This is a genomic window from Bacillus sp. AP8 (assembly GCF_000321185.1).
In the GTDB taxonomy this organism is placed as follows: domain Bacteria; phylum Bacillota; class Bacilli; order Bacillales; family DSM-1321; genus Bacillus_AD; species Bacillus_AD massilioanorexius.
The window spans coordinates 1-57,671 of the sequence record NZ_CAPG01000019.1 but is presented as its reverse complement, the minus strand read 5'-3'; the positions used below and the strand labels follow the sequence as shown (position 1 = coordinate 57,671).

The following is a 57,671-nucleotide window of genomic DNA, read 5'->3' as shown; positions in this document are numbered from 1 at the left end:
TCCTCTCCTTTTGTAGGAAGCTCGCCTGTATATTCTTTAATTTTTTCTAAAAATTTCTCAGGTCCCCAATCAGCCAATAAGAATTTCAGTCTTGCTAAATGACGTTTTTCTCGATATCCAAAATCTCTAAAAATCGTCGTAACGGCAACGGCAACCTCCAATGTTCGTTCAGGCTCAACAAAAACATCTAATGTTTGAGCCAAAAATGGTCGAGATGACAAGCCACCTCCCACTTTCAAATGAAAGCCTTTCTTTATTTCCCCATCAATTTCTTTCGTTGCAGGTGTAAAAGAAATGCAGTTTATCTCTGCATTTGAGGCATTTCGAAGATTAGCGCTAATTGACATTTTATACTTCCGAGGTAAATTAGAAAAATCCTCATTTCGTTGGAAAAAGTTATACACTTCTTTAACAATTTCTCTCGTATCAAATAGCTCGTCTGGATCAATTCCGGCAATTGGATTACCAACTATAGTACGAGTAATATCTCCACAAGCCCCAGCACTTGAAAGTCCAGCTGCTTCAAGTCTTCTAAAAATATCTGGTATTTGTTCAATTTCAAGCCAGTGAAATTGAACAGCCTGCCTAGTCGTAATATCAAATACACCTCTACCGTAATCTCGTGCAATACCAGCTAATGTTTCAACTTGAGATTTATTCAGTATTCCTGAAGGAACATTAACGCGCATCATAAAATATCCATCTTCCTTAGGTCGCTGTAAATAAAGACCTGCCCATTTAAATAAATCCCATTGTTCTTGTGGAATCGAAGAAAATCCATTTGCCGCATAATACGGTATATCATCTAATATTTTCAGCCCATCCTTCTCTAGCTTGGCTATTTCCGTTTTATTCAGTTTTTCATTGTTTGCCCAATTCTTGACATATGCCATTTCTGTTCCCTCCTTACATCACTTTATTTTCAATTAAATAGTCTTTTATTTTAAACACCGCTTCTTCAACTGTTAATTTATCTGTCGGAATAATGATTTCCGGTGAGGCTGGTTCTTCATAGGGTGAATCAATTCCTGTAAAATCTTTAATTTCACCTTTTCTAGCTTTCTGATAAAGTTTTTTAGGATCACGTCCCTCACATACTTCAAGTGGACATTGAACATATACTTCAATAAATTCGCCGTCTTCAAATAATTTCCGAACAGTCTCTCGGTCATCACGAAACGGGGAGATAAATGCTGTAATGACAATCGTTCCACTATCTACAAATAATTTTGCAACCTCTCCTATACGACGGATATTTTCAGAACGATCTTCTTCTGAAAAATCTAAATCACGATTTAATCCATGACGAATATTGTCACCATCTAACACATACTCGCTAATTCCTTCCTTATATAAATAGCTAGAAAAAGCATTAGCTATCGTAGATTTCCCTGAACCGGATAAACCAGTAAACCATAGTACACAGCTTCCATGTCCATTTTGATTTTTTCGATCATCCTTCGTTATAGATGTTTCATGCCATGTAAGATTGCTAGATTGAGTCATGATTTTCCTCCTACAATACTTTCTTTCTCTTTCAATCCATCAATTAATACTTCAATTACTTCTCTACGACTAAAAGTGGAAGGTGGTAGTTCGCCTTTACGTAGCAATTCACGGACCTTCGTCCCTGACAAAATAACTCGGCTCTCTGTACCATGTGGGCATGTTTTATCCGATGCCATACCTTCACATACTTGGCAATAAAAGCTATGCTCAAAAAATAAAGGAGTTATCCCTAGTTCCTCTTCTGTGAATTCACTAAAAATAAATTGAGCATCATACGTTCCATAATAATTACCAACACCAGCATGATCGCGCCCTATGATGAAATGTGTGCACCCAAAATTTTTACGAACAATTGCATGAAAAATCGCTTCACGAGGACCTGCATATCTCATAGCAGCCGGATAGACCCCTAATAAAACTCTCTCCTCTGGATAATAGTTTTCCAGCAATACTCGATAACTTTTTAAACGGACATCTGCTGGAATATCATCTGACTTTGTTTCTCCTACTAACGGATTTAAAAATAAACCATCTACTGTTTCCAATGCTGCTTTTTGAATATATTCGTGCGCACGATGGACAGGATTTCTCGTTTGAAACCCAACCACCGTTTTCCATCCCTTTTCAGTGAATAAAGCTCGAGACTTTTCTGGCTCAAACCAAACATCATTTGCAGTTCCGTGACTCGGTTTTCTAACTAAAACAATTTCTCCTGCTACATAAACCGAACCTCGTTGAAATAATCGCTTCACTCCTGGATGTGCTAAATCCTCTGTTCTATATACTTCGCGTGCTTCCTTTGCTAAATCTGGTTCATAAAGTTCCGAAATAGTCATAACCCCATATACTTCCGTTTCATGAACAAGCTTGATCGTCTCACCAATATTGAATGTTTCTGCTAACTGCTCACTCACTGGTAAGGTGATAGGAATCGCCCATACTGTTCCATCCTTTAGTCGCATGTTATCTACTACCGATTCATAATCTTCTTTTCCCAGAAATCCTGTTAGCGGACTAAATAAGCCAACTCCAATTAGTTCTAAATCACTTAATGCAACGGCATCTATGTGTATTTCCTTTTCTATCCCTGTAAAATCAAAAGTTGGATTATAAGCTGATATAAGCTCGCCACCATGTGGCTTTGGAATTGTCATCAAAATCAACCTACCTTTATCTATTATGTTTTTTGCGTCTAACTAAAGTGTTTGTGCGTCTATTTGCGTTATTTCTGCGTCTAACCCTGATGTTATGGCGGCTAAATGAACAATATACGTCTACGACCTCCATTAATCCGTATGCAATCCACATTCTGTTTTACTAGTTCCTTGCCAACGACCGGCTCGTTGATCTCCATCCTTTTCAACTGGTTGTGTACAAGGAAAACAGCCGATACTCGGATAACCTTTCTCATGCAAAGAATTATAGGGTAAATCCTTTTCACGGATATAAGTCCATACATCATCCCAAGACCAATGAATAAGAGGACATATTTTAATATTCCGAAATTTATCATCATAATTTAGAAAAGCTGTTTGAGCTCGTGAAATCGATTGATCTCTTCGCAATCCTGAAATCCAAGCAGCTTTATTAGTTAATGCTTCTTTTAAAGGTAGTACCTTCCGGATATGACAACAATTATTTGGTTCTCGTTTCCATAACGCCGAACCATATTGTTCGCGTTGTTCATCTAATGTAAGTGCGGGAAGTTTTCGTTCGATTATTAAGTTTGGAAAACGAGCTTCAATTGCATCAATCACATCATATGTTTCTGGAAAATGAAGACCTGTATCAAGAAAAATAATATGTGCATCCTGTTTAATTGCACTAATTAAATCAATTAATACCATTGCCTCAGCTCCAAAGCTCGATGCATAGACGATGGAGTCTTCTTCAAAAAATTGATAAGACCACTTTAGAACATCTATTGCCCCCTTTGTCTCATTCGTTGTTAGAAATGTTTCTGCAAGCTTAAGCAAGTGGTCTTCTGAATCACGTATTTCCATCTGTTTCAAACTCCTCTCTGCTCTTCCATCTATGGGCTAAAGACAATAGAAAAAGGCAGTCTTTTATACCAATAAAGTACAAAAGACCGCCTCTAGTTTGTCTAGTCAGCGTGTTTTATTAGATGGAAGACGAACCTTTTCATTTTTCTCAATTTGTATTACTTTACCATCTTGAACAACTAAAGTAATAGAACCAAATTGCACTGAAGCTAGCATTCGTTCGATGTGAGAAACCACATCTTCCCATTCAGATGATTTCAGAAGTATTCGCCTCCTTTTAACGATAAAAAATTTCTGTAACATTCATTCTAGCTAGATTTGTCTAGAAACTCATTCACCATTAATCCATTCATGTTACTCAAATTGAGTCAAATAAGTCTCTAATTGTTAAAAGTATCCATCGATTTAAAATTAATCCTACCATACAAATAAGATTTGTCAATATTAAAAAGTTTAAATTTTCATAAAAAACAAAATAATATATATCCCCTTATAAAAATCATGATATGATGATGTAAATTTTATTATTCTAAAGATATAAAGCTCCTCTACTCTGATTAGAAGTTATCAAGGACTAAGAGTTAGACTTAGAAAACAAAATATGGAGGTTTCATATGACAAAACACCATTTTCTTCTGAAAGCGCATTGGCCAGGTGGTCGAAATGATGTAGGAGATCTTTCATGTGGAAACTTAAAGACGAGCATTTCTGTTCCTCCAGAAATGGACGGACCTGGTATTGGTACAAATCCAGATGAAATGCTCCTTGGTGCCGCAGCTACTTGCTATATCATTACGCTCGCTGCTATACTCGACAATAGTCGTGTCGAAAAGGAAGACTTATCCATCATATCTGAAGGAATTGTCCTGGTAGACAAAGGAGTACCTACCTATCAAAAAATCATCCATCGTCCCACGATTCTTTTGAAATCAAATGCAAGTGAACGTGATGTAAAAATGACTCATAAACTGGCTCATAAAGCTGAAACATCTTGTATGATTAGCCGAGCTATACGAGAAAATGTAGAAATGGAATTAGAAGTTACCATAAAAATAGCTACGACATAGAAAAAGCATCTACTGGACGACCTATTATAAAAATAGAAGCTCTACTCTATTCTGAGGTAGGGCTTTCGTACTTTTACCTATATTGCAAATAATGGTATATTAATTCCAAAGGAAAGGCCAAGGGATTATTTTACTTGTTAGGGGGTAGCATATGCGCTTTTTGAAAAAGTATTGGTTTGCAGGAACTATGATGATTATCTTCATTAGTTGGATTTCAAATTCTGTTTATTTTGAATCGAAGCAATTAAAAGAGCCAATTATTTTACCATCTTATATTGTGCAATCTCCGGATTCTTTAAGCTATATGACACTTTACTATTTGGATAACAAGAATGAACAAGAAAAAAATAATACCTTACAAATAGTAACCAAGTATGCTGAAAATCAAGAGCCCGCAATCTCTTGGAACAGTCAACTCGGATACATAACAATCGTAAAAGAATATAGACATCACTATTTAAAGAAAGTCCTTTTTGAATTGAGGGCAAGTGACATAGAACAACTTCATGAGCAAAAGAACACCCTTCAAAATGTTGCGATTTCCTTCCCCAATGGAAAGTCGTTTCCTGCTAATATTCGGCAGTTCCATTTATTAAGATCAACCGAAGGAACACAATATTTAGATTTCATTCAGACATCTAACTCTACTCAAGGTATAACAGAACATACTTTTGCGGTTAAAGAAGATGTTACAATGAATGAAATAAAGTTACCTAAACCATTAGCAAACGGAATCGAAGTATCAATCCTAACCAAAACCAGTCAGAACGCACTTTTATCTTCAGAGATTAATTGGCCACTTTCATTTCAGAAAAAAGATATTGTAAAAATCATACTTAAAAAGACAAACTCTAAACAACAAGCAAGTTCTGCTAATATACATGTCATATGGTCTGGAACTTCTAACAAGGGTAATAACGTACAACAGCTTATCTTACTAAATGCAGAACCCAGCCTTTCTCAAAATCAAGTCAATGAACTGGTAAAAAGAGAAAGAGGTGCACAAGAATGAAAGAGATATTTAAATATTTTATTATCGGATTTCTATTAATAATGATTGATCTTCAAATTCCTATTGATCTTCTTCCTGACTTCATTGGCTACCTTTATATCTATTTTGGCATAAAGAAACTTAGTTCTTTCTTATCATCATCCCAAAATACCCGGACTGCGAAAATACTAAGCTTATCATTAATGATTATCTCTATCCCTACATTTGTTATAGATAATACTATTCAACAATCCATTAATGGTTACAACTATTATTTATACGTTTTGGCCTATATTCAAATTTTATTAATCTATTATCTGTTTGTATTGATTATAGAATTTGCTCAAAGAATATCCCATCAATCCATGCTGCAAACAACAAAATTACTATTTAAATGGTATATAAGTATTATGCTTATCTCCTTACTACTGCAATCTTTTGTAATCAATCTCCCATCTGGATGGCAAATAATTGTATCATTCATCAGTGTAATATCCGCTTTCATCATGCAGATTGTCCTAATCATTTACTTGGCAAAAATGATTAGCCGATGTCCTGATAAAGTCAATAATTGTACATTTAATGCGTAAGTACACTAACTAAATGATAAGTAGTTATTTATAATAAGAATAGCTAAGGTATATGTTTTCAAAAATTAAATTTTGATCTAGGATGTTCGCTTTCCGAGATGTGGACCGGTGAGCCCCACAGAGAGTCTCGCACCTTACTCTCCAACCAACTTCAATAAAAGTAAGAAAAGGTAGGAAGCTCTTAATCTGGCTACCTACCTTTAACATTAAATCACAAAATCTAAAAACACCTTTAGCTCCTTCGGCTTAGCAAATACAGAATCTCCCTCTTGTAGCTGAAGTTCTTCCCGGTTTTCCTTCGATATTTCAAGTTCAATTGTCTCCTTATTATCTTTCCTTTGTAGTTCCACTCGTACAATTGGCCCGACTGCATGGATATGCTCTACTATAGATGCTATTGATGTTTCATCAGAGGCTACTTTTTCCAGAATGAAGTCATGTGGTCTAGTATAACCAATTCCATTTCCGTCTTGATTTTTTTCAATTCCCGATGCTTCAAACGTATAATCTCCCGTTTGAAGCTTACCATTTCTTACTCTACCTGAAAAAGTATTAACACTTCCTAAAAAGTCATATACAAATGGATTTGCAGGATTTTCATAAACCTCTATCGGGCTTCCAACCTGTTCGACTTTTCCATCATTCATAATCACAATTCGATCTGCTACATCTAAAGCCTCCTCCTGATCATGTGTCACAAACACACTCGTAATTGGAAAGTCATTATGAAGCTTACGTAGCCAACGTCGAAGATCTTTTCTAACCTTTGCATCAAGAGCACCAAATGGTTCGTCAAGAAGTAGCACTTTGGGTTCTACAGCTAATGACCTTGCTAAAGCTACACGTTGACGTTGACCTCCTGACAGCTCATTAGGATAACGATCACCAAATTGCTCCAGCTTAATTAGCTGTAATAGTTCAGTTACCTTGTTCTTTATTTCTTCCTTACTAGGTCGGAACTTCCTTGGTCGAACCCTTAAACCATAGGCAATATTCTCAAAAATGGTCATATTCCGAAACAATGCATAATGCTGAAAAACAAAACCAACCTGCCTTTGACCAATACTTACATTTGACAAGTCCTCTGAATCAAACAATACGAATCCTTCATCAGGCTGCTCAAGCCCCGAAATAATGCGTAATAACGAAGTTTTCCCTGATCCTGAAGGACCTAGTAACGCTACTAGCTCTCCGCTTTTAATATCTAAATTAATATCTTTTAAAATGGATGTTTTTCCAAATGACTTAGATATATTTTGTATTGAAATAGACATACGTGTTCTCCCTTCCTATCCAACCTTCCTTGATCGATAATTTCCTTTTCTCTCGACGATATTTTTCACTATTAACGTGATAATGGCCAAAATGGACATTAATGATGCTACTGCAAAGGCCGCTGAAAATTGATATTCGTTATATAATATTTCAATATGAAGAGGCATTGTATTTGTTAAACCACGAATATGACCAGAAACTACTGAAACAGCTCCGAATTCACCAATAGCTCGTGCATTGCACAAAATGATTCCATAAAATAATCCCCATTTAATATTAGGCAATGTTACTTTCACAAATGTCTTAAATCCTCCAGCTCCTAATACCAAAGAGGCTTCTTCCTCAGAGGAACCTTGGCTTTGCATAAGTGGAATAAGCTCTCGTGCTACAAACGGTAATGTCACAAATGATGTGGCTAATACAATACCAGGTAAAGCAAACAATATTTTAATGTCATGGCTTTGAAGCCATGGACCAATCCAGCTATTAGGTCCGTACAATAAAATAAAAATCAACCCAGCTATGACTGGTGAGACAGCGAATGGTAAATCAATAATTGTTATTAAAATACTCTTGCCTTTAAATTGATATTTTGAAATCGCCCAAGCTGCCGCCACTCCAAAAATGGCATTAATAGGGACGACAATAACCGTAACAAGTAAAGTTAATTGAATGGCTGCTAACGCATCAGGTTGTGTTATAGCAGCTATATAAACATTTATCCCTTTTTCAAATGCTTTTACGAATATAGCAGTTAACGGTAATACTAAAAAAAATGCTAAAAATAAAAGCGCAAGTGAGATTAGAATTATACGTACAATAAACGGTTCTGTTGTTCGATGAACAGTGCCCTTTCTTGAAACAATCTTTTTATTTATTTCTGTACCCGATTGCATACTCTCTCTCCTTACCCATTTTGAAATCTTCTACTAGAGAACCATTGTAAGAGATTGATACATAATAAAAGAATAAACGTTGTCACTAACATAATTGAAGCGATTGCAGTAGCTCCCACATAATCGTATTGTTCTAGCTTAGTCATAATAATAAGGGGAGTTATTTCGGTTTGATATGGCATATTTCCAGAAATGAAAACAACAGAACCATATTCACCAAGTGATCGTGCAAATGATAAAGCAAAGCCTGTTAAAATAGCAGGTACTAACTCTGGCAAAATGACCTTACGAAAGGTTTGAAGACGTGTTGCTCCCAAAAGAGAAGATACTTCCTCGACTTCTTTCTGCATATTTTCAAGAACTGGCTGAACTGTTCGAACAACAAATGGTAAACCTATAAAAATAAGAGCTATCATGATGCCAATTGGCGTATAAGCAATTCGAAAAGAAAAAAATTGACCAATCCATCCATTCGTTGAATACAAAGTAGCAAGTACTATACCCGCTACAGCTGTAGGTAATGCAAATGGTAAATCAACTAATGAATCCATCAATTTTTTCCCTGGAAATTCATATCTAGTTAATACCCAAGCAATTAATACCCCAAATACGCCATTTATACATGCAGCTACAAAAGCTGTTCCAAAGCTTAATTTATACGAGGCTACTGCACGACTATCCGTGACAGTTTCCCAAAAACCACTCCAACCTAGTGAAGAGGAATTAAGAAATAACATGGATAGCGGAATCAATACAAGTACGCCTAAATATAAAATCGTAAAACCGAGCGTTAAACCAAAGCCCGGTAATACTGATTTCTTTTTCCTATTTATTCTCTGATTGTTATTGCTGATAAATTTCATCAAAAGTCCCACCATCTTTGAAGTGTTTTTCTTGAGCTTTCTTCCAACCACCAAACTGTTCGTCAATAGTGATTAGTTCAATTTTAGGAAACTGTTTATTATATTTTTGTAATACCTCTTCATTACGTGGTCGATAATAATTTTTTGCTGCAATTTCTTGCCCTTCCTTACTATACAAATAGTTTAAATAACCTTCAGCCACTTCTCTTGTTCCTTTTCGATCTACTACTTTATCCACTACAGCAACAGGAGGTTCAGCTAGAATGCTAATTGACGGTGCTACAATTTCAAATTGATCTTCTCCTAATTCATTAATGGAAAGAAAGGCTTCATTCTCCCAAGCTATTAATACATCACCGATACCACGTTCTACAAAAGTAGTTGTTGCCCCTCTTGCCCCTGAATCAAGAACTTCTACATTTTTATAAAGTTTTTTTACAAAATTCTTCACTTGCTTCTCATCATTGTTAAATTTCTTCTCCGCAAATCCCCACGCGGCTAAATAATTCCACCGAGCTCCACCAGATGTTTTGGGATTTGGTGTAATGACAGACACATCTTTTCGAATTAAATCATCCCAATCCTTAATATTTTTCGGATTGCCTTTTTTCACTAAAAATACAATAGTCGATGTATAAGGCGTGGAATTATTCGGCAGCTTAGATTGCCAATCTTCTGATAATAACCCATTTGCTTCTGCAATAGCATCAATATCATACGCCAAGGCTAGAGTGACTACATCCGCCTCAAGGCCTTCCATCACTGCTCTTCCTTGTTTCCCTGAACCTCCATGAGATTGTTGAATCGTAACGTTTTGGCCCTTTTCTTTTTGCCAATATTTCACAAAGGCTGTATTAAATTCTTGGTATAGCTCACGAGTTGGATCATATGAAACATTTAATAACTCAACTGATTCTTTCTTTGACCCATTTTTCTGAGATTTTTTCTGTTCACCTGATGTTTGATTGCTTTTCGAACCGCAAGCAGTTAATAGCCCTATCAATAAGAATAGTGACAACAGGCCTACTAATTTTTTCATTTCCATTCCTCCGTTACATAATATTTTTGCTATAGAAAATATAAAAGGCTCTTAATCTAAAAAGTGGTATGTCACTCAATAGATTAAGAGCCTTCGGTTTTCCGATCAGCAATCAGCTTATTTTCTTATAACACACTATAATACTTACTATTCCTAGTTGTCAACTGTGTTTATAAAAATATTTCATTTTTCTGAATCTATATCACACTGAAGCCAACATTGGATTGGTCTTTTAGACAATAATAAAGGATATAGAAAAACGAATAAACTTCCGGCTTTATTTGTATACTTTGTTATCTATAAACGAGTACGAGTTATTGAATATAGACTGAGATAAGTTCCGCTCCAGTATGCTCCTTTACGATGGGTAGTTGAGCCTCCTCCGTACAAAGTGCCTGTGAGGCTAAACTATATCGCAACTCCCGCAAGAATTTCGCATCCACTTTACAATCCAATCGATCTTTTTATGCTCCTTTTATACACTGACTGAATTAAAACAACAATCTTCTAGAAAACATCCAAAAAGAAAAAAAGAACCACACTGGTCCTTATTATGGTTTATACTATTTTGTTAGCAATTTAGTCATGACTATCTAGTAAACTTAGCTTTGTAAACTTCCTTTCAACCATGGTCGGTGTCGATAGAAACCTATTGGAACTTGAATTAAGCTCGTTTTTCTATCCATTTTTATTTTATAGATTACATCACATTGATTCACATCATAACCAAGTAGTGGATGCCCTCCCATTCCAAGAGCCGTAGCTGCCAACAATAAACGTTGTACAAGCATGCCTGCTTCCATTTGTTGAATTCGATATCCTCTATAACCTAATTCTGTTTTCCAAGAATTCTTATTTCCCACAATATGAAAACATAAAGGTACTTGTTGTAAATTAACATTATCAAGACTCATAGCATATTGCAATTTAAGTCTATGATCACCAGGATTGATTTGGTATAACGAATGACTTTTACTATCGTAAGAATATGCTCCAGGAGCTATACCTTCAACATTATAAAAACAACCATAGATTGAGATACGTGACTCCTCTATACACTCTCCTCTATCCAAATCATTCCGATATGGGAACGAGACAGTAGCCTCTTGAAGTAACGTTGCTAGCTGCAGAAGAGTTACCTTTCCCAAAATAAAATCCATCTCTGGTGAAAACCGATTCTTACAAATCGTTGACAAATCATACGACAAATTCTCAATAAAAGGTAAATCTATTTTTTGCAGTTCCTCACCTTTACTCTTATTACTATTGTCCCATCGAAACATTTCCGTCGATTCCATCATGGAGGTTTCATTCATTTTACGTAACATAGGAAACTCTTTGACATACAATGATCGCACATAGTGATTACACTGAATTTTTTCTAATTCTCTACATAAATCAACATCACAAACAACACCATCTTTGTCACTTACATTAGTAAACCAGCTAGTAGGCTCTACCGAAAGTGGTACAATGGCATAAATACTCTCCTCCCGTTCAGATAAACCAAACAGATGGTTGACAGCCCGATCAAGAAACTGATAATACACACTTGACGCGAAACCGAAGCGTTTGGCTATTTCTAAAAGCTGCCCAAGCAATACACCGGTATCTAACCCCTGTAAACGATAGGAAAAATTATGATATTTAAAAAAGTTTTTCCAAAACATTGACGATATAAACACAACACCAAAACAAGTAGATATTTCGCAGCGGTTTCCAAGAGACTGTGCAATATAAGAGTCAAAATTTCCTTCTCGTAGTAACACTAAGCGGTGGTGGGCTACATCATAATGATACACACCATCAGGCAGATGTTCTAACTTCAAATATATATATAACTCGTTTGGATACAAAGCCCCACCAGAAGGAACAAATCGCCGAAATGTTTGCATAGTGTACACTGTTTGTTCTGAAGAATCCGATGGATAAACGATTTGACTAAATTGTGTCAGACCAAATACATACCAGAGAAAATGGCCCATTCTTTCAAAATCAGGCTTTGAGGGTAATTGCCATTCAAGAGTCAGCGGTGTTTCTAGAGAAAATGAAAACACAGGCAAATCACGGTAGAGCTTATAGGATAACGGAGCATCTTCCCAGTCTACTGTCCAATCTGGCGGACTTGCCTTTTCAATATCAAAATGTAAATTGTACAAAAATGTGTCTAGATTCATTATCCTACCTCCTAATCACCTCTTATGGAAAAGGATGCGGAAGTTGATTAAGCTGTTCTGGCTTCAGCTTTTGCTTTGTATACCCTAGTTCCATCGGTACCCTCAATACCCTTTCTAACCCTGTTAAGCGAGTAAGATGATGACCAAATGTCATCGGTAGCATTCCTGGAATTAAGACTTTTACACAATGTAATCCGTTCCGTTTAACATCTGATGTAGTCTGATCCACAACAATTACATCAAGCTTTAAACGCTCAAACACTTGAAGTATGTCTTTTAGATCATCCGTTAAATCCGAATGGTTTGACTTCCATTGAAACGCTTCTTCAAATGTTTGCATTGGACGATGATCATGTAGTAAAAAATGCAGTCGTTCCTCAGCTTGTGGCAAACCATACAGCATTCCATGATCATCCATCTTTTTTACTAACGAAGAATCATGTAGCATCCGAATATGTTCGTCGATATTCTCATCTAATTTATCATCAAGAGTTAGCATCATTCCAGCTAACTCATAAATCGCACTTTTCGCCGCTCTTATTGGATCTAAATGAGCACCAGCAGCACAAATGATATTTAATCCATTCTCTTTCCTATTATGGGCCAATGCCCATATACATGGAATACCATGCTCCATTGTTGAGTTATACAAATGGATATCATATCCGGCAACAGCTCTCGCACGTTCAATCATTAACAACAATTCTTGATCATTTGCTGAAGCAGGATCAAGACGAGGAAGGTTCAACTTAGCATACCAAGTTAGCAGAAACGAATCACGCTCTAATACTTCCATAATACCGTAGAATATAGCCTCTTCTAGACTTCCACCTACAGCACAACCATTAGAAGTTTCATAGACAAATCCCTCACCACATCCTAGGCTGTAGTATGCCAGTTGTTCAGGAACTAATATTGATTTATCTTGTATCAATGAATAAGCCCAAACCCAATGAATCGGCTGATCAGGACTAAATGGCAGATATGGAAAATCAGCTTGTTCATAATATTCCTTTGAATGTAAGCCTATCTCACTAGGGTTGAGTGCATGTACTTTTAGATTACGATAACTGTCAAAGATTACTGTTCGTTTGCCTCGAGCCATAATGCCACAATATCGCTCTATTCCCTCCATAATAGCCGTCAACTCACTTAACGCATACGAGTGAGTTCGACCTGCTGTTCCTTCATCCCCTATTAACAAAGGTAGAATAACACTTACATCAGCAAATGGAGGTACTAAGTCTATCATTTTATTATTTAAAAAACCTGTTTTGTAATCTAAATAGTCTTTCACTAGAACTTTACTTAAATCATCTATGGATCGACAACGATAACTATCGAGGCTTATTTTTGGACTTGCTTGTAGCGAAATTTTTGCTAAAGCAGGTGAATCGTCAGGTAAATTTCCACATACCATACATAACGGATTTGGTAAAAAAATATGCCATGAGTTACTTAAAGTTTTTAAGTTTGTTAGAGATAGACGCCCTTCTGTGTATAGTTTTTTACCTTCGAATAACCTATTCACTTCATTTTTTATGAGATGAGCCATCTGTAAAAGTCCTATCCGTGATGCTCCCACATCATTTTTTCTTCCTTCATGTACTAATTGCTGAGATATTTGCCACATTTCTTTTCTGTCGTGGCCAGCCATTAGCCGTCTGTAATCTGAACATTGTGAACACCCTGGAATACCAGGTTGCACAAATGGTCCGACTACTCCCATTCCAAATGAAACGAAACCACGCAACCAAGGTATACCTGCTGATTGGAACATTTCTTCTGATTTTTGATGTGTGGATGGATTCCAACCATCATCTAACACTATAGCTATATCAGTAGATTCTGGTATTCCTTTATCGAAATCAGCTTGGTGAATGACCTGATATTGATCGTTCAATTCTCTATAAACATAGTTTGCTAACTCACCCTCACCAATTATCAACACATCTCCATTCACCTTGATTCCTCCTCTCTCACCAAAACTCCAAATACCCCTGCTAGTTCTTCCTTGAAGGAAGGCTCTAATTCCATTTCAAAGACTTGAAGTTGTTTACGGTTCCTTGCTAATACAGTCATGGCAGACCTCAAAATTTCTAATTGTGTCATGGTTTCATGCAATGGAATGTTAAAGACTTCCTCTTGTAACATAGATATAGTCTTCATTCCCTGTCCTTTATCGTCCGCTAGTTGATCTTGAACTCCCTTAATTGCCTGTTGAAGTGCATTCCGTAACGCCATTGTTTTGTTTAATCCAATAGAGCCATACCAGTTATCTCTCGTAACAATCCATACTACTGGGAAGCCATATATTTCACTACCTAATCCTACCTTCGGAGCACCTTGCATAACATGTAATGCCTGTAAATAAAATAAACAACGTCCGTCTTTTATCGATTCTATATTCATTTGAACAACTCGATACTCTTGATTAAAATCTTGTTTCTCAAATTCATTTTCTAAACATTTTTGTAAGCCACGACAAATACTTTCTGCAAATGTTTCCCCCGTTCCAACACCGACAAATTCCACTAAATTCTCTTGAATATCTGGCAAAGTCTTAACAAGTTGGCTGACTGTACGTGAAGCGTAGGCTTCAATCCCAGCTAGCCCAGCTTCCCTCCGCACTTCTTCATGTGTTAATCCTGTACAAATCATCTCAGGTAACAGCTTTGCCGGTCCGATTGACATCGGATCAACTACTTGAACACGGCATTGAGCTAGCGGAATCTGATTTAAATCTCCTTCATCCCAAGTATGAAAAATTCCCACTTGCATCGATGTTATTTCATTAAAAAACATAAACAACTTGCCTGACTCATGTTTACTAGATTTCTGTAATAATCGTTGATTGAAGTCCTGCACCCAATTAGCAGATATTTCTCCACTAACGAGTGGATGTGTCAAATAAGGATGCCAACTTCCTTCTAGCGTTTCCAAATCAAGCAAAAATAACTGATTACTTTGTTCTGACCCAGATACTTTTGTCGTTTCTTTAAATAATTCAAAAACCAATACATTTGATAACATTGCTCCTGATGTTGAAGAAAAACTTACGAACTGCTGGTCATCCCCAATGACAGATTGATGAACCCGATGCCATGCAGATTCCCACTCCACATCAGAATTTGGAAATACCACTGGTCCTGCAAGACCTACATTCTGAAGACATATAGCAGGTATAAACATCTTATTCTCTTGTTTACAAAGCGAATGCAAATCTCTTAGCTTTTCTATATTACCCTCTTGTGAAACAAATAGTATACATTCAAATGGTTGGATTATTTCTCTCCAGGAACTGTGTGAGTTCTTCTGAAAAACCAATTCTTCCACTTCTACTTCAGAATCAGTTTTACGAGCATGTTCTACAATTTCTTTAATTCGTTTTCTATCAGTCTGTATAGAATCTGTAATGAAAAGTTGAAATTTAGGTAATCCAGATTCAAGTAATGCAGAAATCAATGAAGTCAAAAATGGCCCAGAACCGATAGCTAATACTTTTATCTGACGATATGATTGAAAACGGTATGCACCTGAATCGCCGAATTGATCTATAAATTCAATTTGTGAACCATATTTTCTAAGAAGATGCTCAGTTAATTGATGAGGACGATCTTGACTGACATCTCTAACGAAACCATTTCGATACAGTACTTCTGCAATTTCAAATAATCGATTTTTGTGTGGACCTGGCAATCCATCTGTTAAATCTCTTAGCGAATGCTCCCCGTTAAACATTGGTAAAAGCTTTTCGATCCACTGAATAATCGTACTTCCTTCCATACGAAATGAACTTTCATTGTTTCGAAAATATACACCTCCGTTTGAATCTGGGAGATAAAACGTATCCCTTTTTACTTTCAGACGCATAGTAGGGGTGATATTGGCCATTCCGATCCTCCTTACTGATTGCTAATGTTGTCTGCAGATTGACTTCCATTATCATCCTATGTATGACAATTTGTCTTTTATGTCTATTCATATTGAGAAGATTCCCTGCAATAGCTATTACAGGGAATCTTCTCTTCGGGAATTGAATTTTATATAAAAAATCCACCACACGGGCCAAAGAAACCAAAGCAACCAAAACAGCCAAAGCAACCAAAACCACCGCAACGACCGAAACCACCGCAACGACCACCACAGCGACCACAGCCACCACAACGACCACAGCCACCACAACGACGCGAAGCATCCATTACATATGGGTTTTGATTATAGTAGATAGCATCCGTTGTTTGGAAATCCCCTACATTCATCATTTGAAGCTCGTTTTGAAAATCATACATTTTGACATCCTCCGTTTCTCAATAATAAGAATGGACAAGCAAAATAATAGGGGTTGATTAACATAAGATAGGTACAACCCCAATATTTTACGTGCTCTCCTCATCAAAATATGTCCGCAATATAGGTATTGCTACTGCATGAAAAGCCTATTTATGAGAAAAGCGAAAGTGCCTTGATCGAATCTGACCAGCATAAGACAAACCGGTCAGAAGGTTACCCATTACCTTCTAGCCGGCTTGTCTTATGCTCACGAGGAACTAGCTGGAGACACTATACTTAATCCAAATTTAACTTTATCCCTCTTTCATTCAACTTTATCTTTAGCTGATTCAACTTTTCTCATTATTGATTCAACTTCCTATCGTAGAGCCTATTCAATTGATGTGCCATTATGCTCGTTGCTTCTTTACCAAATAATCGATTAAATTTATCTCCATATAACGTTGATTTCAAATGATTTTGCTATACAAAAAGAGAGTACACAAACTCTATCATTCCAATCCTTGATTTTTCAAGTAAAAGGAATGTATAAAGAAGTGCATTCTCATACATTAATCCTTATTATAAAACCTTTAAGACTGTTAATCTACCAGATATCTCCGGTCAACTTCTCATAGAAAATAAACTATTTTTGGGTAAATGTCTTTGGCATACAAACAGCTACGACCTCACCTTTTACACAAAGTGTATCATTTGCATATACCTCTGCATTTACTTTCCATTTCTTTGGATGAATTTCTTCTACTGTTCCAATTGCCTTTAGCACACAATTATCTGCGGTGGGTTTCATGAAGTCAACGTGCAATGATGCTGTCACAAAACGAGGTGGTTCCATTCCATCACCTGGCTCATGACCATTTTTTCTATGTAGGGCTAATGCTGCAGATCCTGTACCATGACAATCAATTAAAGAAGCAATCACTCCTCCGTATACAAAGCCAGGGATAGCCTTATGTTCAGGTAACGGCTTATACAATGTAACCGTTTTCTCACCATCCTCTAGCCAAGTTGTTCTAAAATGATGTCCTTCCTCATTTAAACGACCACAACCATAACACCAAGAGTAATCATCTGCATATTCATCTTGAACCGCTTTCACAACTATTTCTTCCATTTTATTCCCTCCTTTACTTTTTACTATAACATACCACTAGTAAGATTTTCGAATAGTAAAAAAATTAAAAACAACTAATCACAGATTGGTATCCGCTCAGGAAAGTAAACTGAAAGAAACCATTTTCAACATTGTAAAACAAAGATTCTATAAAACATGTGAAATTCTTGTTATAATACGAATCGAGAATACTTTCTCAGGAAGCTTACATGATTTTTTACGCAGTACATACAAAACGATGCGCAAGCAAGGTTATTTAGAAGGTTTACCTGAATATGCAATGTTTCCTGAACAATATATTTGGATGATGAAACAAATGAAGAAGCGTCGTCCTAATCGTAATGAAAGCCAGCTTCTTGCTAAAGGTACACCTGGCGTTATTTTAAAACTAGACATCCCAGAAGAAAATGTTCTTCTTTCCTGTTTTTCAACATGGCATGCGATACTTAATAATTCCCCTATCACCGATAGTTTAAAAGAATGGAAGGAATTTAAAGAAGCTGGTTTTCCAGAAGATAAGGTTCGTAAAACATGGGAAAGAGTATTTGATTTTGATTGGATAAATAGCTGTAATGAAGATAATTGGCTACGAAAAGTGGATTGGATACAAGGCGTTGTTCCGAGAATTTCTATGGATCAAGTTGTTAAAGTCGAACGCTTTATCGCAAAAGAACGTGGCATATAAACTCACCGAAACATCCTAAACTTATTTTGACAATTATACATATATACTAAATAAAGCTAGCTAAAAAATCTTTCCATAACAGATTTTTTAGCTAGCTTTTTTGAGTGATGTTTTACTTTTATCGATTTGTTTATTTATCCATATCTCAATGCTTCAATCGGGTCAAGCTTCGATGCTTTAATGGCTGGAAAAACTCCGAAGATGGCACCAACCAATAGTGAAAATGTGAATGATAATCCAATAACTGAAAGGCTATAAGCGACAGCCGTTCCCGTTATACTGGTGAAAATCTGTTCACCTATCAAACCCATTCCAATTCCAACAAGTCCACCTAATGAACTTAATACAACAGACTCTATCAAAAATTGAAATAAAATATTTCCTCTTTTAGCTCCAATAGCCTTACGAATACCAATTTCTCTTGTTCGTTCAGAAACAGAAACAAGCATAATATTCATAATACCAATACCACCAACAATTAACGATATAGCGGCACTTCCTCCGAGCATTAAGGTCATCGTTTGATTAACAGATGACGCGGTTTCCATTAAATCTTCTTGACTTGATACACTATAGCTGTCCTCATCATGAATGATTTGATATAGTGTTTGTTCTAGTCTAGATTCTGTAAAAGCAATCATATTTTCATTTTCTACTGTTACATAAACCGTTCCAATATCCGTTGTCGATGCTAATCTTTGTGCTGTGCTAAGTGGTAAGATAATCGTATTATCACCACTTGTTCCTAAGGAGCTTCCTATAGATTGTAAAACACCTATTACTTTATAGGATGTCCCATTGATTTTTACTGTTTCTCCAACAGGATCTCCTAGTCCAAATAATGTTTCAGCTGTATCAGATCCTAGTACAGCTACCTTAGAGCGATTACTATTATCTAAATCTGCTAAAAAACGACCGGATTGGAGCTGTAGATCACGTACATCCAAATAGGAAGACGTCGTACCAATCATTGATACTTGAGCGTTTGTTTGCTCTTTTTTCACCGTAACTCTACTAGAAACGGTAGGTGCGATATTTTTAACTCCTCTCACTTCTTCAAGCTGTTTCACATCATCTTCTTTAAAGCTAACATCTGAGCCAGTCACATTTACCGTTAATAAATTGGTTCCTAAGCTACCAATTTGATTTTGCACCTCTTTTGTAGAACCTTGCCCAATGGCAACCATGACAATTACGGAAGCGACGCCAATGATTATTCCAAGCATGGTTAAGAACGCTCGGGCCTTATTCCCTCTAATGCTCTTCAGTGCCATCTTGAATGTTTGCAAACCACTCACCTCCGTTTTCAAAAAGCTTACCATCATGAATTCGAACAATTCGGTTAGCTTGTTTTGCTACATTTAAATCATGTGTAATCAAAATAATTGTATGACCTTGCTTATTGAGCATTTTGATAATCTCTAGAATTTCTTTACTCGTTTTGCTATCTAATGCTCCCGTAGGTTCATCCGCCAACAGAATAGGTGGATGCCCAGCAAGTGCTCGAGCAATGGCCACTCTTTGTTGCTGACCACCAGATAATTGACTTGGCAGATGATTTGCTCTTTCAACTAACCCAACTTGATTTAAAGCCTCTAAAGCCAAATTTCTTCTTTCACTAGCCTTCTTGTTACTATATATAAGCGGAAGTTCGACATTTTCTATTGCTGTCAATTTAGATAACAGATTGAAGTTTTGAAAAATGAAACCAATCTTTTTGTTACGTATGCTAGCCAACTGGGAATCTTTCATTCTTCCTACGTTTTCACCATCTAATAAATACTCCCCAGAATCAGGGGTATCTAGACAGCCAATCATGTTCATAAATGTAGATTTTCCTGAGCCTGAAGGTCCAATTATGGAGATAAAATCTCCTTTTTCGATTTCTAAGGAAATATGATCTAATGCTACGACATCCTCATTACCAAGCATATAGGTCTTTGCCATATTTTTAATAGAAATGATAGGCTCCCCTACTTTATTTACCACCTTGACCACCACCTGTTGGAGGATTACCAGATGGACGATCGCCACTACCACCGCCTGACGTGAATCCTCCTGATGGACCACCACCTGAAGGCATATCTCCTCCTTGCATCATTCCTCCACCTTTTGATGAACTTCCACTGGATTGAATTTTTGGAATTTGTACTTGATCTCCCTCAGCTAATCCTTTCGTTATTTCTACATACGTATCATTCGTAATACCAGTTTCTACCGTAACCTGCTTCGTTGAATTCCCATCATCAGAAGGAACAATAACGTATTTTTCGTTACCTTTTGTATAGACTGCTTCAACCGGTACGTATAAAGCGTCATCTTTACTTTCTATTAAAATACTCGCTTCTGTACTCATACCAATTTTTAAATTTTTTGGATCTGTTATTTTTACCGTAACATCAAATGTAGATACTCCATTTGATGCCGTTCCTTCAGTTGCTACGGAAGAAACAATACCTTCAAACTTCTCTTCTTCAAATGCACTTGCTGTAATGTCCACTTTTTGATTGGCTTTAATTTTTGAAATATCTAACTCATCTACACTTATGGTCGTTAATAAATTCGTATAGTCTGTAATATGAGCTACGACTGTTGAACTATCAATTGATTCTCCACTTGAAATAGAAAGACTTGTGATAGTTCCCGTAACAGGTGCTTGTAAAAGGCTACCATCAGTAAAAGTAGCAATGGTCGCACCTTTTTTTACGACGTTACCTTTTGTTACTTTTACAGTATCTACCACCAAGCTACTACCACCGCCAGTAGAATTCATTTCACCGTCACTACTACTGCTAGTTTCTCTAGTTATAGGAGCTGTTATATCGTCACTATTTGTCATTCTTAATAAAACAGTTCCTTTCGAAGCAACACTACCACTTTTTACAGAAACAGAAGCAATCTCTCCATAATAAGGTGCAGTTACTACATCTCCATTTTCAAAAGTTACTAGTGGATCTCCTTTGCTTACAGTATCTCCAGACGAAATACTTACACTTTCAACAACTAAGACAGTATTAGAAGCTGTAACATCTTGATCTGTTCCCGTAGTAATGGAGCCTGATCCTGTTATAGCAACTTCTAAATTCCCTTTTTTTACCGTTGCAGTCTGTGTAGTTAATTCAGTGGTATTTGTATCCTCCTTATTCGATAAGAAATACCATGTTGCCCCACCTCCACCTACTAGGAGAATGACAACAATCAAAATAATCCATTTTTTCATTAGTTATCCCTTCTTTCTCTTAAACCGTTCTAACAAACCATCAGAGGCGGATTAACAAATTTCTCGCTGATGGAAGTTTCACTTTATTACATATTTGATGTTGAATTAGATTGACTATTTTGTTGAGAGCTCTGTGAATCTTGTGAATTATTCATTTGTGGTGGTGTCATTTGTCCACTTGGACGATCTCCACTAGGTCCACCAGTAGATTGCTTATAGATCAAATAACCTACTCCTGAAGTTGCTAGTATGCTTAATACTAAGTTGATAATTAGTAAGATTTTAATTAGGTTTTGTTTCATTACTTTCATTCCTCTTTCTTTCATGGATTTATTTGCTTGAGATGATTATTGAACAGTTTGCTTAAACAAACCTTAAAGAAATAAGAAAAACTTTCATCGATTATTTTTGGAAAAATCACTCAAAAATTAGTTACTCTGAGTAACTATTCTTGCATATAATAAAAAATAAGCATATAGTTACTAAGGGTAACTATTTTCAAAAGGAGGACCTCATGCATTCTCATCAAAAATTCTTTCATCAGTTTATGCTAGTTTATCGACCATTTATTAATGAGCTCAATAAGCAATTAGAGCCATACGAATTATTTAGTTCTCAATGGTCTATTATGTTTTTTATTAAAAACTATGGTCCATTAACTCTTGTAGAAATTTCAAATTTCTTTCATGTAGAAAAACCAACAGTAACTAGAACAGTGAAAGTTTTGGAACAAAGAGGGTATATCAAGCATATTCCCACAAAGGATAAACGAGAAAAACGAATTATTCTTACAGAGTTAGGAGAGAAAGTGTATAAAGAAATTCGTCAAAAGCTAGATATTTTTGATTCAGAGTTATTAAAAAACGTAACCGAAGAAGAACAGGAAATGATGATCCGTGTAATGGGAGAAATACGAAACAATATTATAGGGTAAGGTGACAAATATATGGGGAAAGAACGATTATGGACAAAGGACTTTTTAATTGTTGCATCAGCTAATTTTTTTCTTTTTTTATCTTTTTATTTGCTAATGGTAACTATTTCAGTTTACGCAGTAGATGAATTTGGAGCATCGCAAAGTCTAGCTGGACTTGCATCAAGTATCTTTATCATTGGCGTACTAATAGCGCGATTATACGCAGGGCCAACGATTGAGAAAATCGGTAGAAAAAAACTTTTATATATCGGACTTATTTTAAGCGTACTCACAGCTCTTCTTTATTTTGCGGTTAATGGTATGGTCTTTTTATTAATTAATCGCTTCCTTCACGGAATTGCATTTGGACTTGCATCAACGGCAACAGGTACAATCGTAGCCAATCTTATTCCAGATTCTCGTCGTGGTGAAGGAACAGGTTATTATAGTATGAGTGTAACTCTTGCAACAGCCATCGGTCCTTTTCTTGGACTATTTTTAAGCCAACATACAAGCTTTAGCACTATTTTTATTACAACTGCTATTTTTTCCATTTTTAGTTTTACGGTTTCTTTCTTTTTGAAGATTCCAAAAACAACATTAACAAAAGAACAAATTCAAGAAATGAAAGGTTTTAAATTTTCTAATTTACTAGAACCAAAAGCGATACCTATTTCATTTATTAGCGCCATTATGGGCTTTTGCTACGCAAGTGTTCTCTCATTTCTGACATTTTATGCGAAAGAAATTAATTTAGTATCTGCAGCTAGTTTCTTCTTTATCGTTTATGCAGTGTTCATTTTAGCATCTCGCCCATTTACTGGTCGTTGGTTTGATATGAAGGGTGCTAACTTCATCATGTATCCTTCTATCTTTCTTTTCGCTGTTGGAATGCTGTTACTTAGTCAAGCTCATCATGGCTTTATATTATTATTAGCAGGAGCAGTAATTGGACTTGGTTTTGGAACAATTCAATCAATATCTCAAGCAATTTCAGTTAAAGTATCTCCACCACATCGAATTGGTTTAGCAACTAGTACATTCTTTATCTTTACCGACTTAGGTATAGGTGTCGGACCATTTTTACTTGGTTTGTTAGTACCGATAACTGGATTCCGTACGATGTACCTAATTATTGGCATTGTAATTTTCGCTTGTTTATTTTTGTATTATATACTTCATGGAAAAAAAGCTACGAAGGGAAAAAATTTATTACAAGCAAGCTAAAAGAATACGTACATTTTGTCAAAATAATATATCAAACATAAAAGACACCTATCTCTTACTATAGGTGTCTTTTGAGTTCCGCTGTGAGTTGAGGCATCTGTGAAGGCATCCATTAGTTCTGGAAGATCTGTTCATACAAAAATTAGAGATAAATTAGTCCATCATAACCTATTAAAAAAAGACAAAAGGTATGGAAAGGAAGTCCTCATCATACCTTTTGTCTCCACATAGAGAAACCTATGTGATTTAGGTATCTTTTAAACTTCTTATACTTTTTCTTCTAATTCACTATTAATCTTCAATTGTTGCTGAGCAAATTCTCGATATAAAGGATGAGATTCCATTAATTGATTATGTGTTCCTTTTCCAGTAATAACTCCTTTTTCTAGGAACACTAATTGATCAGCATCAACAACTGTAGATAAGCGATGAGCTATGACAATAGTCGTTCTACCTACCATTAAACGATCTAATGCTAGTTGAACAGATTGCTCAGATTGACTATCTAAACTAGATGTTGCCTCATCAAGCATTAATATTTCTGGATCTCGTAGCAAAGCACGAGCAATCGCGATACGCTGTCTTTGTCCCCCTGAAAGTTTCAAACCTCTTTCTCCAACCTCTGTATCAAATTGATCTGGAAGTTGTTGAATAAAATCTAATGCATATGCCATTTTAGCTGCATTTTTCAACTCACGATCCGTTACCTCTCGATCTAATCCATAGCAAATATTATCACGAATTGTCCCAGCCAATAACGGACTTTCCTGAGAAACATAGCCAATATGCTTTCTCCAAGATTCTAATGAGTAATCATTTAAAGGTTTATTATCGATTTCTATAATCCCTTCACTCGGCATATAGAAGCATTCCAGCAGCTTGAATAAAGTTGTTTTCCCACTACCACTAGGACCTACAATAGCTGTTACTTTTCCCGTATCAATTTGTAAATTGATATTGGATAGAATATTTGCCCCTTCTTCATAACAAAACGATACATCGTTGAAGCTAATACTTTGTTTCGCATCCTCAAGCGTTTGCCCAGCTATCAAGTCTTCTTCTTCTTCAGATAAAATTTCAATAATACGATCAGTAGCCCCTATTGATTTTTGTAGCTGTGTGAAGAAAACCGTAATTTGTCCCATTGGCATGATAATTTGAAACAAATACAGAATAAAAGCAACTAGAGATCCTGCTGTAATAACTCCACTAGATACTTGCATCCCACCGTATCCAATTACAGCTACTAAAGCTGCCATTAATACTAAAGTAATAATTGGACTAACAATGGATTGTGTTTTTGCCTCTTTAACTCCTAGCTTGAATAATTTTGATATACCCTTCATACCTCTTTGAAACTCAATATCTTCAGCATTCGATGCTTTTACTAATCTTATTTCAGGTAAAACTTGATTTAACAAAGCAGTAAATCTCGCTGATTCAGCTTGTGTTTCTTTTGAAATCTTATGCATCAATCTCCCTATTGGCACAAGGATAGCGACTGCAATAGGTAATACGACAAAAATTAAAAGGGTTAGCTTCCAATTCATCACAAACAAAATAATAATACTTCCAACGACAGATATAATACCAGTAACTGCCCCTGTTATATGTGTTGTGATAAGTTCCTTAACAACCATCGTATCATTCGTCAAACGACTGATCATCTCTCCTGAACCATTTCGATCAGAATAAGCTACTGGTAGCTTCACAAGTTTTTTCCAAAGCAATTCGCGCAAACCTGCTATAATTTTTTGTCCATTGTAGCTTAAAGCATATGTAGCATATGCGCTTAATCCTGCTTGGATGATAAAGACAAAGATAATTAAGCCAACCTGTTTCATTGATAATGAAGACATGCTAAATCCGTCGACAAGTTGTTTTGTCAAAATGGGAATTAATAAACTAACTAAAGTTGTGACAATACTTAAACCAATAGCAAAAGCTAATTTTCCATATGAAGGTTTTGTCGCTTTTATTAACGAAATAAAAGGCTTATACGTTCCCTTCTTCTTTTTTTTCTGTTCCATTAGTCCTCCTAATACTCTACATACATTTCTGACTCCATGTATATTACGTTCCATTATCATGTTAGGTTTCAATTCACTATTTTAACTCTTTTGTCCCCCTCACTCTATTAAAATGTATTAAACTTCAATCCATTCCTTCCCGAAATAATCATTTTACAAAGAAGTTTTACTTCTCTCTGAAACCTTCCCTCATTTTCAAGAAAAAATCCGATCATATTTCTAACCTCTCGTTTTCATTCACTGCTTTACATTCTAAGTGAAGGTATGATAATATAGGAAAAATTAAAACGCAGTGAAGAGAAGAGTAAATAAGAACGGATCTTTACAGAGAGCTCCAGTAGCTGAAAAGGAGCAAGAAACATCTTATTGAAGCAAGCCTCTGAGTGGCACATCGGAACCAGCTATTGGGGATAATGTGACAGGTGCTCCTGTTATAGAGCTAAGGTATAAGCATATATTTTTGCCGTACCTGATAAGGTTGATATGGTGACATATTAACAAACTGGGGTGGTACCACGACTATTCAAATCTCGTCCCCAAGACAAACGTCTTGGAGGTGAGATTTTTTTGTATTTTATAGGTTGTTTCTAAGATTGCTGTTGTTATGTTCACAAACTGCTAGTGGAAAACAAAATGCTTATCTAAAAATACAAATAGTTGGAGGGAACCCTCATGGAAAAAGTAATAAACCATACCAATTTTATAGAAAAAACAATTGAAGAAGACTTAAAGAATAAAACATATCCTAGACCTATTTGCACAAGATTCCCACCAGAACCAAATGGATATCTTCATATTGGAAGTGCATACGCCATTCATCTCAATTATTCTTTAGCTAATAAATACAAAGGTATTTTTCATTTGCGTTTTGACGATACAAATCCTCTAAAAGAGGACATTGAATATGTTAATAGCATTATCGATGATATAAAGTGGCTTGGCTTTGATCCTAAAAAACATATTTATTATGGCTCCGATTATTCTGATGAAATCTATCGTGCTGCCTTAAAGCTTATCAAACAAGGTGATGCATTTGTATGTGATTTAAATACTGAGGAAATGAGAGAATATCGAGGTACACTTACTAGTGGAGGAATCGAAAGTCCTTATCGTAATCGAACAATAGAGGAAAATTTGACTCTATTTCAAAAAATGAGTAAAGGTGATTACCCTACAGGTTCTAAAGTTTTACGAGCAAAAATTGATATGTCTTCTCCTAATATTAACTTAAGAGATCCTGTCATATACCGGATTATTCATTCTAATCACTATCGAACAGGAAATACATGGTGTATATATCCGATGTATGACTTCGCTCATCCTATACAAGATGCAATAGAAGGCATAACCCATTCCTTATGTTCTATTGAATTCAAAAATCACCGCCCTTTATACGATTGGGTTCTAAGTAAGCTTGAAATTGAGCATTCACCGAAGCAAAGAGAATTTGGTCGACTTAATATTACTGGTGTAGTCACAAGTAAACGCTACCTAAAAGAACTTGTAAATGAAAAGCATGTAGATGGTTGGGATGATCCAAGATTACCAACTATTAAAGGGTTACGTAGAAGAGGCTATACTCCTGAAAGCATTCAACAATTTGTAAAAGAGATTGGTGTTTTGAAAAATGAAAGTACAGTTGATATTTCTATGCTTGAACAAATGCTAAGAGAAAACTTAAAAACGAATGTAAAACGAGCGATGGCCGTTTTACAACCATTAAAAGTAGTTTTACTAAATTATCCTGATGAAAAAACAGAATTTTTATCGATAGTAAATAACAGCGAAAATGACCAATTAGGTAAAAGATTCGTTCCTTTTTCAAGAGAATTATATATCGAAAAAGAAGACTTTATGGAGGAAGCCATTAAAGGATTTAAGCGTTTATCCATTGGAAAAGAAGTTCGATTAATGGGCGCCTATTTTATTAAATGTCTTCGAGCCATTCGAGATGAACAAACAGGAGAAATTTCAGAAATTCATTGTACGTATGATCCAGAAACAAAAAGTGGTTCTGGATTCAATAAGCGTAAACCAGAAGGAACTATACATTGGGTTTCTGCTTCACACGGAATTAAGGTCGATATCCATGAATACAACCGCTTATTATTAAATGATGATGACATCAAAGAGACATCAAAAACGTGGGAAGAGAAACTTAATCCACAATCATTAGTGATTTATGCTGACTCTGTAATTGAGCCATCATTAGCCTCTGCAGTAAAAGAAGAGAAATTTCAATTTGTACGAAACGGCTATTATTGTGTTGATTCTAAGTATACCTCTTCTGAAAAACTGGTCTTTAACAGAATTGTTTCTCTAAAGAACACATGGAAGTAAAAATAGCAATAATGCCATTAAAATAACGGTTCTGCTATCATCACTCCCAAGAAATAACTAAAAAAAACGTACAATTTATACTAACATCAACGTTACATTTAACAAAACCTAAAATCTATTTCAAACAAGTAGGGGCCACTAAAAAGTGATATATGATCACTTTTTAGTGGCCCCTACGCTTTATGTTATCTACGTTTTGTATAGGTATGTTCAGACCTCTAAATAAGCTGATGTTACGCTCTACTGAATAACACAAGGAGGGTTGTCACTCGCTAAGTAGGAAGCAAACGGATTAGATTTATTGGTAACAATGAAATTTAATACAGCCTTTCATCATTAAAGCCAAAAAGTAAACGAAACTTGACATTCCAAATAATGTAAACTAAACTTTACTCAACAAAGAAATTTACAGAAAATAGGAGGTTTTAATGAAAAATCGAATTCGCGAACTTAGGAAAAATCAGAATATGACACAAGAAGAATTAGCAAAATTAGTGAATGTTTCTCGCCAATCGATCATTGCTATTGAATCTGGAAAATTTAACCCTTCGTTAGAGCTTGCCTATAATATTTCTAAAATTTTCTATTGTAGTATTGAAGAAGTTTTTCAATTCAAAGAAGAAAGAGGGATATAATGGATATTCAGTTGAGTGGTTTATTTGGTCTCTACGGTGGAGCACTTATGGGATTTCTAGGCTGGTGGTTAGGAAGAAAGCAAGCTAATAAAAATAGAGGATTAGATGAATTATATCGATACATTTGGGAGAAGGCTCGCTCATACACCTGGTATATTACACTAGTTGTCATCTATATCCTATTTTCATTAGTAGCTATTGGTATCGAGATGAGCCCAGCAATGGTACTTGGTATTTTACTTTTGTCTCATATGGGTGGATGGGGATGTATCGGTATAGCTTTAAGTATTCATATGTCCCTGTCTGAAACAGCTAAGTCTAATGAAAAGACAATTAGGATTATTATGATTACTTTAATTGTTATAGTCTGCACTATTTTATCTATAGCAACAAAAAATTGGGTTGTGTTATTTATCAGTATCCCTCCAGTGGCATTCATTTTCTTCTTAACTTTTATCCTGCCAAAGAAAAACACTGACTAATATAAGGTATTGTAATATGATCGAATTAGGTTGACTTTTTAATAAATCTTAAAGATATACATGTAGCATAAAACAATTCATTAAATATACTCGCATTCTTATTTTTGGCTGTTTTCGGAAATTTTTTGCCTATTAAAAAGTAATAAGTATAGGTTGAATTCTTCTCCAGGTTGCTCGCTTTCCTCGGGGCGGACGGTGCACCCACAGGAGTCTCGCACCTTACGCTCCACTCAACCAACCCTTTTAAAAATTCAAAAATTATTTTTAAGAACGCAGCTTATTTTTTAGTGGGAATTTAAAAGCAGTTTGTCCATATTTATACCGATTTTATATATAAGGAGGTTATTCCATATGCTAACCATTTCTAAACGTAAATGGGCATGGTTCTGCTTACTAGTTGCCTTAGTTATTAGTTCAAACTTCATTATTTATCGGCTTACTATATTACAGCCAATTCCAAAAGAAGTAGCTCTCGGCACATTAATGGATTGTATTATTATATTACCTTTGCTAGCGTATTTTTTTATCATAAGAAAACGTTTTTCCATTAAGTATCTACTTCTCATATCTATAGTTGGTTACGGAATCGCATCACTTATTATTCCGCAAGGCTTGCTACCCTCTTACTCTTTTGTCAAATATATTGTATTTGCTGGAGAGGGAGCATTTATCCTTTTAGAACTTAATATTATTTACAAATTCATCACAAAACTACCTAGTATCATTAGATCACTTCGTACGAATGAAACAAATATTCCAAATTTTCAATCTCAATTAGCGCATACCATACATCAGCATTTCAAATTGAAAAGACTATCGAACTTTTTATCTTTTGATATTACGTTATTTTATTACAGCCTCTTTTCGTGGAGAAAAAAACCTTTACATGATGAAATTCGCTTATTCAGCTTTCATAAACAAACGAGCGTCATTGCTTTTTACGTATTTCTAATTCATGCACTTATTGTCGAATCCATCGCATTTCACTTTTTGCTTCATTCCTGGAATCAAGTAGTAGCTATTGTGGCTCTAATATTAAATATTTACGCCCTTTTGTTGCTCTTAGCTGAAATCCAAGCCATTCGACTATGTCCTTTTCTTATTACAAATGATCATGTATATTTACAGGTTGGTATTATGAAGCAATTGATTATTCCACTTAAGGAAATCAAAAGCGTTCATTATTATCAAGGTCCTGAAAAATTATCAAGTAATGAAAAAAAATATATTTTCGATGCCGTTCTAGCTGATTTCACAAAAGAAAAGCCAACCTTTGAAGTGGAGTTCCATACACCACTGGAGGCTAAGTTACTTTATGGATTTAAGAAAAAAGTAATAAAGGCGCATATCCGACCAGATGAACCACAAAAATTTTATCATACGTTATGTACAAAAATAAAAGAGTTGAATAACTAATGTGAAGAGGCCTCTGAAAAGGAGTAAAACATCACTTTTCAGACAGCCCCTTCTTTTTTAACTCATTTATTCTTACTATCCGATTACAGACTTTGGCAGCTAAAGCTTCGTTATGAGTAATCATAACTATTCCTAAGTTTCTTTCCTTCATTAACTGAAGCAACAAATTCCACAATTGTGCTTGTGTAATAGCATCTAACATTGCTGACATTTCATCAGCAATCAAATATTTCGTCTGTCGATTTAATGCTCTAGCGATACAGAATCTTTGTAATTCTCCTCCAGATAACTCAATTGGATACCGATCAAGCCACTCACTTTTTATCCCAACTAAATCAAGGGTATCCTGATTATGTGTGGGATCCATCCCAGTCTCCTTTAAAGCCTGTCCCATCTTCATACGTTCATCAAAGGCAAGCTGAGGATGCTGTCCTATTAGCTGAACATTACAAAATCCTCTCATGGATAATGGTTTGCCATCAACTAGAATCTCGCCTTCGGAAGGCCATTCATAACCAGCTAACAAACGACCTAACGTTGTTTTACCAGTACCACTATCACCAAGCAAACCAACACATTCTCCAGCAGCCACCTCAAAATCAACATGATGTAGAATATTTCTTCTATTATATGAAAAAGATAGATTTTTTCCTTCAAGCTTATTCATCTTTATAGTCCAATTTCCTTTATGTCATTATTCCAAAAATCATTTTCTGGTAGAGACATCCACAACTGCTCTGTAAACTTTTCCTGCCATTGTCCAGCTTTTAATGCTGTAATGCTTAAAGTTTCCACTGTTCTACCTTCATTTAAAATCGTTACTCTCTCCACATATTGAGAAGCAAGATAAAGATCATGTGTAATTAATAATACCGCTCTTCCTTCATCGGCCAATTCTCGTAAATGCTTCATTGTTTCATGAGCTAATCCCTCATTTAATCCAGCTGTCGGTTCATCTGCAATAATCAAATCTGCATCTGTACTTGCTGCGCAGGCTATTAATACACGACGTGCCATTCCACCAGATAATTCATGTGGATACAGTTTTTCTACCTCTTTACTTAAACCATAGCGTGAAAATAATCCGCATGCTTGTTTTCCAGCAAACGTACCCACTTTCATTAATGGATTTAAACAAGAAATCGATTGCGGTATAAAAGCAATTTCTGTTCCTCTTAATTGCTTAATTCGATCTTTTGTCATTTCCTGCTCTTTATATTTCATTAAACCATCGACACTACTATTTGTAGGAAGGATACCTAAAAGTGCATGAGCTAATAAGCTTTTTCCAGAACCTGAAGCGCCAGCTACTGCTAATATTTCACCTGCTTCTATATGAGCAGACAAGCCATGAATGGCCTGCGTAGTTTTCTGGTGTAAACCTTTCGTATAAGAAGTAAACTTAATATTCAACTGCTCTACTTGCAATATCATTTCTTTTTTCGGTTGCATGAAACCTTCCCTCCTATTCTCTTGACTTACGTGGATTCAATAGAGCAGATAACTGCTCCCCTAAGGCATCAAATAATAAAATAATACATACTAACATAATTCCCGGAAAGAATGCGAGCCACCATGCGCCACTTGTTATGTATTTCAATGATTCAGATAAAATAATACCTATTGCAGGCTGCTCAGGTGATAAACCAAAGCCTAAAAATGTAATAGATGCTTCATGTAAAATCGCATGGGGAAAAACGAGTAAAGTTCCAACAACAAATTGTGGAAACAAATGCGGAATCATATGTTTTTTGGCAATTCTCCATTTACTCATTCCTAATTTATTAGCCTGTTGAACAAATGGCGCATTTCTAACAGAAAGTACTTCAGCACGAATAATACGCGTTAAGGCAGGCCAATGAGTTAATGCAACTCCAATCACGACTCCCGTAACACCTTTTCCTAAAGCGATTGAAATCAGAATAAGTAAAACAATATGAGGAACAGCCAAAAACAAATCAATAACCCAGCTAATTACAATGTCCGCTCTTCTCCATAGTGCTGCTACCACTCCAAGAATAACAGCAATAATAGCGCTGATTAAAGCAGCCGTTAAACCGACAACTAAGCTCACCGTTAAGCCTTTCCAGGTTCGAAAAAACATATCTCTGCCCATGAAGTCTGTTCCAAACAGATGACTTATAGAAGGACTTTGATTTTTCATCGTAAAATTCGCATCATATGCACTTTCAGGTATTAAGGCTCCACCAATCATAATGAAAAGCAACATCGAGAAAGAAGCAATAATTAAAAACATAGTCTTTTTACGTCTATTAGCTAACATTTGCATTTCTTCTTCCCCTTACTCTTATTCTCGGATCAATAGTATGGATGATTACATCTCCAATTACATTTCCGACAAATACAAATAGAGCGCTAAATAAAGTGATCCCGAGTAATAATGGAACATCTCCGCCAGTTCCTGCTGCCACTGCCGCGTTTCCTAATCCAGGATAAGAAAACACTTGCTCAACTAGAACAGATCCTCCAAACAGTTCAGAGAATGAAGCGAATTGTAGCATCGTTGCCGGAAGAATGATATTTCTAAAGCATTGACGAAGCACAATTCTATATTCTTTTTCCCCTCTAGCACGAGCAAATTGAGCATAATCACTTTCCAAAGCGTCAATTAATTTTGAACGAGTGTGAAGCGCTATACTTGGCATACTAACCATTGATAAACAAATAGCAGGAAGTACCATATGTCTAATCCGCTCAACAAATGTAACATCTGTTTCAAGCACACCAATTGGGCTTGCTAAACCAATCGGAAACCAAGCTAAATAAACAGCAAATACCATTAGTAAAATAATGCCTAAATAAAAAGATGGGACGGCTGTTAATGTATAACAAAACCCTTTCAAGATTCGATCAATAAACCTATTTTGATTTGCTCCCATCAATAAACCGACTGTTACACCTAAAATACCGCTTATTATCCAAGCAGTCAGCATAAGCATTATAGATTTAGAAAACTTATCTCCTATTACATCTAAAACATCCTGACGATAAATCATGGATACTCCCATATCTCCATGTAGAACATTATTAGCCCATGTAAAAAAGCGCTCAACTGGTGGATCATTTAATCCCCAATGCTCAGCAATATTTTCTCTCTGTTCTGGAGAAATAGCTACTCCAGCACCTACATAAGACTGAATCGGGTCAATCGGTGAAACCATTAACAATGAAAAAGCAAGGATTACAACTGCAATAAGCAGTGTAACCCCACGCACGAAATACATAATAACAGGTCTAGCCATTACTCTTTCCATTTCCAATCTTCTAAGTTACCCATAATATCTAAAGCATGAGAATGAGGATGAATTGGTTGATCTCCTAAACTTAAACCATCTTTTACAAAATACAAATGATCAACATTTACTAACCATGCCCAAGGAAGATCATGAATCAAAGGCTCTTGTGCTTTTTTCCAGTCATCCATATTTCCACTTATAAGTGCTTCATCTAATGCTTTATCAACTTGAGCGTTACTATATGAGTTTGTGTTGTAATAATCAAAACCAATATTAGAAGAGTGATATAAATAATAGACTTCCATAGGGTTACGATTTCCCCATCCAAACAGAACAGCGTCGCTATACATTTTCTTCTCTATATCATCCCATGATCCGCCAGAAACCGTTACTTCAATGCCGATATCTTTTAATTGTTGTTTGACAGCCATTGAAATCGTTTGTCTAGTAGAGTCCCCAGCATTATAAATTAAATTAAATGCCGCTTTTACTTTTCCTTTTTCAAGGATGCCATCACCATCAGTATCCTTCCAACCTGCATCGGCAAGGATTTTTTTCGCTTTTTCCACATCTCTTTTCATTTCTGTCTTTTCATTCCACCATGGTAAATGGTCACTATTACTAAATGCCGTTTTACCGAAACCATCTAGCGCGCTATCTACAATCGCTTGACGATCAATGGCTAAGTTAATCGCTTGACGAATGGCTAAATCACTTGTTACATTGTTACCTGCTTTTTGGCCATTCACTTCTGAACCTTCAGGAATTGTTACAAAAGAAATTCCTCGGTTATCAACCGTTTGATAAGATTCGATTTTCATGCCAGGGACGGTTTCCTTTGCAAAAGCGTATGAAGTTTGAGCCACATCAACTTGACCTGCTTTTGCAGCTGCAAACGCTTGGTCTTCACTCATAAATAAAGCGGTTACTTTTTTAAACTCACCTTTTTTTCCGTAGTAATCATCATTACGGACAAAAATTGCTTGTTGACCTTGTTTCCATTCTTCTAATTTGTATGGGCCTGATCCAATTGGTGTAGTGCCATAGTTATCACTATATGCATGCTTTGGTACGATTCCGATTGCAGCCGCAGTATATAAAAATGTAGATTGAGGTCTTTCTAAAACAAATTGTATGGTATGATCATCTATTGCTTTTACTTCTTTCATATGTACTAAATCAACAGTAGACCCACTATTTTTTGCCGTTTCATATGTAAATACAACATCTTCTGCTGTTACAGGCTTCCCATCTGTAAATTTTGCATCATCACGAAGCTTGAATTCCCAAGTAAGCTTATCGTCACTTGACTTATATTCCGTAGCAAGTTCTGGAATAATGTTCGAATCTGCATCTGTATCTAATAACGTACTTTGAATAAGTGGTGAACCATAAGCTGCATACCCTTGTATTGGGTCAAAACCTCCATCAGGTTCACTCGTTAATGCTAATACTAATTCATCTTTTTTAGCAGAATCATTTGCCTTCGATTCATTTTTTTTATCACTTTTTTTGTCATCATTACCACAAGCTACTAAACTAATGCATAACGTCAACACTGCCAATATAGCTAACCATTTTTTCATACTGTCCCTCCATCGATGTTTTTTTAGTTTGTTTAAACACAATCATTACCATTAATTTTTTCCATCTTCATGTTTTAAAACACCTCTTTTTCCGAAAAAAAAGAAGACAAATACACGCTACTTCTGTAGCTTATATTTGCCTTCTTGGCGAAATGTTTTCATTCTATATAAAAAATTAAGGTCTAGGTCAAAGGTTCAATTCTTCATGAATTGATTTACACGTTTGATTATAAAAATAATATCGATCTCTGTCTACTTTTTTTCTAAATGTTCATTATTTGTACAACTTTTCATTTCGGTTCAAGAATAATCTTATGGTCAACAAGCTTCATTTCTTTTACTGTTGCACGAATTGTTTTGCGTTCACCAAATATATTTTCAATATAAATACGATCCTCATTTGGAATGAATTTATCTACGGATTTCATAAATAATTCTTCTTCCCCATTTTCATTTAACAAATACACGTTTTGTTCACACATAACTTTCACCTCTTACATAAGTTTTCACCATAACAACAACATCATCAACAAATTGCGGAAGTGGTTTTGAATGAATTCCAGCAATTTCAACATTCCACTTACAAAGTGGAACGACGATTTTTTTTGCTGGACTTTCAGAAACTGCTTCAGCCATTCTTGGAGTCCATTCACCTAGCATCGTATTCGGTGATAGAATACCTATCGGTCCTAAAATCAAATCCACCCGAGGAGCATTCCAAGCAATTGCGTGCTCTCCCGTAGCTCCTTCATTTGCACCTGCTTTCAGCATTATGGAAGTCGCCATTGTATTTGTTCCTAAAGCGATAATCTCCACTTCATTTTCAAAAGCCTGACTCACTTTCTCTACAATAACGCGACCAATTCCACCACCTTGTCCATCAATCACAGCAATTCTCATAATCTCTCTCTTTCTTTTACAAGGATAGTATTTAATTCATATATTTTAATTGTAAAAGTCGCACTATGTAAACAATACATAAACAATTCACTTAAAACTGTCAAAATTACTTCAGCTTACAGAGATCGTTCGATGAATGCTCATTCGATTTATAATTTGTAGCCATATCTACGATTTTCGACCGCCCTTTACTGTTAAAAAAGCTGTTGATTTGGTTCTGCTATAGTACATTTTGATTCAACTATACATGTTTTTCATTCAACTTTTAACTATTTTGGTTCAACTTTTCAGAGATTTCGTTCAACTTCTGATGTTAGAGCGCTTTATATTAACCTACATATCTATTTACTAGCTAAAATGGACGTTACAATATGCTTTGAATCCCACTCTCCAGAAGAAAATCTCGTAATCGGATACTTTCTTGGAAACAAACGTTGCTGTATTTCATTCACAGACATACCTTTTTGATTTAATTGCTGTACCTCTTCCGTAACATGATACAAATAATCAAGTTTCTCATTCAACTTTTGTTTGCCATTTTTTATATAGCCTGCATGATTACAAAATACTTCCTCAAAATCATAGGCTAGTATACGTTCAATTGAATCAATGATTTGAGGAATGGACTCATCGTCCATTATCACTTTCGTTTTTACCTGTACAAACAAATCTCCTGAAAAAAGTTGTCCAGTTGAGGTATTTAAATAGGCTGTATGATCAGCAGAGTGCCCTGGAGTGAATATACTGAGCCAATCATCGTTTCGAGATTGAAATCTACTAGGCACCGGTTCAGCTTTAAAAGCTCTACGCTTTCCCCAAAAGAGTTTGCGATATAAAGGGTACTTTCCTTTTTTTTGAGCTTCGTTTAGAGAAAGTTCCGGTAAGTAAATGGGCACTTTATATTTTTCTCCAATCCAAGCAGCACAACCAGTGTGATCTTCATGAATATGTGTACAATACAGTGCATCAATATTTTGATTGTCTAAAAACTGCTGAAATTGCTGAGCAAGCGACTGAGAACCGGCATCAATGATGATGCCATCTATGGCATAACAATACACGTTAAGATTCACACCCTGAAACTGGATTGAGCCATTTGCAAAGTTAACCCCCTTGACATTTCCTTTTTCCATTTCTTTTTGAAAGAACATCTCCGCACCCCCAATTTTCTTAATTCTATTTTAACACAAAATGAATCATCGTTCATTTTGTGTTAAAATTATGAACTTTGATAATAAAATTGAAATAAATGATAAAATCTAATTAATAGGGATTGAAAGGGGTAGAGAGATGTTAATTCCTAAACAACACGGGGCTTGGGCTATGCTCTTTATTCCATTTACTCTAAGTATGCTGGCTGGAGGTAGTACTTTTTGGCATATTCCGCTTTTCATTGGGTGGCTATTTCTTTATCTAGCCACGTATCCATTATCCATGCTTATGAGAAAGAAGAAGAAGAAAAACTATCAAAAATGGGCAATTATTTATAGTGCTATTGCATTATTATGTCTATTGCCACTTTTATTTGCACAAGCGAAACTTCTTTATTTTGGACTTGCCATGATTCCGTTCTTTTTCATAAACATGTATTTTGCAAAACAAAATAAAGAAAGAGCCTTTACAAATGACGTAATCGCTATTTTTGTTTTTTGTTTAGGCGGACTTGCCAGCTACTTTTTAGGAGCAAACGCACTAACTAAAGAAGCTTGGATCTTATTTATCTATTCTTTTATCTATTTTTTAGGTGTAACTTTTTATGTAAAAGCCATGATTCGTGAAAAGAAAAATATGAAGTATAAATATTTTTCTTGGGGTTATCATCTTTTATTACCCTTTATTGCACTTAGCTTAGGTGCTGGTTGGGGGACAGTTGGATATGTTCCAAGTGTTTTTCGAGCATGGTATTTATACGGAAAAAAAGTGACGATTATGCAGGTTGGAGTTATTGAAATTATTAATTCTATTTTGTTTTTTATTTTTATGGTTATTTTTGTTGTTTAAGGATTATTTCGATTCATATCAAAAAAGACTCTTTTTACATATTTTGTTATTTATGAACAAGTAGTGCAACAATCTTTTGAAACCAGCATTTAAATAAAACAAAAATGTAAGAGGGTGTTTCTTAGAACACCCTCTTTTTATCTCTGCTTTACTTGTACGGCAAATAACATCAAAAATGAAATAATAATAATGGAAATGACCCATAACCAAGCCATCGTCATATTCCCTGAATCGATGGCCACATAAATAGCTGTTGGGACGGTTTGAGTTACTCCTGGAATATTACCTGCAAACATTAAAGTTGCTCCGAACTCACCTAATGCTCTTGCAAAGCTTAATACAGCACCAGTTATGAGTGACCTAGATGCTAAAGGTATCGATATCAAAAGGAAAACTTTCCATTTCCCCGCACCATCAACTCTAGCCGCATCTTCAATGTCATGATCCACTCCATGAAAACCTGTTTTCGCTGACTGATACATGAGAGGAAACGCAACGATAATAGCTGCTATGACCGCTGCCCACCAAGTAAAAATAATCGGCTGATTAAAAACCCATTCAATTGCTTTTCCAAGGAAACTTTGTTTTCCAAACACAACTATCAAAATAAATCCCACTACCGAAGGAGGTAATACCAATGGAAGCATCAGAATGGTCTCAACTATCGCCTTTCCTTTAAACTTTCTTACTGCTAGAAAATGACCAGCTAATGTACCTAATATAACTACGATTACTCCGGAAACTATACTAATTTCCAGAGATAATTTTATCGGTGCAAAAAATTCTTCAGCCATTTATCTTCCTCAATTCATTTTAAATCCATACTCCTCTAGAATTTTTTTAGCAGCATCTGATTGAAGATAATCGTAAAAATCTTTCGCTTCATCATGATGTTTTGAATCTTTAATAATACCTAAAGGATAAATAATCGGTGTATGTGTATCTGAACCTGCTGTTGCTACAATCTTAATTTTATCAGAAACAAGTGCATCTGTTTTATAAACGATCCCAGCATCAACATTTCCTGTTTCTACATAAGATAACACTTGTCGAACGTCTTTTCCGTAAACAAGTTTACTTTCTACTTTGTCCCAAACCTTTAAAGCTTCTAATGTTTCTTTTCCATATAGCCCAGCTGGCACAGATTCAGGAGTTCCTAATGCCATCTTTTCAATATTAGCTGTTGCTAAATCTTCAAAGCTTTTAATGTTCAATTTTGAGTCTTTTGGAACGATCAATACAAGCTCATTTTCTACAAGATTAACACTTTCTTCTTTATCAATCATACCATCATTTACAAGAGTGTTAAATTTATCTTCCGCGGCTGATATAAATAAATCAACAGGCGCCCCCTGTGAAATTTGTTGCTGTAGAGCTCCTGAAGCTCCAAAATTGAATTTTAAAGTGATTTCTGGATATTTTTCTTTATATGAATTTTGAATATCAGTTAATGCATCATTCAAACTTGCAGCAGCTGATACTGTTAATTCAACCTTCTCTTTTTCTTTTTTGTCTGAGGTTTTTTCTTCATTATCAGAACATGTTACTAAGGATAAAACAAAAACTAAAATTAAAGTAAATAATGCCCATGTTTTCTTTTTCACAATTTTACCTCCGAATAATAGATTTCAACACAACACATTATAACAAGATATAATTAGTTATAACAAGATATAATTAAATAGATATAGAATTGTTATAATTCGTTCAAATTCATTCTACTTTTTATATTTTTAAGATTTAAGGTATAATTTTACTTAGATTACAAACGATTTTCCACAAACACGTTAGTATAAGTAAGTACGAAAGAGGTGGTTGGATGAATAGTAACTCTTCTTATACAATTGAAGAAGTAGCCCAATTGTTAAGAGTATCAAAATTAACGGTCTATGATCTTATCAAAAAAGAAGAACTTTCAGCCTATCGTGTCGGTAGACAAATGCGTGTCGACCATGATGACTTAGAAAGATATAAAAACGGCAATAAAACAAAACATAAAAATGTAAATAACTCTAGTCAGAATGAAGAACAAAAAACGATAGATCAAATAGTGATAAGTGGTCAAGATATAGTATTAGACATACTCAGCAAAAATATCGAAAAAGAATTACGTAAAACACCATTACGTTTATACAACGGCAGCTTAAATAGCTTAATTGCCATGTATAATGGACAATGTGATATTGTTAGTCTTCATTTATATGATAGTGAAACGGGAGAGTATAATCTTCCTTATGTAAAACGAATTTTAGTCAGTCATCCATTTGCTTTACTAAATCTTGTTTCAAGAAATGCTGGTATTTATGTACAAAAGGGTAATCCTAATCAAATTAAGAGCTGGAAAGATTTAAGTAATCCACAAATCAAAATCATTAATCGTGAAAAAGGGTCAGGTGCTCGAATTCTTCTTGATGAGAAATTCAAGAAATTTGGTATCCAAGCTTCTAGTATTAAGGGATATGACGAAGAACTTACCAGTCATTTTTCAGTGGCTTCTGCAGTTGCAAATGGACAAGCAGACGCTGCAGTAGGAATTGAAAATGTTTCAAAAATGGTCAATGTCGACTTTATTCCATTAATCAAAGAGAGATATGATCTAGTTGTTTTAAAAAAGCCAGAAAATCTTTTACTGCTTGAATTAATAAAAAAAATCACACAGTCTGATTCTTTTAAAAATGAATTAAAGCAATTAAATGGTTATGATATAAGTGAAACTGGAAAAGTATTTTATGAGTCTTAAACAACACAATACTCTATTATTCAGACTGTTTTCTCAAATTCTGTTACCTGTGAACAAGTTAGGGAAAATAATCTGAATTGAATTTCGTTTTAGAAAGGTCGCTTTCCACAGGGCTAGTGGTAAACCTCTACTGCATAAAGTAGTTTGGGGTCGCACCGTACGCTCATTCGATATGCTAACTAAACTTATTTAAAAGGAACAATCTTGGAGAAAATAGCTATTATTAAAGCTCCTCCTAGTATACAAAAATAAAACTCCCTTTTCCGTTTAAAAGGGAGTTTATTTATATTTTAAATAGTAACTCATTAGAACGTTCAGATTTATTCTTGTGATGATCAGGAAAAAAATAGTAATATTTTCTACATTTATTATTATTTGAATTACTGGAGGTTCTTTCATGAAACTATTTGTCATCATGTCAAAATATTTACCACTATGGATCGTTATGGTGGCATTGATAGCTTATTTCTTTCCACAAACTTTTACGTCAATTTGTCTATCGAACAAAGAAACAGCTTAACCTTTCTGAATAAGAGAAAAAAGAGGTCATTCAGGATAGAATCCTATTGAATCCATTACCCCTACGGAATGAAATATCAAAATAAACTCGAAATAAAAACACAGCCTCTCTAGTATCCTCAAATACTAGGAAGCTGTGTTTTTTAAACATTAGTTTTCTTCTACATCCTTACGCTTTTTCTTCAGCATTTTTGAAAGTAATTCGTAAACAATTGGTACAATAACTAATGTTAATATTGTCGAACTCAATAAACCACCGATAACTGTAACGGCAAGGTCTTGAGAAATGAGTCCGCCTCCGCCATTTCCTAATGCCATTGGAATCATCGCTCCAATAGTCGCAATCGCCGTCATCAAGATTGGACGAAGACGAGTCGCTCCTGCTTCAAGAATGGCGTCACGCATGTTCATACCATCATGCTCCATATGGATAATACGGTCCACTAATACGATGGCATTCGTTACAACAATACCAATGAGCATTAATAGCCCCATTAATACAGATACAGAAATCGTTTGACCTGTGACGAATAATCCAACGAACGAACCAATAACTGTGAACGGTAACGAGAATAGAATAGCAAAAGGTGCTAATCCTTCACCGAACGTCACAACAAGAATAAAGTAAACAATCGCAATTGCTGCAATCATTGCTAAACCTAGCTGAGTAAAGGTTTCTTGCATATCTGCTGCAACACCTGCAACATCTGTCGTTACCCCTCTTGGCAAATCAAGCTTATCAATTTTTTTATCAGCTGCTGTTGTTGCTTTCGAAATATCAGCATCTGTAATCGTACCAGAAACCGTTGCGAAATATTCTCCTTTTGAGCGAGAAAGTGTATTTAACGTTGTTCCTTCCTCCACTTTAACTAACTTAGACAATGGCATTTTCATACCGATTGCTGTATCAATTTCAGTTGCTAATATATCGTCTACTGATTTTGGAGTTGCCGCTGCTTCTCGTTGGACAACTACATTGATTTCTTCACCTTCGTGCTCTACTGTTGTTAATACGTCATTAGCATTATTGTGAGATAAAGCCTGCACAATTTGCGCTGTTGTTAATCCATATTTTAACACATTTGCTTGGTCTACTTTAAATACATTCTCAATATATGGATTTTCAATATCAGATGTAACATCCTCTAGTCCTTTAACATCTTGAAGAGCATCTTCAACTTGTTTAACAGCTGTTTGTAAATCATCTAAATCTTCACTATTTAATGTATAACTTACTTCGTTCGTATTCATACCCATAGAGAAGTCTTGAGATTTCCATTCACCTGTTTGACCAATATTAAAGACGTAATCTTCAATTTTCTCTTTTGACTTTTTAAATTTCTCTAATTCCATTTCAGAATCAAAAATGAGGTACATTAACGCACCACCGCTACCACCCATCATCATAGTAGTAGCATCAGCATTTTTAGGGTCAGTTACTGACAATTGGATGATATCAAGATCATCATAGTTCATCAATTCTTTTTCGACTTTTTCTATATTAGCTAATGTGTCATCCATCAACTCACCAGTAGCAGGCGTATACGTTAAATACATCACTTTTTCTTCTTGAGATCCCATGAAGCTAAATCCGATAAAAGGAGTTAACACTAATGAACCTGCTAGTAAAATAATCGCAATCGTTGATGTGATTATTTTATGATTTAACGCTTTTTCAAGAACACCCTTATACCATCTTGCAAGCTTTCCAACTTCCTTATGCTTGCGATTTTCTTTCTGACCATTTAGCTGTTTACGGAATAGGAAATGTGAGAATGCTGGAACTATTGTAATCGCAACAATTAATGAACCGCCTAGCGCAAATGTCATCGTTAAAGCAAACGGCATAAATAGTTCTCCGACCATACCACCGACAAATATAAGAGGCGCGAATACTGCAACGGTTACTAATGTCGAAGCAAGTATTGGCTTAAACATTTCAATGGTAGCTTCACGTATTAAAGCACGGCCACTTAATTTTTCTTCTTTTAAATGCATGCGTCGATAAATGTTTTCAACAACAACAATAGAATCATCTATTACCCGTCCAATTGCTATTGTGATTGCCCCTAAAGTCATAATATTTAACGTTATATCGAGCGACTTTAGTATCAATAGCGCAATAAGGATCGAAACTGGAATTGAAATAATAGAAATAATCGTTGATTTAACATCACGTAAAAACAATAGAATGATTAGGATTGCAATCAATCCACCAAATAATGCTTTTTCCATCATTGTATAAACAGAATCTTCAATCGGTTTACCTTGATCGAGTGTTACGTCAATCTTCAATCCATCGATGGATGCTTCTTCGTCTTTAATTAAATCTTTAACAGCGTTTACGACCTTAACCGTATTCGCTTGCTGTCCTTTAACAATCTGAATTGTAATGGCATCTTTACCATTTGTACGTGAAACAGATTGTACTTTACCGATTGTTTCAACTGTAGCTATATCTGATAGCTTTACAAATGGTGATGGTTGATTAGCTGATGGAGTTACCGGTATTAGCATTTCCTTAAGTTTTTCTACACTTGTAACCTTACCATCAACAGATACAGCCTGCTCGCCATCTTTAAATTCCTTTAACCCCAATGATACGGACATATTACTCGCTTGGATCATATCCTTCACAGATTGCTCTGTTAACCCAAGCTCTTTTAATTTTGCTTGATTATAAGTTAAATCGACCTCTTCAATATGCTGCCCAGTGATTGTTGCTGAGGCAACACCATCAAGCTTTTCAATTTTTGGTAGAATAATATCTTCTACAGTTGAAGTTAATTCTACAATATCCTCATCAGAGCTACTGATAGATAAGGCTACTACTGGCATCATATTCATACTGATTGACGTAATAGATGGTTTTTCCACGTCTTCCGGTAACGTCACTTTATCAAGCGCAGACTCAAGTTGACGCTTCTTCTCATCCATATCAATACCATATTCATATTCAACTTGTACCTGTGATACATTAGAGGATGAATTCGAATAAACAGCCTTTACATCATCTAGATTTTCAATGGCCTTTTCAATAGGAATTGAAACCTCATCCATTACTTGCTCAGGAGTTGCACCAGGGTATACCCCCATCACAATTAAATATGGAATTGACACATCCGGAATAGACTCCATTTTCATTTTTGTCCCTGAATACAATCCTGATACTGTTATGATAATTGTTAATAACCAGACAGCCAGTTTATTTTTCAGGACGAAATTGACTAACCCTTTCACTATAGCACCTTCTTCTTGTCTTTATTCGTGTGATACATTTAACAAATCTGCTTCCGAATCTGCACACAATTGACTATATTCTTACAATTATTTATAATAATGACTAGTTGGTCAGATGTCAACTCAGTAATGGGAGTGTTAATGATGGTTAAGAAACAATTAATTATGGAAAACGCCTTAGAATTATTTGCGAATAATGGTATTGAAGCAACTTCCATCCAACAAATAACGAAGAAATGTGGTATTTCTAAAGGGGCTTTTTATCTTTCTTACAAATCAAAGAATGAATTAGTATTTGGTTTAATAGAATATTTTATGAGTGAAATTATTGCCGATATTGAACAATCGGTCAGAGAAAATCCAAAGAAAGAGAAATTATTATATAATTTTTACTACACAACCTTCAGCTCCTACGAAAAACATTCCGCTTTCGCTAAGATATTAATGAAGGAGCAATTTTCTTCATTCGATATTGAATTATTGGAGCAATTAAAAAAATATGATCAATATTTAAACGAAATCATCTTAAATCTTGTCAAAACTCAATTCGATAAAATAAGTAACAACATGCACGCTGACCTAGTATACGTTATTAAATGTTTTATGAAACACTATTCGGAATTATTTTTTATTTATAATTTTCCTATAGACTTGCAAGCATTATGCGAATCATTAGTAGAAAAAACGACAATCATTGCGGAACATGCAACAATTCCATTTATACCCAACGAGTTCTTATCATTTTCTACTAATCAAGCAACTTTAACAAAAGAACAAATCTCAAATATATTGTTAGAAAAAATCAATGACATTACTGATCCAATAACACAGCAATCTTTACAACTACTTAAAGTACATTTAGATGAAGGCTTACTCCCTTCCGCTATCATTCATGGTCTTTTAAAAAACTTACGTGCTAATTCACATAGTAAATGGGTTGCTTACTTATATGAACTTTATTTAGAGAATCCTGATCTAAACTCCTAGTAGTTGGTTATCATTTTCTTAAATTATTTACATTAAGCAATGCAATACGTTGCTCGTTTTCCATGAGATGGGATACAAGCTTTTATTTAACTGATTTCCATTAACCTTATTTAACAACGAACAACCTCAGAAAACAGTCTTATTCATAAAATGAAAAAGGGCATTCAGGATATAACCTGATGCCCTTCTTACTATTAGCTTGCTTGTTTAATATGATGAACTTTTTTCTGTTGATCTTGTTTATTCAATTTTATCACTAGGATTAAGCTCACAATCGAAAATAATGCTAATGCGATAAAACCTAAGGAATAACTTCCTGTATATGAAAGGATTGAAGATAACACAAGAGGTGGGAAAAATCCTCCAAGCCCCCCCATCATCGATACAATGCCGTTTACAATGCCTGATTGTTCCATAAAAAATGTAGGTACTAGCTTAAAAATAACTCCATTTCCAATACCACATGATAATGCAATGATTAATATACCAACTGTAAATAAAATCATATTAGGAGATGTTGATAAGATAACAGCTCCAATGACTGTACCAATAAAAACACCCATTAATAATTTTAAAGCATCAAATTTATCCCCTAAATATCCACCAAATGTTCGACAACATGTAGCAAGTACGATAAAGATAGCTGTTCTTATCCCAGCATCTACTTTATCAAGTCCAAAATTTGAAACTAAGAAGTTTGGTAAAAACACAGTAAATGCGACAAATGCACCAAACGTAATAAAATAGAATAATGAAAAGAACCACATTTTTTCATTTTTATAAACCCCTTTTATTTGTTGAACAATAGGGGTTTTCATTTTTGGTTCGTTTCGATCGCCTAAAAACACGTTTAAAATAGCAAAAACAGTTAGTAAGATAAGATAAAATTTAATGGCTGTTGACCATCCAAATTGAGCTGCAACTACTGGTGCTGCGAATGTAGAAACAGCTGTACCCATATTTCCAAATCCATAGATTCCATTAACTAGACCATGTTTTTCCTTCGGATAGTATTTTGGAAGTGATGTTACACCAACAGAAAATACTGCTCCTCCAATACCTAGGAAAGTACCTCCAATAATTAAATCCATATAAGAAGTTGCTTCACTTATAAAATATACTGGAAATAATAAAGTAATAAAGCTTACGAGAAATACAATTCGTGCTCCAAAGATATTGGCATAATAACCTAATGGTATCCTTAAGACGGACCCGAGAACTACTGGTATGGCTGCAATAATCGCTAACTTATCATCAGGAATTACAATATCTTCCTTGATATAAGGTAGTAAAGATGAAATTATTACCCACACCATAAAACCTAGAACTAAGTTCATAGTTTGTAAAGGTAATTGTACTTTTTTGATCATTCCATTCACCTACTGATAAAAAATTAATATTGTGAATGACAAATGTATTGATTCCCTTCTCATATAATAAATATTATACCCAAATAATAAAATAGGGATTTCCCCTTTTCGTAAAAGAGAAAATCCCTACAAAATCGCATAATTTAATGACTAAACTCTAGTTCATTGTAAATACTGACTCCGATGGCAAAAGCAAGCATTTATGTTCATACTCTAGTGTTTCCCAATAGGTCAAAATTCAAGCAGCTTTCTTTTTAGCGCATACTCCACTAATTCAGGACGGCTTTTCAATTGTAACTTTTCCATAATTTTCGCTTTGTTTGCCTCAACAGTTTTTACAGAAATAAATAATTTTTCAGCAATTTCTTTATTTCCATAACCTTTTGCAACTAGTAGCAATATCTCCATTTCTCTTTTGGATAAAATCTTAAAAGGATCGAGTTCATCTGCTTCATGATTATTTTTTAACAATTCATTTACGAGCAAGGTTGCCATCTTTGGCTGAATATATGTACCCCCTTGATGTACCATACGTATCGCTGAAACAAGCTCTTCATCTGGGGAGTTTTTTAATATATAGCCAGAAGCACCATTTTTTAATACATAAAATAAGTATTCTTCATCATCATACATCGTTAAAATCAGTATTTGGGTATCTGGAAAATCTTCACTAATCTTGCCTGTTGCTATTAGTCCACTCTCACCTGGTGGCATGCTAATATCCATTAATAATACATCCGGGTGATGTTTAGCAACCATGGCATATGCTTCCTTTCCATCTGCAGCAGTTGCAACTACTTCCATATCCTCTTGATAGTTCAATATCATAGAAAATCCACTTCGAACGACAGCATGATCATCAGCTATAACAATTTTCATTATCATACCTCCTCAACAGTGTTTTCTTGACGTACTGGAATACGAATTTGAATTCTAGTTCCTTTTCCCATTTCCGATTGTATATTTAAAATACCATTAACTAGCTCAGCTCTTTCTCTCATTCCATATAAACCAAGCCCCGTTCCTTTAGGCTCCTTAAATTGAACGTCAAAGCCAGCCCCCTTATCTTCGACAATTAAAATTAAGTCACCATTTTCTTCATATAAACGAACGTAAATTTCTTCTGTATGGGCATATTTAATAGCATTTAAAATAGCTTCCTGACATATACGATACACGACTGTCTCTATTTCATTGCTATAACGTGCAGAAAACAATTCAGCCGAGAAATGAACGAGAATTCCGTAATTGTTTTCTACCCATTTAAAGTGAGAACGAAAGGCAGCATCTAATCCAAGATCGTCTAAAGAAGCCGGTCGCAATTCCACAGATAAATTTCGAATTTCATCTAATAATCGAGCTAATGATTCTTCCGTTTGTTTAAGTTTTTTTAAAGCATCCTCATTTAAATTCATATATTTTAACACTCGAATATCCACTAAAGAGCTAATTAGTTCTTGAGCAACACAATCATGAAGTTCACGAGATATTCGTTTACGTTCATCCTCTTGTGCTTTAATGATATACTTGGTCATCTTCGAGCGATATAACGCTTCACGCATTTTCGATTGTTTCGTCAAATCAAGTAGTGTAAGCACATAAATTTTTTGTTCCGCATCAATCATCTTGTAGCTAGCTGTAAAAGGTGCAATTGTACCATCTTTTAGCTTTATATACACTTGAAAAGAGGTAAAATCTTTATCTGGCTTAATTAAAAAACAATTGAGACACGACATTAAATCTTCTTCATTCGTGTAACCCTTGCAAAATTTACAAATGACATTGACTTCAGCACCATTTATTTGCTCCAATACTTCTTGAGAAAGAAGACCTTCTGCAGCAGGATTTAACGCTAGTACAACTCCTTTTGAATTGAGGAATATAATTGCTTCAGTACTGTTGTAATACATTTTCATCATGCTATCTTCTAATTGGAAACCGTCTAAACGAAACAACTTACTCACATCTCCTTTGTATCAAAAGAACAAAATCCCGAAGCAATGGAATGTTGGAATTCATCAAATGAAAAATCTGTCAATCTATCTTTTTCTCTAAAACCAACCAATAATACACCTGCCACTCGATTACTTTCCCATAATGGAACAGCCCCCATGCTTTTCAAGCGTTCTGCCACCACAATCGGAAAGCTGAGTAATTCATTCATTGGAACTTCTTTATCTGCATTTTTTATTAACATTGGTTTTCCCGTTTTGAAAACAGTTCCCGCAATCCCTTTCCCTGGATGTAAAACAATTCGTTTATAACGATTATTTAAATTTCCCGAAGCATATTGCCATTTCAAAATAGGGGAACTATCGATTGAATTAACAATATTCAATGCAACAAAGTCAAACCCAAACTGATTACGAATTTGATCAATTTCTAATTGATAATCAACTAGTACTGGTTTTTTCATCATAAAAACTCCTTAAAGAAAGAGGATGTTGTCCTTTACCCATCTTTCTAAAATTTACCCCTCTTACAGGTTAATAAGAATACAAATTCTTGGAGATCATTCCGAGCTGATAGAATGATTTGGTTTAACCGTATATATACTATTTTATAATACTTAGTATGGAACATCTACTGTCATAACATTACTATAATTAAGAAAAAGATAGGATAATTCGCTATTATCAATGACTACATTATTTCTAAAAAACAGATTTCTAGCAATAAGTGAAAAATTCTAATTTCTTAAAATAAAGAAGAAGGCATATTGCCCTCTCCTTGTATTAGTTTGTATGATTTTTGCGATATAGAATATAGCTTCTACTCATATAGTTGACTGGTACACTCCAAATATGAACAAGTCGTGTAAATGGCCATAGAGCAAATATACCAAGTCCAGCTAAAATATGAATTTTAAACGATAGCGGAACATTCGTCATTAGCGAAGCATCTGGACTTAAAAGAAATAGATTTCTAAACCAAACAGAAATGGTAGATCGATAATCAAAGCTTGGTTCCACCATATTTGTCACTACTGTACTGTACATCCCCATAAATACAATAAATAATAGTAGTACATTTACAACTAAATCTGAACCTGAGCTTAATCTACGTACATTTTTCTTTGTAAATCGTCGTGATGTCAACACAATCATTCCACCAAGTGTTAACAAACCAAATAATCCCCCAATATACACTGCCCCAATATGATATAAATGATCATTAACACCAATAGCATGTAACCATTCTTTTGGAATTCCTAGTCCTGCTACATGACCAAAAATAACTGGAATAATCCCAATATGGAACATCATACTTCCAATTTTTAATTGTTTCTTTTCGACGAATTCACTCGACTTTGAAGTCCAACCAAATTGATCTGTACGATAGCGATAAATATGACCAATAACACATACAACTAGGCAAATATAGGGAAATATAACCCAAAGAAATTGATCAAGACTATTCATGGGTATCTACCTCCTTATTTATACATGCTTTAAAGGTTTCACGTAATGCTTTAATGACATAAAAGTAAGGACTATTATGTTCTTCTAATGATTTCAGAAGATGATAGGTTCCATCCTCTAACACCGCGAATAACATAGTAAAGCTTTCTTCAGCACGTTCATCACCAAGCCACTCGGCCGCATATAAAAATTCGCACATTAACGGCAAATAATCAGACAGTTCTTCCTTCGGCATATTTAATCCAAACATTTCATACATGACTTTTAATTTGGCAAGCATTTGTCCACGCTCTTTAGTATCCTCAAATTTAAAATACGTCATATATAAAGTGGAATCTTTTTGAAAGTCAAATGTCCTAACATACATTTCTTCAATTTCTTCCATACTATATTCCTGCATAAGCTTCCAAAACATTTGAATAGAATCATAAGCAGGATCTGAGGAGTCAAAAGACTCCTCAATCACTAATGGATTAAAATCTATTTTTTCAGGATACGTCAGCTGTTGTGCAAAGAAACCAAATGCATGCTTATGCTTATAAAGCTCTCCTAAATTAATCACGCCAAATTCCCCCATAGAAGTTTTCTTCATAGATTTCTTTGCCGCTCTTACCAGATGTTACACCACATCCTCCACAATCCATTGAATACCCTTCAGATCCTTGTGATCGATACGTATCTAAATGCGCCTCTTTATGAGATGTTGGTATAACGAATCGATCTTCATACTTAGTAATTGCCAACAAACGATACATAGCTTGTGTTTGTTGAACGGTTAAGCCGACCCTATCCAAACGATTGTCATCGAATTCTTTCCCAGATGATTGAGCACGCATAAACATACGCATCATGGCCATTTTTTGAAGAGCTTCCTTCACTGTTTGTGTATCTCCAGCTGTTAACATATTAGCAATATATTGAATCGGCGTACGCATTTCTTCAATTGCCGGGAATATATAATCAGGGTTTTGAATGGAATCTTTTCCTTCAAAATAGTTCATGATCGGACTTAAAGGTGGTACATACCAAACCATCGGCAGGGTACGGAATTCTGGATGAAGCGGGAATGCTAATTTGTACTCAATTGCCAGCTTATACACTGGTGATTGTTGTGCTGCCTCAAGCCAATCTTCACTAATACCATCTTTACGTGCTTGTTCAATTACTTTTGGATCATTCGGATCTAAGAACAAGTCACATTGTGCTTTATATAAGTCTTTTTCGTTTTCAGTAGAGGCTGCCTCTGATACTTTATCTGCATCATATAACATAACTCCTAAATAACGGATACGTCCTGTACATGTTTCAGAACAAACAGTTGGCAAACCCGCTTCAACACGTGGAAAACAGAATGTGCATTTTTCTGCTTTATTCGTTTTCCAGTTGAAGTATACTTTTTTATAAGGACATCCAGTCATACAATAGCGCCAACCACGGCAAGCTTCTTGGTCTACTAAAACGATTCCGTCTTCATCACGCTTATACATTGCACCAGATGGACATGATGCTACACATCCAGGATTTAAGCAGTGTTCACATAAGCGTGGTAAATACATCATAAAAGCCTGTTCAAAATTAAACTTAATATCTTCTTCTATTTTTTCGATATTCGGATCTTTTGGACCAGTTGTATGAACACCAGCTAAATCATCTTCCCAGTTTGGACCCCATTCAAGATTCATTTTTTCACCAGTCAATACAGAATGTGGTCTAGCTACTGGCTGATGTTTTTTCTCGCCAGCATTTGTTAAATGCTCATAGTTATATGTCCAAGGCTCATAGTAATCTTTCATTTCTGGCATATCAGGGTTATAAAAAATCTTCCCTAACGCTACTTTAGATAATTTACTACCTGATTTAAGGTCAAGCTTGCCGTTTTTTAACGTCCAGCCACCTTTATATTGCTCTTGATCTTCCCATCTCATTGGATAGCCAATACCTGGTTTAGTTTCTACATTGTTAAACCACATATATTCAGCACCCGAACGGTTTGTCCATGTGCTTTTACAAGTCACGCTACAGGTGTGGCATCCGATACATTTGTCAAGGTTCAGTACCATTGCTACTTGCGCTTTAATCTTCAAGCCACTTAACCTCCTTCATTTTGCGGACTGCAACATATACATCCCGCTGATTTCCGATTGGTCCATAATAGTTAAATCCATAACTTAGCTGTGCATAGCCACCAACCATCTGTGTCGGTTTCACATGAATTCGAGTTGGTGCATTATGACTTCCTCCACGCTCTTTCGTAATTTCAGAACCCGGAACATTTATGTGCTTATCTTGTGCATGATACATAAACATTGTGCCTCTTGGCATTTTATGACTGACTACAGCACGAGCTGTTACAACGCCATTTCGGTTATATACTTCCAACCAGTCATTATCCTGAATATCATTTTCAGAGGCATCTTCATTATTAATCCAAACCGTTGGACCTCCACGGAAAAGTGTTAGCATGTGTAAATTATCTTGGTACATACTATGAATATTCCATTTTCCATGTGGAGTTAAATAACGTAATACTAGAGAATCCTGTCCACCGATAATTTTCTTATCTTTTGCCCCAAATACCATTGGCGGTAATGTCGGCTTAAACACAGGAAGTGCTTCTCCAAATTGCAAGAAAATTTCATGATCAATATAGAAATGCTGTCTTCCGGTTAATGTACGGAAAGGAACGAGTCTTTCAATATTAGTTGTAAATGGCGAATAACGTCTTCCCATTTTGTTTGAGCCAGGGAATACAGGAGTCGGAATTACTTCCCTAGGCTGTGCCGTAATATTCGGGAACGTTAGTTTTTCTGCTGCTCGGTCAGCTGAAATATCCTTAAGTTCAACACCTGTGTCTTGTTCAGCCGCTTCCCATGCACGTTGAGATACCGTACCATTTGTAGCAGATGAAACGTTTAAAATCGCATTGGCAGCATGACGTGCTGTATGCAGCTTTGGTAAGCCATTTTTAATGCTATCATCACTGTACATACCATTAATCTGCTTCAATTCTTCATACTCTTCTGCTACAGAGAAGTTCACACCATGAGCCCCAACCTTACCCTTAGCTAAGTTAGGTCCAAGCGTTACATATTTATCATAAATTTGTGTATAATCACGTTCTACAACAGCGAAGTTCGGCATTGTTTTACCAGGAATCGCTTCAATTTCACCCTTCTTCCAATCTCTAATGACTCCATATGGCTGAGCAATCTCATTTACTGAGTCATGAGCAAGTGGTGCTGTTACAACGTCTTTATGCACACCTGGTAAATGCGTCTTCGACATTTCAGAGAATGTTTTTGCTAAAGATCTGTATATATCCCAATCAGAACGAGATTCCCAAAGCGGATCAACAGCTGGATTAAATGGATGAATGAATGGATGCATATCTGTTGATGATATATCCGTTTTTTCATACCAAGTAGCCGCTGGTAAAACAACATCCGCATACATTGGTGTAGCTGTCATACGGAAATCAAGTGCTACCAACAGATCTAATTTTCCTTCTACTTCATCTCTCCATACCATTTCTTCTGGTTTATCGTCTTCGTTCGGTTGAGATAATAAACCATTATGAGTGCCCAGTAGATGCTTCATGAAATATTCCTGTCCTTTAGCTGAACTTGATATTAAGTTCGAGCGCCAAACAAATAAAGAACGAGGGAAGTTTTCAGGTGCATCAGGATCTTCGCAAGCAAATTTTGTTTCTCCGGATGTAACTTGCTTAACAGCATGTTTTACGATTTCTTCGTTTGTTGTTTTCCCTTGCTGTTTCGCTTCCTCTGCAAATTTCAAGCTATTTTTATTAAATTGTGGGTAAGATGGTAACCATCCTAGACGAGCTGCTAAAACATTATAATCCGCTGGATGTTGATAACGTACATCTCCACTAGTTGGTGATTTTAACGAATCTACACCAGTTTCTTCATATTTCCACTGATCTGTTGCAAAGTAATAGAATGATGTTGCATTTTGCAAACGAGGTGGTCCTTGCCAATCTTTAGCAAAGGCAACGGTTGACCACCCTTCAATCGGACGACATTTTTCTTGCCCAACATAGTGCGCCCAGCCGCCACCATTAACTCCTTGTGAAGCAGTTAACACAACTAAATTTAAGATGGAACGATAGATTGTATCACTATTAAACCAGTGGTTAACACCAGCACCCATGATAATCATGGAACGACCTTTTGTATCAATTGAATTTTGAGCAAACTCTCGAGCAATTTGCACGACAAGTGATGACTTAACTCCAGTATGTTGTTCTTGCCAAGCAGGTGTATAATGAGATTCTAAATCATCATATCCTTTGGCTTCGAATTCATTTCCATTACGTTTTACACCGTATTGACTTAACATTAAATCATATACTGTAACAACTAATTGTTCTGTACCATCCGCTAGCTTCACTTTCTTCGCTGGAATCATACGCTTAAACGTACCATTTCCCTTATTATCGAAGAATGGGAAAACAATTTCTTTCCACTGTGCATCATGGTTCTCTACAGAAAGAGCCGGATCGATAACCGTGCCATCTTCACGCTCTAGAATGAGATTCCACTTTTTATCTTCTTCCCAACGTTGACCCATCGTACCGTTTGGAACAATGATTTCATCAGATGCTTCATCAAAAATAACTGGCTTCCATTCAGCATGCTGAGAAGTATCTCCGAAATCACTAGCTCGTAAGAAACGTCCTGCTTTCAGGCTTCCTTCATGTTCATCTAACATGATTAGGAACGGCATATCTGTATATTGTTTTGCATAGTTCAGGAACATTGGCTCCTGACGTTCCACATAAAATTCATTGAGAATGACATGTGTCATCGCTTGTGCTACTGCTGCATCTGTTCCTGGATTTGGTGCTAGCCAGTTATCAGCAAATTTAACGTTTTCTGCATAGTCTGGCGCAACAGAAACGACTTTTGTTCCTTTATATCGAACTTCTGTCATAAAATGAGCATCTGGTGTACGTGTTAACGGAACATTCGAACCCCACATAATAAGGTAACCAGCGTTATACCAATCACTTGATTCAGGTACATCTGTTTGTTCACCCCAAATTTGTGGAGATGCTGGTGGAAGATCAGCATACCAATCATAGAAGCTAAGCATTTCTCCACCTAATAATGAAATAAAACGAGCTCCTGATGCGTAACTAATCATCGACATCGCTGGTATTGGTGTAAATCCAGCAATACGGTCTGGACCATATTTTTTTATTGTATAAATGAGTTGGGCTGAAATTAACTGATTGGCATCTTCCCATTTCACTCGTACGTGGCCACCTTTACCACGTGCTTGCTTATAAGATTTAGACTTTTCAGGATCTTCAACAATACTTGCCCAAGCATCAATCGGATTACTATGTTCTTTCAAAGCTTTTTTCCACATACGCCATAATTTCCCGCGAATATAAGGATATTTCACGCGTAACGGACTATATTCATACCATGAAAATGATGCTCCACGCGGACAACCGCGAGGCTCGAATTCTGGCATATCAGGACCACATGAAGGGTAATCGATTTGTTGATTTTCCCATGTGATTATTCCATTTTTAACAAATACCTTCCAACTACAAGAACCTGTACAGTTAACTCCATGTGTCGTACGAACGACTTTATCATGCGACCAGCGTTGACGATACATGTTTTCCCATTCTCTACTTTTTTCTTCGAGAATTGACCAGTTACCTGAATAACGTTCTGTCGGTTTAAAGAATTTTAGTCCAAATTTTCTTTTCATCGGACATGACCACTCCTTTTGCAGAATGACTTACATTGAAGGGAATCAATTGTTTGTTCATTCTTATACGTTCATTATTGAACAAAACATCATTTCTGCCTATTAGGGAAGTGGCTATTTTTCAAGGGAAATCCCCTATCTTAGGAAAGGTATAAACGCACCTTTCATTCTGAATGACCTGGTCTTTTTGAACTAATGATTCCTATCAAAAGAGGAGTTAGGAATTAGATCATATTTTACATTTACTATATTTTCATTTCCTCAACATTTATAAAGGCTGTTTTCGTAAACTTTGTTATCTATTCACAAACAGCAAGAATTGGTTGAATTCTGCTCCAGGATGCTCGCTTTCAGCGAGGCGGGCTTGTAGGCATTACAAAGATTACATCAAATCTAATATTTGTGAGCAGGATATTCAGCACTTGGTAGCCTCTCACAAAAAGAAACCTTGACGGGCTTTTTGCCAATCAAGGTTCTAATTATTACTTTTAGTAAGTATTGTTTAATCAACGTCATCATAAGTATCTCTTAAAATTATATCATCTAACTTTTCTCTGTCTTCAGCAATATGTTCATACGAACTAATAAGGTTACTAATATAATCAATCTGAACCTGTCTATTATCAAACAAATCATTCGTAATAAAAAAACCTACATCTAAAATATTATCTTTTTACTCTTCTTACAATTAATTCCGTAGGTGTCACTAATCTTATTAAATCTGATATAGAATCGATTTTCGGAGCAATTTTATCTGCTTCTAATCTATCTCCTAACATCTCTCTATATTCTTCAAAATTCTCCGTATAATACCCATACACTTGCCTTTCTACTTCATCTATTATTTTTTTCGTGTTTTGGATAAAATTACGAAATGCCTCTCTCTGAACACTTGAAAAATCTGCACTTTCATGCGCATCAACACTTAATAGTATTACTTTTTCCAAATCAAACATTCTAATAATTGTTTTACCTCTCCAAAAGTTGTTTTTATATTCTAGTTCTCCAAATAACTCATCATTAATTTTAGTCATTACTTATTACTCTCCTAACTTAACTTTTATATTGTATTCTCCAACCCCACCAAAATGTTTAAAGACACTATTAATCTTTCTTGGTACTAATTGAATAGT

At 35.5% G+C, this 57,671-nt stretch carries 52 protein-coding genes and 1 other annotated feature (1 of these 53 running past the window's edge); of the genes, 13 read left to right on the top strand and 39 right to left on the bottom strand.

Annotated elements, in window-relative coordinates; genetic code table 11:
* The 5 genes from BN349_RS03110 to BN349_RS23185 form a co-directional block, all read right to left on the bottom strand.
* Positions 1-893, bottom strand: partial view of a nitrite/sulfite reductase gene (locus BN349_RS03110; protein WP_019240815.1) — the 5' portion only. Its footprint begins 739 nt before the window's first position; the window shows 893 of its 1,632 coding nt (coding positions 1-893); its start codon is at positions 891-893; the stop codon falls past the left edge of the window.
* Positions 894-906: 13 nt separating this feature from the next.
* The gene (gene cysC, locus BN349_RS03105; RefSeq protein ID WP_019240814.1) at positions 907-1,506 is read right to left on the bottom strand and encodes an adenylyl-sulfate kinase; all 600 of its coding nucleotides are present in this window, start codon (positions 1,504-1,506) and stop codon (positions 907-909) included.
* Entirely contained in the window at positions 1,503-2,663 is a 1,161-nt protein-coding gene (gene sat / locus BN349_RS03100) for a sulfate adenylyltransferase (protein WP_019240813.1), read from the bottom strand. The genes cysC and sat overlap by 4 nt, the downstream gene beginning before the upstream one ends.
* Positions 2,664-2,795: 132 nt before the next feature.
* Entirely contained in the window at positions 2,796-3,512 is a 717-nt protein-coding gene (locus tag BN349_RS03095; protein ID WP_019240812.1) for a phosphoadenylyl-sulfate reductase, read from the bottom strand.
* Between the two features lie 105 nt (positions 3,513-3,617).
* Positions 3,618-3,749 carry a DUF2292 domain-containing protein gene (locus BN349_RS23185; RefSeq protein WP_019240811.1) on the bottom strand — a complete coding sequence of 44 codons (132 nt, stop codon included), beginning with the start codon at positions 3,747-3,749 and terminating at the stop codon, positions 3,618-3,620.
* Between the two features lie 377 nt (positions 3,750-4,126).
* Between BN349_RS23185 and BN349_RS03085 the strand changes: the two genes are divergently transcribed.
* Positions 4,127-4,579: an OsmC family protein gene (locus BN349_RS03085; RefSeq protein WP_019240810.1), complete on the top strand. Its 453-nt coding sequence runs from the start codon at positions 4,127-4,129 to the stop codon at positions 4,577-4,579.
* A 151-nt stretch (positions 4,580-4,730) separates the two neighbouring features.
* Positions 4,731-5,591: a hypothetical protein gene (locus BN349_RS03080; RefSeq protein WP_019240809.1), complete on the top strand. Its 861-nt coding sequence runs from the start codon at positions 4,731-4,733 to the stop codon at positions 5,589-5,591.
* Between the two features lie 775 nt (positions 5,592-6,366).
* Here BN349_RS03080 and BN349_RS03070 read toward each other — a convergent pair.
* The 9 genes from BN349_RS03070 to BN349_RS03030 form a co-directional block, all read right to left on the bottom strand.
* Positions 6,367-7,434 (bottom strand): sulfate/molybdate ABC transporter ATP-binding protein, encoded by a 1,068-nt coding sequence (locus tag BN349_RS03070; protein ID WP_019240807.1) that lies wholly within the window; start codon positions 7,432-7,434, stop codon positions 6,367-6,369.
* 15 nt (positions 7,435-7,449) lie between these two features.
* A complete protein-coding gene (gene cysW, locus BN349_RS03065) occupies positions 7,450-8,331 on the bottom strand; it encodes a sulfate ABC transporter permease subunit CysW (RefSeq protein WP_019240806.1) in 882 nt (293 codons plus the stop codon).
* An 11-nt stretch (positions 8,332-8,342) separates the two neighbouring features.
* Positions 8,343-9,194, bottom strand: a complete 852-nt coding sequence (cysT, locus tag BN349_RS03060) for a sulfate ABC transporter permease subunit CysT (RefSeq protein WP_019240805.1) — start codon at positions 9,192-9,194, stop codon at positions 8,343-8,345.
* Positions 9,175-10,239: a sulfate ABC transporter substrate-binding protein gene (locus tag BN349_RS03055; protein WP_187370340.1), complete on the bottom strand. Its 1,065-nt coding sequence runs from the start codon at positions 10,237-10,239 to the stop codon at positions 9,175-9,177. The genes cysT and BN349_RS03055 overlap by 20 nt, the downstream gene beginning before the upstream one ends.
* 596 nt (positions 10,240-10,835) lie before the next feature.
* Entirely contained in the window at positions 10,836-12,410 is a 1,575-nt protein-coding gene (locus tag BN349_RS03050; protein WP_019240803.1) for a SagB/ThcOx family dehydrogenase, read from the bottom strand.
* A gap of 22 nt (positions 12,411-12,432) precedes the next feature.
* Positions 12,433-14,373, bottom strand: a complete 1,941-nt coding sequence (locus BN349_RS03045; RefSeq protein ID WP_019240802.1) for a TOMM precursor leader peptide-binding protein — start codon at positions 14,371-14,373, stop codon at positions 12,433-12,435.
* Positions 14,370-16,304, bottom strand: coding sequence for a putative thiazole-containing bacteriocin maturation protein (locus tag BN349_RS03040; RefSeq protein WP_019240801.1), 1,935 nt, complete (start codon positions 16,302-16,304; stop codon positions 14,370-14,372). Before BN349_RS03040 ends, BN349_RS03045 begins: the two co-directional genes overlap by 4 nt.
* A 149-nt stretch (positions 16,305-16,453) precedes the next feature.
* A complete protein-coding gene (locus BN349_RS23180) occupies positions 16,454-16,702 on the bottom strand; it encodes a heterocycloanthracin/sonorensin family bacteriocin (RefSeq protein WP_019240800.1) in 249 nt (82 codons plus the stop codon).
* 626 nt (positions 16,703-17,328) lie between these two features.
* Entirely contained in the window at positions 17,329-17,817 is a 489-nt protein-coding gene (locus BN349_RS03030) for a PaaI family thioesterase (protein WP_019240799.1), read from the bottom strand.
* Positions 17,818-18,055: 238 nt separating this feature from the next.
* Here BN349_RS03030 and BN349_RS03025 point away from each other — a divergent pair, with 238 nt between their 5' ends.
* Positions 18,056-18,502: a DUF3841 domain-containing protein gene (locus tag BN349_RS03025; protein ID WP_019240798.1), complete on the top strand. Its 447-nt coding sequence runs from the start codon at positions 18,056-18,058 to the stop codon at positions 18,500-18,502.
* Between the two features lie 134 nt (positions 18,503-18,636).
* Here BN349_RS03025 and BN349_RS03020 read toward each other — a convergent pair whose 3' ends face one another.
* The 4 genes from BN349_RS03020 to BN349_RS03005 form a co-directional block, all read right to left on the bottom strand.
* Positions 18,637-19,791 (bottom strand): ABC transporter permease, encoded by a 1,155-nt coding sequence (locus tag BN349_RS03020; protein WP_019240797.1) that lies wholly within the window; start codon positions 19,789-19,791, stop codon positions 18,637-18,639.
* Positions 19,757-20,449, bottom strand: coding sequence for an ABC transporter ATP-binding protein (locus BN349_RS03015; RefSeq protein ID WP_034293468.1), 693 nt, complete (start codon positions 20,447-20,449; stop codon positions 19,757-19,759). Before BN349_RS03015 ends, BN349_RS03020 begins: the two co-directional genes overlap by 35 nt.
* 31 nt (positions 20,450-20,480) lie before the next feature.
* On the bottom strand, positions 20,481-21,722 hold the full coding sequence (locus BN349_RS03010) for an efflux RND transporter periplasmic adaptor subunit (RefSeq protein ID WP_019240795.1): 1,242 nt from the start codon (positions 21,720-21,722) through the stop codon (positions 20,481-20,483).
* A gap of 86 nt (positions 21,723-21,808) precedes the next feature.
* A complete protein-coding gene (locus BN349_RS03005) occupies positions 21,809-22,024 on the bottom strand; it encodes a hypothetical protein (protein WP_019240794.1) in 216 nt (71 codons plus the stop codon).
* A gap of 212 nt (positions 22,025-22,236) precedes the next feature.
* Here BN349_RS03005 and BN349_RS03000 point away from each other — a divergent pair, with 212 nt between their 5' ends.
* Positions 22,237-22,656: a MarR family winged helix-turn-helix transcriptional regulator gene (locus tag BN349_RS03000; protein ID WP_019240793.1), complete on the top strand. Its 420-nt coding sequence runs from the start codon at positions 22,237-22,239 to the stop codon at positions 22,654-22,656.
* 12 nt (positions 22,657-22,668) lie between these two features.
* Positions 22,669-23,865 carry an MFS transporter gene (locus BN349_RS02995; protein ID WP_019240792.1) on the top strand — a complete coding sequence of 399 codons (1,197 nt, stop codon included), beginning with the start codon at positions 22,669-22,671 and terminating at the stop codon, positions 23,863-23,865.
* A 266-nt stretch (positions 23,866-24,131) separates the two neighbouring features.
* On the opposite strand, the gene BN349_RS02990 is transcribed toward BN349_RS02995, so the two are convergent.
* Complete coding sequence (locus BN349_RS02990) at positions 24,132-25,895, bottom strand: ABC transporter ATP-binding protein (protein ID WP_019240791.1); 1,764 nt, start codon at positions 25,893-25,895, stop codon at positions 24,132-24,134.
* 283 nt (positions 25,896-26,178) lie between these two features.
* Positions 26,179-26,436, top strand: a binding site (T-box leader).
* 131 nt (positions 26,437-26,567) lie between these two features.
* On the opposite strand from BN349_RS02990, the gene BN349_RS02980 reads away from it, so the two are divergent.
* From BN349_RS02980 to BN349_RS02965, 4 genes are all read left to right on the top strand, one after another.
* Positions 26,568-28,235 carry a glutamine--tRNA ligase/YqeY domain fusion protein gene (locus BN349_RS02980; protein ID WP_019240789.1) on the top strand — a complete coding sequence of 556 codons (1,668 nt, stop codon included), beginning with the start codon at positions 26,568-26,570 and terminating at the stop codon, positions 28,233-28,235.
* A gap of 428 nt (positions 28,236-28,663) precedes the next feature.
* Positions 28,664-28,870, top strand: coding sequence for a helix-turn-helix transcriptional regulator (locus BN349_RS02975; RefSeq protein WP_019240788.1), 207 nt, complete (start codon positions 28,664-28,666; stop codon positions 28,868-28,870).
* On the top strand, positions 28,870-29,352 hold the full coding sequence (locus BN349_RS02970; protein ID WP_019240787.1) for a hypothetical protein: 483 nt from the start codon (positions 28,870-28,872) through the stop codon (positions 29,350-29,352). The genes BN349_RS02975 and BN349_RS02970 overlap by 1 nt, the downstream gene beginning before the upstream one ends.
* A 351-nt stretch (positions 29,353-29,703) precedes the next feature.
* Positions 29,704-30,768 carry a hypothetical protein gene (locus BN349_RS02965; protein ID WP_019240786.1) on the top strand — a complete coding sequence of 355 codons (1,065 nt, stop codon included), beginning with the start codon at positions 29,704-29,706 and terminating at the stop codon, positions 30,766-30,768.
* Between the two features lie 31 nt (positions 30,769-30,799).
* On the opposite strand, the gene BN349_RS02960 is transcribed toward BN349_RS02965, so the two are convergent.
* The 8 genes from BN349_RS02960 to BN349_RS02925 form a co-directional block, all read right to left on the bottom strand.
* Entirely contained in the window at positions 30,800-31,435 is a 636-nt protein-coding gene (locus tag BN349_RS02960; protein WP_019240785.1) for an ABC transporter ATP-binding protein, read from the bottom strand.
* Between the two features lie 2 nt (positions 31,436-31,437).
* Entirely contained in the window at positions 31,438-32,220 is a 783-nt protein-coding gene (locus BN349_RS02955) for an ATP-binding cassette domain-containing protein (RefSeq protein WP_019240784.1), read from the bottom strand.
* A 13-nt stretch (positions 32,221-32,233) separates the two neighbouring features.
* On the bottom strand, positions 32,234-33,058 hold the full coding sequence (locus tag BN349_RS02950) for an ABC transporter permease (protein WP_019240783.1): 825 nt from the start codon (positions 33,056-33,058) through the stop codon (positions 32,234-32,236).
* Positions 33,042-34,043: an ABC transporter permease gene (locus BN349_RS02945; RefSeq protein WP_019240782.1), complete on the bottom strand. Its 1,002-nt coding sequence runs from the start codon at positions 34,041-34,043 to the stop codon at positions 33,042-33,044. The genes BN349_RS02950 and BN349_RS02945 overlap by 17 nt, the downstream gene beginning before the upstream one ends.
* Entirely contained in the window at positions 34,031-35,611 is a 1,581-nt protein-coding gene (locus BN349_RS02940) for an ABC transporter substrate-binding protein (RefSeq protein ID WP_019240781.1), read from the bottom strand. Before BN349_RS02940 ends, BN349_RS02945 begins: the two co-directional genes overlap by 13 nt.
* Before the next feature lie 290 nt (positions 35,612-35,901).
* Positions 35,902-36,093, bottom strand: a complete 192-nt coding sequence (locus BN349_RS02935; RefSeq protein WP_019240780.1) for a CooT family nickel-binding protein — start codon at positions 36,091-36,093, stop codon at positions 35,902-35,904.
* Entirely contained in the window at positions 36,086-36,511 is a 426-nt protein-coding gene (locus tag BN349_RS02930; protein WP_019240779.1) for a DUF3842 family protein, read from the bottom strand. Before BN349_RS02930 ends, BN349_RS02935 begins: the two co-directional genes overlap by 8 nt.
* Before the next feature lie 341 nt (positions 36,512-36,852).
* Positions 36,853-37,662 (bottom strand): MBL fold metallo-hydrolase, encoded by an 810-nt coding sequence (locus BN349_RS02925; protein ID WP_019240778.1) that lies wholly within the window; start codon positions 37,660-37,662, stop codon positions 36,853-36,855.
* A 139-nt stretch (positions 37,663-37,801) separates the two neighbouring features.
* On the opposite strand from BN349_RS02925, the gene BN349_RS02920 reads away from it, so the two are divergent.
* Positions 37,802-38,512: a YwiC-like family protein gene (locus BN349_RS02920; protein WP_019240777.1), complete on the top strand. Its 711-nt coding sequence runs from the start codon at positions 37,802-37,804 to the stop codon at positions 38,510-38,512.
* A 137-nt stretch (positions 38,513-38,649) separates the two neighbouring features.
* On the opposite strand, the gene modB is transcribed toward BN349_RS02920, so the two are convergent.
* Positions 38,650-39,306 (bottom strand): molybdate ABC transporter permease subunit, encoded by a 657-nt coding sequence (gene modB, locus BN349_RS02915; RefSeq protein WP_019240776.1) that lies wholly within the window; start codon positions 39,304-39,306, stop codon positions 38,650-38,652.
* Positions 39,307-39,315: 9 nt separating this feature from the next.
* On the bottom strand, positions 39,316-40,116 hold the full coding sequence (gene modA, locus BN349_RS02910) for a molybdate ABC transporter substrate-binding protein (RefSeq protein ID WP_019240775.1): 801 nt from the start codon (positions 40,114-40,116) through the stop codon (positions 39,316-39,318).
* A gap of 215 nt (positions 40,117-40,331) precedes the next feature.
* On the opposite strand from modA, the gene BN349_RS02905 reads away from it, so the two are divergent.
* Together BN349_RS02905 and BN349_RS26560 are read left to right on the top strand one after the other, a co-directional pair.
* Positions 40,332-41,252 carry a substrate-binding domain-containing protein gene (locus BN349_RS02905; protein ID WP_019240774.1) on the top strand — a complete coding sequence of 307 codons (921 nt, stop codon included), beginning with the start codon at positions 40,332-40,334 and terminating at the stop codon, positions 41,250-41,252.
* A 397-nt stretch (positions 41,253-41,649) separates the two neighbouring features.
* Positions 41,650-41,772: a hypothetical protein gene (locus BN349_RS26560; RefSeq protein WP_019240773.1), complete on the top strand. Its 123-nt coding sequence runs from the start codon at positions 41,650-41,652 to the stop codon at positions 41,770-41,772.
* Positions 41,773-41,921: 149 nt separating this feature from the next.
* Here the strand turns inward: BN349_RS26560 and BN349_RS02895 are convergent, their stop codons facing one another.
* Entirely contained in the window at positions 41,922-45,011 is a 3,090-nt protein-coding gene (locus tag BN349_RS02895) for an efflux RND transporter permease subunit (protein ID WP_019240772.1), read from the bottom strand.
* 141 nt (positions 45,012-45,152) lie between these two features.
* On the opposite strand from BN349_RS02895, the gene BN349_RS02890 reads away from it, so the two are divergent.
* On the top strand, positions 45,153-45,998 hold the full coding sequence (locus BN349_RS02890) for a TetR/AcrR family transcriptional regulator (RefSeq protein ID WP_232423508.1): 846 nt from the start codon (positions 45,153-45,155) through the stop codon (positions 45,996-45,998).
* Positions 45,999-46,192: 194 nt separating this feature from the next.
* Here the strand turns inward: BN349_RS02890 and BN349_RS02885 are convergent, their stop codons facing one another.
* From BN349_RS02885 to BN349_RS23175, 9 genes are all read right to left on the bottom strand, one after another.
* On the bottom strand, positions 46,193-47,368 hold the full coding sequence (locus tag BN349_RS02885) for a nitrate/nitrite transporter (RefSeq protein WP_019240770.1): 1,176 nt from the start codon (positions 47,366-47,368) through the stop codon (positions 46,193-46,195).
* A gap of 231 nt (positions 47,369-47,599) precedes the next feature.
* Entirely contained in the window at positions 47,600-48,247 is a 648-nt protein-coding gene (locus BN349_RS02880) for a response regulator transcription factor (protein WP_019240769.1), read from the bottom strand.
* Positions 48,248-48,249: 2 nt separating this feature from the next.
* Positions 48,250-49,323, bottom strand: a complete 1,074-nt coding sequence (locus BN349_RS02875; RefSeq protein ID WP_019240768.1) for a sensor histidine kinase — start codon at positions 49,321-49,323, stop codon at positions 48,250-48,252.
* A 5-nt stretch (positions 49,324-49,328) separates the two neighbouring features.
* Positions 49,329-49,787: a GAF domain-containing protein gene (locus tag BN349_RS02870; protein ID WP_232423507.1), complete on the bottom strand. Its 459-nt coding sequence runs from the start codon at positions 49,785-49,787 to the stop codon at positions 49,329-49,331.
* 316 nt (positions 49,788-50,103) lie between these two features.
* The gene (gene narI, locus BN349_RS02865) at positions 50,104-50,790 is read right to left on the bottom strand and encodes a respiratory nitrate reductase subunit gamma (RefSeq protein WP_019240766.1); all 687 of its coding nucleotides are present in this window, start codon (positions 50,788-50,790) and stop codon (positions 50,104-50,106) included.
* Entirely contained in the window at positions 50,783-51,352 is a 570-nt protein-coding gene (narJ, locus tag BN349_RS02860; protein WP_019240765.1) for a nitrate reductase molybdenum cofactor assembly chaperone, read from the bottom strand. Before narJ ends, narI begins: the two co-directional genes overlap by 8 nt.
* Positions 51,345-52,874, bottom strand: a complete 1,530-nt coding sequence (gene narH, locus BN349_RS02855; protein WP_019240764.1) for a nitrate reductase subunit beta — start codon at positions 52,872-52,874, stop codon at positions 51,345-51,347. The genes narJ and narH overlap by 8 nt, the downstream gene beginning before the upstream one ends.
* Positions 52,864-56,538: a nitrate reductase subunit alpha gene (locus BN349_RS02850; RefSeq protein ID WP_019240763.1), complete on the bottom strand. Its 3,675-nt coding sequence runs from the start codon at positions 56,536-56,538 to the stop codon at positions 52,864-52,866. The genes narH and BN349_RS02850 overlap by 11 nt, the downstream gene beginning before the upstream one ends.
* Before the next feature lie 665 nt (positions 56,539-57,203).
* Positions 57,204-57,572, bottom strand: a complete 369-nt coding sequence (locus BN349_RS23175; protein WP_019240762.1) for a DUF6985 domain-containing protein — start codon at positions 57,570-57,572, stop codon at positions 57,204-57,206.
* Positions 57,573-57,671: the final 99 nt, after the last annotated feature.

Excerpts from the sequence above, each read along its gene's own strand:
- BN349_RS23175 (WP_019240762.1), bottom strand. The coding sequence starts at position 57,572 with ATGACTAAAATTAATGATGAGTTATTTGGAGAACTAGAATATAAAAAC.
- BN349_RS02970 (WP_019240787.1), top strand. The coding sequence starts at position 28,870 with ATGGATATTCAGTTGAGTGGTTTATTTGGTCTCTACGGTGGAGCACTT.
- BN349_RS03030 (WP_019240799.1), bottom strand. The coding sequence starts at position 17,817 with ATGGAAGAAATAGTTGTGAAAGCGGTTCAAGATGAATATGCAGATGAT.
- BN349_RS03055 (WP_187370340.1), bottom strand. The coding sequence starts at position 10,239 with ATGGAAATGAAAAAATTAGTAGGCCTGTTGTCACTATTCTTATTGATA.
- BN349_RS03095 (WP_019240812.1), bottom strand. The coding sequence starts at position 3,512 with ATGGAAATACGTGATTCAGAAGACCACTTGCTTAAGCTTGCAGAAACA.
- BN349_RS03080 (WP_019240809.1), top strand. The coding sequence starts at position 4,731 with ATGCGCTTTTTGAAAAAGTATTGGTTTGCAGGAACTATGATGATTATC.
- BN349_RS02870 (WP_232423507.1), bottom strand. The coding sequence starts at position 49,787 with ATGATGAAAAAACCAGTACTAGTTGATTATCAATTAGAAATTGATCAA.
- BN349_RS02880 (WP_019240769.1), bottom strand. The coding sequence starts at position 48,247 with ATGAAAATTGTTATAGCTGATGATCATGCTGTCGTTCGAAGTGGATTT.
- BN349_RS03085 (WP_019240810.1), top strand. The coding sequence starts at position 4,127 with ATGACAAAACACCATTTTCTTCTGAAAGCGCATTGGCCAGGTGGTCGA.
- BN349_RS03010 (WP_019240795.1), bottom strand. The coding sequence starts at position 21,722 with ATGAAAAAATGGATTATTTTGATTGTTGTCATTCTCCTAGTAGGTGGA.
- narI (WP_019240766.1), bottom strand. The coding sequence starts at position 50,790 with ATGAATAGTCTTGATCAATTTCTTTGGGTTATATTTCCCTATATTTGC.
- cysC (WP_019240814.1), bottom strand. The coding sequence starts at position 1,506 with ATGACTCAATCTAGCAATCTTACATGGCATGAAACATCTATAACGAAG.
- BN349_RS02990 (WP_019240791.1), bottom strand. The coding sequence starts at position 25,895 with ATGGAACAGAAAAAAAAGAAGAAGGGAACGTATAAGCCTTTTATTTCG.
- BN349_RS02935 (WP_019240780.1), bottom strand. The coding sequence starts at position 36,093 with ATGTGTGAACAAAACGTGTATTTGTTAAATGAAAATGGGGAAGAAGAA.
- BN349_RS02850 (WP_019240763.1), bottom strand. The coding sequence starts at position 56,538 with ATGAAAAGAAAATTTGGACTAAAATTCTTTAAACCGACAGAACGTTAT.
- sat (WP_019240813.1), bottom strand. The coding sequence starts at position 2,663 with ATGACAATTCCAAAGCCACATGGTGGCGAGCTTATATCAGCTTATAAT.
- cysW (WP_019240806.1), bottom strand. The coding sequence starts at position 8,331 with ATGCAATCGGGTACAGAAATAAATAAAAAGATTGTTTCAAGAAAGGGC.
- BN349_RS02920 (WP_019240777.1), top strand. The coding sequence starts at position 37,802 with ATGTTAATTCCTAAACAACACGGGGCTTGGGCTATGCTCTTTATTCCA.
- BN349_RS02975 (WP_019240788.1), top strand. The coding sequence starts at position 28,664 with ATGAAAAATCGAATTCGCGAACTTAGGAAAAATCAGAATATGACACAA.
- BN349_RS02930 (WP_019240779.1), bottom strand. The coding sequence starts at position 36,511 with ATGAGAATTGCTGTGATTGATGGACAAGGTGGTGGAATTGGTCGCGTT.
- BN349_RS02885 (WP_019240770.1), bottom strand. The coding sequence starts at position 47,368 with ATGATCAAAAAAGTACAATTACCTTTACAAACTATGAACTTAGTTCTA.
- BN349_RS03070 (WP_019240807.1), bottom strand. The coding sequence starts at position 7,434 with ATGTCTATTTCAATACAAAATATATCTAAGTCATTTGGAAAAACATCC.
- BN349_RS26560 (WP_019240773.1), top strand. The coding sequence starts at position 41,650 with ATGAAACTATTTGTCATCATGTCAAAATATTTACCACTATGGATCGTT.
- BN349_RS02950 (WP_019240783.1), bottom strand. The coding sequence starts at position 33,058 with ATGCAAATGTTAGCTAATAGACGTAAAAAGACTATGTTTTTAATTATT.
- BN349_RS02995 (WP_019240792.1), top strand. The coding sequence starts at position 22,669 with ATGGGGAAAGAACGATTATGGACAAAGGACTTTTTAATTGTTGCATCA.
- BN349_RS03050 (WP_019240803.1), bottom strand. The coding sequence starts at position 12,410 with ATGAATCTAGACACATTTTTGTACAATTTACATTTTGATATTGAAAAG.
- BN349_RS03025 (WP_019240798.1), top strand. The coding sequence starts at position 18,056 with ATGCGCAAGCAAGGTTATTTAGAAGGTTTACCTGAATATGCAATGTTT.
- cysT (WP_019240805.1), bottom strand. The coding sequence starts at position 9,194 with ATGAAATTTATCAGCAATAACAATCAGAGAATAAATAGGAAAAAGAAA.
- BN349_RS03005 (WP_019240794.1), bottom strand. The coding sequence starts at position 22,024 with ATGAAACAAAACCTAATTAAAATCTTACTAATTATCAACTTAGTATTA.
- BN349_RS02905 (WP_019240774.1), top strand. The coding sequence starts at position 40,332 with ATGAATAGTAACTCTTCTTATACAATTGAAGAAGTAGCCCAATTGTTA.
- BN349_RS02890 (WP_232423508.1), top strand. The coding sequence starts at position 45,153 with ATGATGGTTAAGAAACAATTAATTATGGAAAACGCCTTAGAATTATTT.
- BN349_RS02925 (WP_019240778.1), bottom strand. The coding sequence starts at position 37,662 with ATGTTCTTTCAAAAAGAAATGGAAAAAGGAAATGTCAAGGGGGTTAAC.
- BN349_RS02965 (WP_019240786.1), top strand. The coding sequence starts at position 29,704 with ATGCTAACCATTTCTAAACGTAAATGGGCATGGTTCTGCTTACTAGTT.
- BN349_RS03040 (WP_019240801.1), bottom strand. The coding sequence starts at position 16,304 with ATGGCCAATATCACCCCTACTATGCGTCTGAAAGTAAAAAGGGATACG.
- BN349_RS03000 (WP_019240793.1), top strand. The coding sequence starts at position 22,237 with ATGCATTCTCATCAAAAATTCTTTCATCAGTTTATGCTAGTTTATCGA.
- BN349_RS23180 (WP_019240800.1), bottom strand. The coding sequence starts at position 16,702 with ATGTATGATTTTCAAAACGAGCTTCAAATGATGAATGTAGGGGATTTC.
- BN349_RS02945 (WP_019240782.1), bottom strand. The coding sequence starts at position 34,043 with ATGGAAAGAGTAATGGCTAGACCTGTTATTATGTATTTCGTGCGTGGG.
- BN349_RS02980 (WP_019240789.1), top strand. The coding sequence starts at position 26,568 with ATGGAAAAAGTAATAAACCATACCAATTTTATAGAAAAAACAATTGAA.
- BN349_RS02960 (WP_019240785.1), bottom strand. The coding sequence starts at position 31,435 with ATGAATAAGCTTGAAGGAAAAAATCTATCTTTTTCATATAATAGAAGA.
- BN349_RS02940 (WP_019240781.1), bottom strand. The coding sequence starts at position 35,611 with ATGAAAAAATGGTTAGCTATATTGGCAGTGTTGACGTTATGCATTAGT.
- modB (WP_019240776.1), bottom strand. The coding sequence starts at position 39,306 with ATGGCTGAAGAATTTTTTGCACCGATAAAATTATCTCTGGAAATTAGT.
- BN349_RS02955 (WP_019240784.1), bottom strand. The coding sequence starts at position 32,220 with ATGCAACCGAAAAAAGAAATGATATTGCAAGTAGAGCAGTTGAATATT.
- BN349_RS03015 (WP_034293468.1), bottom strand. The coding sequence starts at position 20,449 with ATGGCAAAGACCTATATGCTTGGTAATGAGGATGTCGTAGCATTAGAT.